Source organism: Streptomyces sp. NPDC087263 (genome assembly GCF_044744645.1).
Classification (GTDB): domain Bacteria; phylum Actinomycetota; class Actinomycetes; order Streptomycetales; family Streptomycetaceae; genus Streptomyces.
On the sequence record NZ_JBIUYT010000003.1, the window covers coordinates 1 to 56532 of the forward strand.

At 70.0% G+C, this 56532-nt stretch carries 49 protein-coding genes and 1 tRNA gene (1 of these 50 only partly in view); 23 read left to right on the forward strand and 27 right to left on the reverse strand.

The window, feature by feature from the left end:
- Positions 1 to 359 precede the first annotated feature (359 nt).
- The 3 genes from ACIPC1_RS09370 to ACIPC1_RS09380 all read right to left on the reverse strand — a co-directional run bounded on the left by ACIPC1_RS09370 (position 360) and on the right by ACIPC1_RS09380 (position 3761).
- Positions 360 to 1337, reverse strand: coding sequence for a catalase (locus ACIPC1_RS09370; protein ID WP_402514902.1), 978 nt, complete (start codon positions 1335 to 1337; stop codon positions 360 to 362).
- The gene (locus tag ACIPC1_RS09375; RefSeq protein ID WP_402514904.1) at positions 1292 to 1768 is read right to left on the reverse strand and encodes a DUF3455 domain-containing protein; all 477 of its coding nucleotides are present in this window, start codon (positions 1766 to 1768) and stop codon (positions 1292 to 1294) included. Before ACIPC1_RS09375 ends, ACIPC1_RS09370 begins: the two co-directional genes overlap by 46 nt.
- Before the next feature lie 445 nt (positions 1769 to 2213).
- Complete coding sequence (locus ACIPC1_RS09380; protein ID WP_402514907.1) at positions 2214 to 3761, reverse strand: APC family permease; 1548 nt, start codon at positions 3759 to 3761, stop codon at positions 2214 to 2216.
- A gap of 469 nt (positions 3762 to 4230) precedes the next feature.
- Here ACIPC1_RS09380 and ACIPC1_RS09385 point away from each other — a divergent pair, with 469 nt between their 5' ends.
- From ACIPC1_RS09385 to ACIPC1_RS09405, 5 genes are all read left to right on the forward strand, one after another.
- A complete protein-coding gene (locus ACIPC1_RS09385; RefSeq protein ID WP_402514909.1) occupies positions 4231 to 5253 on the forward strand; it encodes a substrate-binding domain-containing protein in 1023 nt (340 codons plus the stop codon).
- A 222-nt stretch (positions 5254 to 5475) separates the two neighbouring features.
- Positions 5476 to 7908: a nitrate- and nitrite sensing domain-containing protein gene (locus ACIPC1_RS09390; protein ID WP_402514911.1), complete on the forward strand. Its 2433-nt coding sequence runs from the start codon at positions 5476 to 5478 to the stop codon at positions 7906 to 7908.
- An 11-nt stretch (positions 7909 to 7919) separates the two neighbouring features.
- Entirely contained in the window at positions 7920 to 8348 is a 429-nt protein-coding gene (locus tag ACIPC1_RS09395) for a roadblock/LC7 domain-containing protein (RefSeq protein ID WP_402514912.1), read from the forward strand.
- 1 nt (position 8349) lies between these two features.
- The gene (locus ACIPC1_RS09400; RefSeq protein WP_402514915.1) at positions 8350 to 8706 is read left to right on the forward strand and encodes a DUF742 domain-containing protein; all 357 of its coding nucleotides are present in this window, start codon (positions 8350 to 8352) and stop codon (positions 8704 to 8706) included.
- A complete protein-coding gene (locus tag ACIPC1_RS09405) occupies positions 8693 to 9316 on the forward strand; it encodes a GTP-binding protein (RefSeq protein ID WP_402514917.1) in 624 nt (207 codons plus the stop codon). The genes ACIPC1_RS09400 and ACIPC1_RS09405 overlap by 14 nt, the downstream gene beginning before the upstream one ends.
- A gap of 418 nt (positions 9317 to 9734) precedes the next feature.
- Here the strand turns inward: ACIPC1_RS09405 and ACIPC1_RS09410 are convergent, their stop codons facing one another.
- Genes ACIPC1_RS09410 through ACIPC1_RS09420 form a run of 3 tightly spaced genes read right to left on the reverse strand, consistent with a single transcriptional unit; the run spans position 9735 to position 12397 of the window.
- On the reverse strand, positions 9735 to 10748 hold the full coding sequence (locus ACIPC1_RS09410; RefSeq protein WP_402514919.1) for an NAD(P)/FAD-dependent oxidoreductase: 1014 nt from the start codon (positions 10746 to 10748) through the stop codon (positions 9735 to 9737).
- Positions 10745 to 11284, reverse strand: coding sequence for an isoprenylcysteine carboxyl methyltransferase family protein (locus ACIPC1_RS09415; RefSeq protein ID WP_402514921.1), 540 nt, complete (start codon positions 11282 to 11284; stop codon positions 10745 to 10747). Before ACIPC1_RS09415 ends, ACIPC1_RS09410 begins: the two co-directional genes overlap by 4 nt.
- A 54-nt stretch (positions 11285 to 11338) precedes the next feature.
- Positions 11339 to 12397, reverse strand: a complete 1059-nt coding sequence (locus tag ACIPC1_RS09420; RefSeq protein WP_384382814.1) for a type III polyketide synthase — start codon at positions 12395 to 12397, stop codon at positions 11339 to 11341.
- 150 nt (positions 12398 to 12547) lie between these two features.
- Between ACIPC1_RS09420 and ACIPC1_RS09425 the strand changes: the two genes are divergently transcribed.
- On the forward strand, positions 12548 to 13417 hold the full coding sequence (locus tag ACIPC1_RS09425) for a UbiA family prenyltransferase (protein ID WP_402514923.1): 870 nt from the start codon (positions 12548 to 12550) through the stop codon (positions 13415 to 13417).
- A 32-nt stretch (positions 13418 to 13449) separates the two neighbouring features.
- Here ACIPC1_RS09425 and ACIPC1_RS09430 read toward each other — a convergent pair whose 3' ends face one another.
- Positions 13450 to 13575 carry a hypothetical protein gene (locus ACIPC1_RS09430; RefSeq protein ID WP_402514924.1) on the reverse strand — a complete coding sequence of 42 codons (126 nt, stop codon included), beginning with the start codon at positions 13573 to 13575 and terminating at the stop codon, positions 13450 to 13452.
- Positions 13576 to 15025: 1450 nt separating this feature from the next.
- On the opposite strand from ACIPC1_RS09430, the gene ACIPC1_RS09435 reads away from it, so the two are divergent.
- Both ACIPC1_RS09435 and ACIPC1_RS09440 read left to right on the forward strand, forming a co-directional pair.
- On the forward strand, positions 15026 to 15886 hold the full coding sequence (locus ACIPC1_RS09435; protein WP_402514925.1) for a ribonuclease BN: 861 nt from the start codon (positions 15026 to 15028) through the stop codon (positions 15884 to 15886).
- A gap of 164 nt (positions 15887 to 16050) precedes the next feature.
- On the forward strand, positions 16051 to 16884 hold the full coding sequence (locus ACIPC1_RS09440; protein ID WP_402514928.1) for a DUF1206 domain-containing protein: 834 nt from the start codon (positions 16051 to 16053) through the stop codon (positions 16882 to 16884).
- Between the two features lie 525 nt (positions 16885 to 17409).
- Here the strand turns inward: ACIPC1_RS09440 and ACIPC1_RS09445 are convergent.
- Positions 17410 to 17805, reverse strand: a complete 396-nt coding sequence (locus tag ACIPC1_RS09445) for an ANTAR domain-containing protein (protein WP_402514930.1) — start codon at positions 17803 to 17805, stop codon at positions 17410 to 17412.
- A gap of 290 nt (positions 17806 to 18095) precedes the next feature.
- Between ACIPC1_RS09445 and ACIPC1_RS09450 the strand changes: the two genes are divergently transcribed.
- Positions 18096 to 20861, forward strand: a complete 2766-nt coding sequence (locus ACIPC1_RS09450; RefSeq protein ID WP_402514932.1) for a glycosyl hydrolase family 95 catalytic domain-containing protein — start codon at positions 18096 to 18098, stop codon at positions 20859 to 20861.
- Between the two features lie 517 nt (positions 20862 to 21378).
- Here the strand turns inward: ACIPC1_RS09450 and ACIPC1_RS09455 are convergent.
- A complete protein-coding gene (locus ACIPC1_RS09455) occupies positions 21379 to 23541 on the reverse strand; it encodes a ThuA domain-containing protein (protein WP_402514934.1) in 2163 nt (720 codons plus the stop codon).
- 2 nt (positions 23542 to 23543) lie between these two features.
- Positions 23544 to 26384: a carbohydrate-binding protein gene (locus ACIPC1_RS09460; RefSeq protein ID WP_402514936.1), complete on the reverse strand. Its 2841-nt coding sequence runs from the start codon at positions 26382 to 26384 to the stop codon at positions 23544 to 23546.
- Between the two features lie 499 nt (positions 26385 to 26883).
- On the opposite strand from ACIPC1_RS09460, the gene ACIPC1_RS09465 reads away from it, so the two are divergent.
- The gene (locus ACIPC1_RS09465; RefSeq protein WP_402514938.1) at positions 26884 to 27879 is read left to right on the forward strand and encodes an NAD-dependent epimerase/dehydratase family protein; all 996 of its coding nucleotides are present in this window, start codon (positions 26884 to 26886) and stop codon (positions 27877 to 27879) included.
- A 21-nt stretch (positions 27880 to 27900) separates the two neighbouring features.
- Here the strand turns inward: ACIPC1_RS09465 and ACIPC1_RS09470 are convergent, their stop codons facing one another.
- Positions 27901 to 29013 carry a sensor histidine kinase gene (locus ACIPC1_RS09470; RefSeq protein WP_402514941.1) on the reverse strand — a complete coding sequence of 371 codons (1113 nt, stop codon included), beginning with the start codon at positions 29011 to 29013 and terminating at the stop codon, positions 27901 to 27903.
- A gap of 229 nt (positions 29014 to 29242) precedes the next feature.
- Positions 29243 to 30016, reverse strand: coding sequence for a response regulator transcription factor (locus ACIPC1_RS09475; RefSeq protein WP_402514943.1), 774 nt, complete (start codon positions 30014 to 30016; stop codon positions 29243 to 29245).
- 111 nt (positions 30017 to 30127) lie between these two features.
- On the opposite strand from ACIPC1_RS09475, the gene ACIPC1_RS09480 reads away from it, so the two are divergent.
- The 3 genes from ACIPC1_RS09480 to ACIPC1_RS09490 are packed head-to-tail and all read left to right on the forward strand — an operon-like array spanning position 30128 to position 32339.
- Complete coding sequence (locus ACIPC1_RS09480; RefSeq protein WP_402514945.1) at positions 30128 to 30862, forward strand: glycosyltransferase family 2 protein; 735 nt, start codon at positions 30128 to 30130, stop codon at positions 30860 to 30862.
- Positions 30859 to 31476: a DUF2064 domain-containing protein gene (locus ACIPC1_RS09485; protein WP_402514948.1), complete on the forward strand. Its 618-nt coding sequence runs from the start codon at positions 30859 to 30861 to the stop codon at positions 31474 to 31476. Before ACIPC1_RS09480 ends, ACIPC1_RS09485 begins: the two co-directional genes overlap by 4 nt.
- A 38-nt stretch (positions 31477 to 31514) precedes the next feature.
- On the forward strand, positions 31515 to 32339 hold the full coding sequence (locus ACIPC1_RS09490; protein ID WP_402514949.1) for a class I SAM-dependent methyltransferase: 825 nt from the start codon (positions 31515 to 31517) through the stop codon (positions 32337 to 32339).
- Between the two features lie 334 nt (positions 32340 to 32673).
- Here the strand turns inward: ACIPC1_RS09490 and ACIPC1_RS09495 are convergent, their stop codons facing one another.
- Positions 32674 to 33906, reverse strand: coding sequence for a molybdopterin-dependent oxidoreductase (locus ACIPC1_RS09495; RefSeq protein WP_402514951.1), 1233 nt, complete (start codon positions 33904 to 33906; stop codon positions 32674 to 32676).
- A gap of 113 nt (positions 33907 to 34019) precedes the next feature.
- On the opposite strand from ACIPC1_RS09495, the gene ACIPC1_RS09500 reads away from it, so the two are divergent.
- From ACIPC1_RS09500 to ACIPC1_RS09510, 3 genes are all read left to right on the forward strand, one after another.
- Positions 34020 to 35357, forward strand: a complete 1338-nt coding sequence (locus ACIPC1_RS09500; protein WP_402514953.1) for a hypothetical protein — start codon at positions 34020 to 34022, stop codon at positions 35355 to 35357.
- A 264-nt stretch (positions 35358 to 35621) separates the two neighbouring features.
- Positions 35622 to 35744, forward strand: a complete 123-nt coding sequence (locus ACIPC1_RS09505) for a hypothetical protein (protein WP_402514956.1) — start codon at positions 35622 to 35624, stop codon at positions 35742 to 35744.
- 524 nt (positions 35745 to 36268) lie between these two features.
- Positions 36269 to 38083 (forward strand): ABC transporter ATP-binding protein, encoded by a 1815-nt coding sequence (locus ACIPC1_RS09510; RefSeq protein ID WP_402514958.1) that lies wholly within the window; start codon positions 36269 to 36271, stop codon positions 38081 to 38083.
- A gap of 52 nt (positions 38084 to 38135) precedes the next feature.
- Here ACIPC1_RS09510 and ACIPC1_RS09515 read toward each other — a convergent pair whose 3' ends face one another.
- A complete protein-coding gene (locus ACIPC1_RS09515; RefSeq protein ID WP_384382832.1) occupies positions 38136 to 38672 on the reverse strand; it encodes an NUDIX hydrolase family protein in 537 nt (178 codons plus the stop codon).
- Positions 38673 to 38814: 142 nt separating this feature from the next.
- Positions 38815 to 39366, reverse strand: a complete 552-nt coding sequence (locus ACIPC1_RS09520) for a YceI family protein (protein ID WP_402514960.1) — start codon at positions 39364 to 39366, stop codon at positions 38815 to 38817.
- A 194-nt stretch (positions 39367 to 39560) separates the two neighbouring features.
- On the opposite strand from ACIPC1_RS09520, the gene ACIPC1_RS09525 reads away from it, so the two are divergent.
- Together ACIPC1_RS09525 and ACIPC1_RS09530 are read left to right on the forward strand one after the other, a co-directional pair.
- Positions 39561 to 40118 (forward strand): MarR family winged helix-turn-helix transcriptional regulator, encoded by a 558-nt coding sequence (locus tag ACIPC1_RS09525; RefSeq protein WP_402514962.1) that lies wholly within the window; start codon positions 39561 to 39563, stop codon positions 40116 to 40118.
- Between the two features lie 210 nt (positions 40119 to 40328).
- The gene (locus ACIPC1_RS09530; RefSeq protein WP_402516262.1) at positions 40329 to 41102 is read left to right on the forward strand and encodes a sulfite exporter TauE/SafE family protein; all 774 of its coding nucleotides are present in this window, start codon (positions 40329 to 40331) and stop codon (positions 41100 to 41102) included.
- 14 nt (positions 41103 to 41116) lie between these two features.
- Here ACIPC1_RS09530 and ACIPC1_RS09535 read toward each other — a convergent pair whose 3' ends face one another.
- The 8 genes from ACIPC1_RS09535 to ACIPC1_RS09570 form a co-directional block, all read right to left on the reverse strand.
- The gene (locus ACIPC1_RS09535; RefSeq protein WP_402514964.1) at positions 41117 to 41776 is read right to left on the reverse strand and encodes a TetR/AcrR family transcriptional regulator; all 660 of its coding nucleotides are present in this window, start codon (positions 41774 to 41776) and stop codon (positions 41117 to 41119) included.
- Positions 41777 to 41880: 104 nt separating this feature from the next.
- A complete protein-coding gene (locus ACIPC1_RS09540) occupies positions 41881 to 43131 on the reverse strand; it encodes an oxygenase MpaB family protein (RefSeq protein WP_402514965.1) in 1251 nt (416 codons plus the stop codon).
- 14 nt (positions 43132 to 43145) lie between these two features.
- On the reverse strand, positions 43146 to 43637 hold the full coding sequence (locus tag ACIPC1_RS09545; protein ID WP_402514967.1) for a hypothetical protein: 492 nt from the start codon (positions 43635 to 43637) through the stop codon (positions 43146 to 43148).
- Entirely contained in the window at positions 43634 to 44494 is an 861-nt protein-coding gene (locus ACIPC1_RS09550) for a fumarylacetoacetate hydrolase family protein (RefSeq protein ID WP_402514968.1), read from the reverse strand. The genes ACIPC1_RS09545 and ACIPC1_RS09550 overlap by 4 nt, the downstream gene beginning before the upstream one ends.
- Before the next feature lie 15 nt (positions 44495 to 44509).
- Positions 44510 to 46189, reverse strand: coding sequence for an FAD-dependent monooxygenase (locus ACIPC1_RS09555; protein ID WP_402514970.1), 1680 nt, complete (start codon positions 46187 to 46189; stop codon positions 44510 to 44512).
- Positions 46186 to 46737, reverse strand: coding sequence for a VOC family protein (locus ACIPC1_RS09560; protein WP_402514972.1), 552 nt, complete (start codon positions 46735 to 46737; stop codon positions 46186 to 46188). The genes ACIPC1_RS09555 and ACIPC1_RS09560 overlap by 4 nt, the downstream gene beginning before the upstream one ends.
- 48 nt (positions 46738 to 46785) lie before the next feature.
- The gene (locus tag ACIPC1_RS09565; RefSeq protein ID WP_402514975.1) at positions 46786 to 47913 is read right to left on the reverse strand and encodes an NAD(P)-dependent alcohol dehydrogenase; all 1128 of its coding nucleotides are present in this window, start codon (positions 47911 to 47913) and stop codon (positions 46786 to 46788) included.
- Between the two features lie 28 nt (positions 47914 to 47941).
- Complete coding sequence (locus ACIPC1_RS09570) at positions 47942 to 48721, reverse strand: MBL fold metallo-hydrolase (protein ID WP_402514977.1); 780 nt, start codon at positions 48719 to 48721, stop codon at positions 47942 to 47944.
- Between the two features lie 158 nt (positions 48722 to 48879).
- Here ACIPC1_RS09570 and ACIPC1_RS09575 point away from each other — a divergent pair, with 158 nt between their 5' ends.
- Entirely contained in the window at positions 48880 to 49842 is a 963-nt protein-coding gene (locus ACIPC1_RS09575) for an amidohydrolase family protein (protein ID WP_402514979.1), read from the forward strand.
- Between the two features lie 102 nt (positions 49843 to 49944).
- Positions 49945 to 50691, forward strand: a complete 747-nt coding sequence (locus ACIPC1_RS09580) for a cobalt-precorrin-6A reductase (protein ID WP_402514980.1) — start codon at positions 49945 to 49947, stop codon at positions 50689 to 50691.
- An 8-nt stretch (positions 50692 to 50699) separates the two neighbouring features.
- Here the strand turns inward: ACIPC1_RS09580 and ACIPC1_RS09585 are convergent, their stop codons facing one another.
- From ACIPC1_RS09585 to ACIPC1_RS09595, 3 genes are all read right to left on the reverse strand, one after another.
- Complete coding sequence (locus ACIPC1_RS09585; RefSeq protein WP_402514983.1) at positions 50700 to 52787, reverse strand: MDR family MFS transporter; 2088 nt, start codon at positions 52785 to 52787, stop codon at positions 50700 to 50702.
- Positions 52788 to 52869: 82 nt separating this feature from the next.
- The gene (gene cobF, locus ACIPC1_RS09590; protein ID WP_402514984.1) at positions 52870 to 53640 is read right to left on the reverse strand and encodes a precorrin-6A synthase (deacetylating); all 771 of its coding nucleotides are present in this window, start codon (positions 53638 to 53640) and stop codon (positions 52870 to 52872) included.
- Between the two features lie 96 nt (positions 53641 to 53736).
- Entirely contained in the window at positions 53737 to 54261 is a 525-nt protein-coding gene (locus ACIPC1_RS09595) for a DUF309 domain-containing protein (RefSeq protein WP_402514987.1), read from the reverse strand.
- 100 nt (positions 54262 to 54361) lie between these two features.
- Here ACIPC1_RS09595 and ACIPC1_RS09600 point away from each other — a divergent pair.
- Positions 54362 to 54435 (forward strand) — tRNA-Pro (locus tag ACIPC1_RS09600).
- 104 nt (positions 54436 to 54539) lie between these two features.
- Here ACIPC1_RS09600 and ACIPC1_RS09605 read toward each other — a convergent pair.
- Complete coding sequence (locus tag ACIPC1_RS09605) at positions 54540 to 55538, reverse strand: NAD(P)H-dependent glycerol-3-phosphate dehydrogenase (RefSeq protein WP_402514990.1); 999 nt, start codon at positions 55536 to 55538, stop codon at positions 54540 to 54542.
- Between the two features lie 241 nt (positions 55539 to 55779).
- Between ACIPC1_RS09605 and ACIPC1_RS09610 the strand changes: the two genes are divergently transcribed.
- Both ACIPC1_RS09610 and ACIPC1_RS09615 read left to right on the forward strand, forming a co-directional pair.
- Positions 55780 to 56256: a hypothetical protein gene (locus ACIPC1_RS09610; protein ID WP_402514992.1), complete on the forward strand. Its 477-nt coding sequence runs from the start codon at positions 55780 to 55782 to the stop codon at positions 56254 to 56256.
- 196 nt (positions 56257 to 56452) lie between these two features.
- Positions 56453 to 56532 carry the 5' end (the start) of a hypothetical protein gene (locus ACIPC1_RS09615; RefSeq protein WP_402514995.1) on the forward strand. It continues 676 nt past the right edge of the window, so the window shows 80 of its 756 coding nt (coding positions 1–80); it begins with the start codon at positions 56453 to 56455; its stop codon lies beyond the right edge, outside the window.

Sequence of the window (56532 nt, forward strand, 5' to 3'; positions counted from 1 at the left end):
GTTGTGGGGGGTGTTGTGGGGGGGGGGGGCGGGGGGGGGGGGGGGGGGGGGGGGGGGGGGGGGGGTTGTGGGGGGGGGGGGGGGGGCCCCCGCCCCCCCCCCCACCGCAGTATCGGCGCACCCGCCTCTCTCGTCGTGCGCCACCGCAGGCGAAGCCGCTCGAACAGGCCGGCCTGGTTCTTCTTCACGGTGAGCGCCTAGCGCGTCTCCTTGTCCTCCACCAGGAAGCGGGTGTGGTCGGTGCGCGTCGGCCGTCGCCCTGCTTAGCTCGAAGGGCGCCGGCAGGTCCGCGAAGCAGGTGATTTCTCGCCTTCTTCGGGGGTAAGCCCTGTGGGCATCCGGCAGACCTGATCGTGGAGTCAGGGCGCGAGTCGGCGCTCGGCCGAGACGGAGTAGGCGTGGCGGCGGAAGGCCAGCATGGTGTCGTCGGAGGGTTCCACGCCGGGGGCGAGACGGGTGGGGTCGAACACCTGCTGGTGCCAGTGTTCCTCCCGTGCCGAGCGGGCCGTCACTTGCAGATGCCCGGCTGGAATCAGCGGCCGGTGCTCTGGCCACGCCTGTGAGGGGTCGTGGGTCGGGTCGCCCGATTCCGCGAACTGGAACACCACGGTGAAGGTGACGGGTCCGGTTTCGAGTCGGGAGTCGAGGTCGCCGACGAGGAAGTCCGGGGCCAGCGTCTCGGCGTGCGCCGGATCCAGTTCGATTTCGCCCAGTTGGGGCACGAGGCGGTAGCGGAAGGGGCGGCGCTCACCCGACCCGTCCACCAGGACGAAGGCGTGCAGGCCGTCGTAGCGGGCGGTGGCGAAACTGGAGGGTGCCTGCTGGCCGGCGAAGGACTTCAACGCCCCCCGGCTTTCCGGGTGTTGGGCGAGGACGGTGGCGAACTTGCCGGCCGCGGCCAGTTTGCCCTTGGCGCGGTCGGCGAATCCGCCTTCCGTACCCGCCTTGCCCAACGCCTCGACCAGGTCGATGAATCCTTCGGGATTGTGGCTGGGGAAGACCCGGAAGGTCGCGGCCACCAGATCCATGATGCCCTTGTCGGCATTGAGGAACTTCACCGCCATTCCGCGTACGCCGCGTACCCGGTCGTCGGCGTCGAAGCGGCCCGAGCCGTTGGAGAAGCGGACGACCGCCTCGGACTCGGCGGTGAGAGGGGTGGCGGTCGTCCACTGCGTGATCTGCCCGCTGGGCACGAAGCGTGCGTCGTAGACGGCTCCGCGGGCGTGCAGGCGGCGATCATGCGGGCGTGGGTGTGCTGCGGCTTCGATCCGGTCGACGGCCTGTGCCGCGGTCATGCCGTCCGCGGTGACTGAGGAGTCCTGCGGTGCCTGTGCCATGGGCCCATCATCGCATTCGTGATCGTTGCACACCTGGTGGACGAGGTGGCCGTTGCCTGGAGCAGCAGTTGCGGGACGGCGTTGTCGCTGGGAACGCTCCCGCCGGGCACGGCGGAGGCGTTGACCGCACTGCCGCGCACCGTGGAGACCCACACCGGGCCTCGCGAGTGAAGGGCGATCGGGCGGTGGCGACTGTCCCGGGAGTCCGACAGCGTGGCGGCCGGCTCGACGAATGTCCAGGCACCGTTGGTGCACGCGTAGGTCTGTACGCCCTGCGCGTCGAGCACGGCGATCTTCTTGTTGCCGTCAGGTACTTGCAGCTGGGGCGGGATCGGCGTTGTGACCGCAGGTGCGTCCGTGGTCGGTCTGCCGGATGCCTGACCGGCTGCCGCACCGCCGCTCACCGCGGCCGCGACGATGGGCCCCGTCATCAACGCGGCCCGCTTGCTGATGGCATGAGAAATGACTCCACGTGTAGGAGGAAAAAGAATGTGCTGAAAGCGGCGCTCCGGCCCGAAGGCCCGAACTGCCAGTACCTCGCCGCTTCTTGGATCGTACGAGTGGATCTCCGCTCACGGGTGCCTGCGAACCGCGCGTAAGAATTCGGAAAGGTGCCAGTGCCGTTCGGTACCGTTTCGTTCGGTCCCGCTTCATCCTCGTCATACTCGGCGCGGTCTGGATCGCGCAGGGCGTCGGAGCCATGAGCGGCTCGGCCATGTCCGGCCACGGCCAGTACGCAGCGCTTGGCGTGGTGGTTGCGCTGATCGGACTCTTCCTGCTGGTGCGGGCCTGGCGGGTGCGGAACCGCGCGACATCCATGGACGCCCCTGATGGTTGGGCCCGGCCGCATGGCTCACTCGCTCAGTCGCAAACCGCTCATCGACATCCCGCGTCCCACTCCTTGGCGGCAGACGCAGTGCGGGTGGGTTTGCCCAGCGCCCAGAAGAGCACGCCGAGGAGCATGAACCCGATGAGCGGGACGGCCTCCGTCAGCAGGTACTTCCAGCGCTCGTCGTAGCTCCAGCCGTCCGGTGCGTAGTCGGAGCCGAACCAGTGGTCGCCGAGTCCGGGGGCGACCAGTTGCACGCTGGCGAACAGGATCAGCAGGGTGAGCACCACGCTGATGGTGCGCGGGAAGGGCGCCTTGTAGGGGCGAGGGACCTCCGGGGCCTTACGACGCAGTACTGCGAGCGCCGGGAAAATGCCCAGGTAGCTGACGAGAGTGGTGGAGACGGCGAGGCCGAGGACGGCGCCGAAGAGCTTGGCTGCGCTGCCGTTGGTCAGTTCGTGGGCCAGGATCAGGACGACGGTGGAGACCAGCCCGCTGAGGATGTTGACCCGTACCGGCGTGCCGAACCGGCTGGAGATGACGCCGAGGAAGCGGGGCGCGGCACCGTCGTAGCCGGAGACGGCAAGGGCACGGTCGGAGCCCATGACCCAGGTGACGCCGGAGGACAGCACGGTGAGGATGAACATGATCGCGGCGAGGTCCCCGAGCAGGGTGCCGGCGCCGCTGAGCGTGGCGGTGCCGTCGGCGGCGACGTGGCCGCCGTACACGGTGAAGACCTGCCGGATCGCGTCGATGAAGCCGCCGAGGCCGGTGATCGCCTTGACCGGCAGGACGAGCAGGATGCCGAGGATCGGCAGCGCGTAGAGCAGTACGGCGAGGGCGGCGCTGCGGAAGATGGCGAAGGGGACGTCCTTCTGGGCGTCGGTCATCTCGTCGCCGGCGGTGTTGGGCAGCTCGAAACCGACGTAGTTGAACATCAGGACGGGCACCAGGCCGACGAATCCCACGTAGCTGGGGGAGAAGTCGCCGAGCCCGAATCCGTGCAGGCCGTGCTGGATGCCGTACACCACCACCGTGATGGTGAACAGGCCGAGAAGGAGGAAACGACTCCAGGCGCCGACGGTGGGAATCCACTTGCCGACGTCGAAGGAGAGGATCGCGGCGAGCACGCCCACCCACACGAACACGAGGGTGAAGGCGTAGAACGCCGGGGTGCTCAGGTCCTTTCCGTCGTTGAAGAAGGTGGTGTACGCCGTGACGGCGGAAACGGAGAGCGTGCCGCCGAGCCAGACCGGATTGGTGATCCAGTAAAGGAAGTTGTTGACGGCGCCCGCGAGTCGGCCGAAGGCCCGGCTGGTCCAGATATAGGGACCGCCCTCGTCGGGAAACGTGGCCCCGAGTTCGGCGGTCAGCAGCGCGGAGGGCACGAAGAACACGACGGCCAGCACGATGAGCCAGGTGAAAGCCTCGGCACCGGACGAGGCCACGGTGCCGATCGTATCCACTCCGACAATGGTGCAGAGGAGGAAGAAAAGGATGTCGAAGCGGCCGAAGTGCTTGCGCAGTTTCTGCCGCTCCGTCTGGGCTGCCGCCGAGGTGTCGGCAGGCTCGGGAGTAACTTGGCCAGCGGCCACCTGGAGCTCCTGCGTGTTCGTGAACGGGTGCGATCCGGCCAATGCTCCGCCGTCGTCACAAACGCCCACAAGTGGTCATGTGTAAACCTTGACCATCGCCTCCCGGCCCGAATGCAACGGAAACTCCACCGAAACATTGGAGTGAAAAAGGATCGCATTTCCATTGGTCGGAGCAGGCGACCCCGAACAGCTCCGGAACGGGCCGAGCCTCGGCGACGAACTCGGCCGACTCACCCCGGAGCCCTGCCACCTGCCCGAGCCCCATACCTCCGACCTGCTCTCCCGACCAGCGAAGACCGGCGAACCTGAAGGAAGCACTACTAAGCAGGTGCTCACTTGACTACCAGGCGTCACACACGCTTTGCTCCGGCCAGTGATAGTCAGACAGTCGGTCCACATCCCGCCGACGTTCGTACCGACTTGACGCCCCATCCGCTTGCCCGGCTGCACAGCGAGGTGCCGCACCATCATGAACATGACTGCCCCACGTCACCTTTCTGGCCGTTCCGCGCGCGGCGCGGCCCTGGTCTCCGCCCTCGCCGCCGTCTGCCTCCTCGCTGCCGGCTGCTCCCTTTCCGGCGGGTCGGAATCCGGCAACGACGCCGCCCCGGCAGGCCAGGCGGGCACCCCCCGGCTCAAGGTCGCCCTGATCACCCACAGCGCCCCCGGGGACGTGTTCTGGGAGCTGGTGCAGAAGGGCGCGCAGGCAGCGGCCGCCAAGGACAACATCGACCTGACGTACACGAACGACCCCGACGCCGCGGGGCAGGCGGACCTGGTGCGGGACGCGGTCGCCAACCAGGTCGACGGCATCGCGGTGACCCTGGCCAAGCCGGACGCGATGAAGAGTGCGGTCGCCCAGGCCGAGGCGGCCGGCATACCCGTCGTCGGCCTCAACTCCGGTATCGACGCCTGGCAGTCGGCGGGTCTGCTGGAGTACTTCGGCCAGGACGAGAGCGTCGCGGGCCAGGCCGTCGGCGACAAACTCGACGACTACAAGGTCAAGCACGTGCTGTGTGTCATCCACGAGCAGGGCAACGTCGCCCTGGAGGCGCGCTGCGCCGGTGTGAAGAAGACATTCGGCGGCGAGACAGAGAACCTCTACGTGAACGGCGCCGACCCCGACGTGGCGGCCGAGGCCATCGCGGCCAGAGTGCAGCAGGACCCGAGCATCGACGAAGTCGTCACGAACACGGCGAGTTTCGCGCTCGCGGCGGTGCAGTCCGTGAAGGAGGCCGGCAGCAAGGCCGGGATCGCCACCTTCGACGTCAACGCGGACCTGGTCAAGGCCGTGCAGCAGGGGACTGTGCAGTTCGCGGTGGACCAACAGCCCTATCTGCAGGGCTATCTCGCCGTGGACTCGGTCTGGCTCTACAAGACCAACGGCAATCTCAGCGGTGGCGGAGAGGCTCCGGTGCTCACCGGTCCGGCGTTCGTCACCAAGGAGAACGTCGCCGCGGTCGCGGGGTTCGCCGCCAAGGGGACACGCTGATCCGCCGCCGACAGGTAACGACGTCACCAAGGTTTCGGGTACTCACCGTGCGTACGGTCACTTGTACGGATAGCATCCTGCGCACCCCTTGGTGCTCCAGCGGACACACGGTCACCCACCGCGCCCGTCCGAACCCCCCGCCCCCGCTGACATCCCCGCTCCCGCTCCCCCACTCCCCCTCTCCGCAGCCAACTTCCGTCTGTGGATAGCCCTAGGACGACCATGTCTCCACGGACAGGTGCCCGGCGCCGTCTCAATTCCATACGACTCTCGCTGATCCTGCTGGCTCTGGTCCCCAGCGTCACCCTCGCCGCCATGTGGGGTGTGACGACGATCCAGATGTTCTCCGAGGGGCTGCGGCTGCGGGACCAGACCGGGCTGAGCCAGTCGACCGGAGCCATGGGCACCGACGCGACGCTCGCGCTGGAGCAGGAACGCAGTCTGTCGGCCGTGCTGTTGGCGTCGCCGGGCAGCTCCCGGACCGCCCTGGAGGAGCAGCGGAAGCGTACCGACGAGGAGATCGCCAAACTGGCCGGTCAGTCCGACGCGATCCAGAATGCCCCCAAGCGGATCGCCGACCGGATGTACTCGGTCATCGCCTCGATGGGAAGTCTGGAGTACTACCGGGGCCAGGTGGACAACCCCACCAACCTGACCGCCGATCAGTCGCTTGCCCAGTACACCTCGATCATCGACGACCAGATCCACGCCTTCGGGGAGCTCTCCCAGGTCGACGACGGGGACCTCACCTCGCAGGCGGGGCCGCTCATCGCCCTTGAACACTCGGCGGAGTTGGTCTCCCAGGAGGACGCCCAACTGCGTCTGGCCTGGCCGTCGCAGCAGTTCGACGAGAAGTCGTGGGACCAGTTCGCGCAGTTGGTCAACGTACGGCGCTGGCTCGTCGAGGACCAGCTCCGGCCCGCAGTGCGCGGCACCTTGAAGACGGACACCGAGCGGATTCTCCAGAGCCCGGAGTGGAAGACCCTGGAGGCCGTCGAGGATCAGGTGCTCGCAGCCCGGGCCGACGTCAGTGATGACCGGGAGGTCACTCTGCCGGACGCGGAGAAGCGCTGGAGCACCGCACTGGCCAAGGTCTCCGACCAGTACACGATCCTGATCCGCCAAGAGACGGCCGCACTGCTCGAACGCAGCGACGACAAGGCACAGGGACTGCTGATCAAAGCGGCCTCGCTGAGCGCCGGTGGCCTTGTCGCCCTGCTGGTCTGCGTCGCGATGTCGTGGCGTATCACCCGGTCCCTCTCTCGTCGGCTGCGCGGACTGCGCATCGCGACCCTCAGCCTGGCGGAGGAACGGCTGCCCGACGTGGTCGCACGGCTCGACCGCGGCGAGAAGATCGACATGGAGTCCGCCGCGCCTCCGCTGGACTACGGCACGGACGAACTCGGCCAGGTGGCACAGGCGTTCAACACCGCGCAGCGCACGGCCGTGCACACCGCGGTGGAGCTCGCCGACACCCGACGCGGCTTCCAGAAGGTGATCCTGGGCATCGCCCGGCAGAGCCAGAACCTGGTCAACCTCCAGCTCAGCAAGCTCGACACACTGGAACGCGAGCACCAGGACCCGCAGATTCTCAAAGGCCTGTACGAACTCGATTCCAACGCGAGCCAGTTGCGCCGGTACGAGGAGAACCTCGTCATCATCAGTGGCGAGCAGCCCCGGCGCAGCTGGACCGAACCGGTCGCGCTGATCGACATCCTGCGCAGCGCCATCGGCGAGATAGCCGAGTACCAGCGGGTGGAGGTGCACACCGACGAGGAGGTGTTCCTCACCCCGCCCGCGGTGGCGGACGTCATCCATCTGCTGGCCGAACTGATCGACAACGCGACCGTGTACTCTCCCGCGCCCAGCCCGGTCGGGATGCGGGCAGGAATGGTGGCGAAGGGTCTGGCAGTCGAGATCGAGGACCGCGGCCTGGGCATGTCCGAGGAGGACTACGCGGCGTTCAACGCCCAGTTGGCGGTGCCCCCGCAGTTCGACGTGGTGGCGCTGGCCGATGACCTGCGGCTCGGCATGTTCGTGATCGCTCGGCTCGCCACCCGGCACGGCATCGCCGTCACACTGCGCTCCTCGCCGTACGGAGGGACCACCGCGATTGTGCTCATCCCGCACGACATCGTGGTGCGGGAGCCCGGCGAATTCCCTTCCACAGGCGCGGACACGGCGGCTTCGGTGGACTCGGCGGGCTCCCCGGCCCGGGAGTCGGCCGCAGCCGCGAAGAGCTCCACCGCAGGCACTCCCGGCCCGGAGCGGCAGACCCACGAGCGCTCGCTGGAGACCCAGCCCGTCGTCCGGGCCAGGACGGCCGCCGACGCTTCCCGGTCCGCTTCCGCCTCCGGAATGCCCCACCCGGACTCGGGCGAAGTCGAGAGCGGGGGAGGACTTTCTCGGCTGCCGCGCCGCGTACCGCAGACCAGTCTGGCCGCCGAGCTGCGGGAGGACTCCGGGTCCGTCGCGACCGCTGACGACTCCTTCGAGGACTTCAGTGCCGAGCGCGCGGCCTCCTCCCTCTCCGGGTTCCAGCGCGGAACGCTCCAGGCGCGTGACGACGTCACGGATACGACGGCCGACCAGGGGGAAGAAGCCGCACCGGAAGGCGCATCCATCACCTCGAATCCGCCCGCAGACCGCTCGTGAAGGACAGAAAAATGACACGCCCCGCCCCCGCCACGCACAGCCAGCTCGACCAACTGCTCACCGGACTGGTGGAACGGGTCGCCGAAGTGAACCACGCCGTCGTGCTCTCCGAGGACGGACTGGTCGTCAGCAGGTCAACGGGCTTCCTGCGCGACGACGCCGAGCGGCTGGCAGCGACGGCGTCCGGTCTGATGAGCCTCAGCAAGGGCGTCAGCATGGACTTCCACGGCGGCCCCGTGCGACAGGCGCTCATCGAGATGGCCAACTGCTTTCTGATACTCAGCACGGCCGGCCCCGGCGCCCACCTCGCGGTGCTCACCAACCAGGGCGCGGACGTCGGCGTGGTCGCGTACCAGATGAACATGCTGGTGAAGAAGATCGGCGAGCACCTCAGCGCGGCGCCTCGTGGCGGCATCGCCGTCACTGACGACGGCGAGTGAGGTGAACGGAGGTGACGCGTCGGGCCGCCTGGTACGGCCGTTCACGCTGACCGGCGGCCGGACCAGGCCCAGCCGCGCCGACTTCACCCTCATCACGATGGTCACAGCGGTGGACCCGCCGCCCGACCGGGCCGGCCGGCCGCAACCCGAGCACGCGCGGATTCTGCGGCTGTGCGCGAAGCCGGTCGTCGTGGCGGAGCTCGCCGCCCAGCTCGACCTGTCGGTGAGTGTGGTCTGCATCATGCTGTGCGATCTGTTGGAGGAGGGCCGGATCACTGCCCACGCGCCGCGCCAGATCTCCCGAACCTCGGACATGGACCTGCTGCAGAAAGTGAGGGACGGCCTTGGCCGGCTCTGACCCCGTCATCCAGGGGACCTCGGCACCCCAAGCACCCGACACGGTAAAGATCCTGATCGCCGGAGGATTCGGCGTCGGCAAGACGACCATGGTCGGGTCGGTCAGTGAGATCGTCCCGCTGCGCACCGAGGAATCGCTGACCTCGGCCGGTCTGGGCGTCGACGACCTCAACGGCATCCCGGAGAAGCGCGCCACCACCGTGGCCCTGGACTTCGGCCGGATCACGCTCAGCCAGAAACTGATCCTCTACCTCTTCGGCACGCCCGGGCAGCAGCGGTTCTGGTTCATGTGGAACGACCTCGCCATCGGCGCTCTGGGCGCGGTGGTTCTCATCGACGTACGCAGGCTGGAGTCCAGCTTCGCCGCGATCGACTTCTTCGAGCGGCGGGACATCCCGTTCGTCGTCGGCGTCAACGGCTTCCACGGAAAACATCCGTACGACCCGGACGAGATCCGTGACTCCCTGGCCTTGCCGGAGGGAACTCCCGTGCTCCTCTGCGATGCCCGGGACCGTGAGTCGTGCCGTGACGTACTGATCGCTCTGATCGACCAGTTGATCGTCACCTCAGCCCAGAACAACGGAAACGGCAGGCGCAGCAGGAGTCTGTGACGGGAGCGGACCGAGGGCAGGACGGCCCAGACCCTGGCCGTCCTGCCCTCGCCCTCGGGTTTGTCCATCGGCGCGACGGGGCCGCCGCGGGGTGGCTGCCCAGTCACGAGCACGGTAGGCAGGTCGTCGCGGCCGAATGGCCCGGGCGGCCGCCCGGGGTAACCGGGCAGCCGGGTCGGGTCGGCGCTGCCCCACATCGACAGTGACCTCGGTCAACCGTGAAACCTCCCACACGGGCCCCCGGAACCTCGGGCGTCAGCCGTGGTTCGGCCGAGTGTCGGGGGCGGTTCAGACAGTCGCCCCCGCGGTGGACGGCGACTCCACTTCGGCGTCCTCGGTGGAGTCGGCCGTTCGGTCCGTCAGGATGCGGTAGAGCACCGGCGGCCTTCGGCGCGACGGTCCCGGACGGGGTAGGTACCTACTGCAGCGCGCGCACCGCGGCCGAGAACACCGAAGGCATCCGGGACGCCGCGGGGACGATGAGACGGGCGGTGCCCGGACGGCGGCTCGCGGTCAGCAGGGCCCCGGTCAGCAGCCGGTGGCGTCGGGTCAGCCTGGCCCAGGCGCGCTCGTACTCGTTCGGTCGCCCGGCGGCAAGGCAGCGGACGGCGGCCCCGGCCGTCGCCAGCGCGAGAGCGATGCCCTCACCGGTGAGCGCGTCCAGGTAGCCCGCGGCGTCGCCGACGAGCAGGACACGACCGGCGGTTCTGCGTCGCACCCGCTGCCGCAGCGGTCCGGCGCCCCGTACGTCCGTCGCGGGCGGGCCGTGCAGCGAGGCGAGGAGGGCCGGGAAGCCGGCCAGGTGCTCGTCGTATCCGCGACGGCTGCGGCTGAGGACCGCGACGCCCACCAAGTCGTCGCCGACCGGGGTCACATAGGCCTCACCGTGCCCGGACCAGTGGACCTCCACGAAGTCCGTCCACGGCTCGACGCGGAAGTGCCGGCGCAGTCCGTAGCGGCCGTGGGCGATGCCCGGCAACTCCAGCCCCAGGCCGCGGCGCACCGGGGAGTGCAGGCCGTCGGCGGCGATCAGCCAACGGGCCGTGGTGCCCGCGGCGGTGACCGTGTCCGCGCTCTGCTGCACCTCGCCGACCTTGCCCGCCAGCATGCGCACGCCCAGGTCGAGAGCGCGCCGGTGCAGTGCGGAGTGCAGTGTCGTACGGCGGATCCCCAGCCCGCCATGGCGGTGGAAAGGCGCTTCGGCGCGGGCGGTGCCGTCGACGTAACGGATGCCGCGCAGTTCGCGGCCGGTGACCTCGACACCCAGTGCTCGCAGTGCGGCGACACCGCCGGGCATGACGCCTTCTCCGCAGGCCTTGTCGACGGGCCCGGTCCGGGGCTCGACGACGACGGTCTCCAGGCCGGCGAGCGCGGCGTGAATGGCGGCGGCCAGCCCGGCCGGTCCGCCGCCGGCCACCAGGACGTCGATCACGCCGGAGCGGCCGCGGTCGACGTGGTCGCGGCGGCCAGCGCCCGGTTCTCGCAGCGGATGCGCACGGTGAGCAGGGCGGCGTTGAGCACCGTGAACACGGCCGCGGTCAGCCAGGCGGTGTGGATCAGTGGCAGGGCCACGCCCTCGGCGACGACGGCCACATAGTTCGGATGCCGCAGCCACCGCCACCTGTAGGGGCCGCCCGCCACCAGCGGCAGGCCGGGTACGACGATCACCCTGGTGTTCCAGCGGGGGCCCAGGGTACGGATGCACCACCACCGCAGCGCCTGGGCGCCCACCAGCACGGCCAGCATCGGCCATGCCAGGGCGGGGACGAAGGGCCGGTCGGCCAGCCACACCTCGGCCAGGCAGCCGGCCAGCAGACCGGTGTGGAGGACGACCATCGCCGGGTAGTGGCCCTGCCCGGTCTCGGTCGCGCCGCGGGCGGTGCTCCACCGTTCGTTGCGGCGGGCGACGACGAGTTCGGCGACGCGCTCGGCGGCGACGGCGGCCACCAGAAGTCCGTACCAGATCATGTGTCCACTGTCCTTCGTGTCCTTCGTGTCCTTCGCGTCCTTATTCGGGCTGAACTACCAGCGCAGCAGGACGAGTTCGCAGGCGAAGCCGGGACCCATCGCCAGCAGCAGACCCGGCGTGCCCGGCGGCGGGCGGCGAGCGGCCAGGGTGTCGCGCAGTACGTGGAGCACGGATGACGAGGACAGATTGCCCACGTCGGCCAGATGACGCCAGGTCACATCGAGTGCGTCGTCGGGCAGGTCGAGGGCCTCGGTGACGGCCTCCAGGACCTTGGGGCCGCCGGGGTGGCACACCCAGGCGGTCACGTCCTTCGGCTTGATCCCATGGTCGCCGAGGAACCCCTCGACGTCATCGGCGAGGTATCGGCGCACCACATCGGGGACCTGCGGGTCGAGGACGACCTTGAAGCCGGTGCTGTTGATGTCCCAGCCCATGACGCGCCCGGTGTCCGGATACAGGTGGCTGCGGGTGTCCACGATCGTCGGGCCCGCGATCGCGTCCGGGCGGTCAGCGCCGCACGCGACGACCGCGGCGGCGCCGTCGCCGAACAGTCCCGTCGCCACCAGGTTGGCCATCGAGGCGTCGTTGCGCTGGAAGGTGAGCGAGCACAGCTCCACCGACAGCAACACCGCCATCTGGTCGGGCCGGCCCAGCAGGTAGTCGTGCATCCGGGCCAGGCCCGCGGCGCCACCCGCACAGCCCAGACCGAACAGGGGGAGCCGTTTGACGTCCGGCCGCAGTCCGAGGCGGCCGACCAGCCGTGCGTCGATCGAAGGGGTGGCGATGCCGGTGACGGAGGTGAAGATCAGCAGGTCCACGTCGGCGGCGGTCAGACCGGCGGCGTGCAACGCGCCCCGGACGGCCTGGGCGCCCAGGTCGGTGGCGGCGGCGATGAAGACATCGTTGGAGGCGCCGAACCCGTCCAGTTCCCCGTACCGTTCGAGCGGCAGCGTCATATGGCGCGAGCCGACCTTCGCACTGCGGTGCAGCCGGTCCAGGACCCGGCGGTCGGTGTTCGCGGGCAGGCAGGTGCGGGCCACCATGTCCGTGATCTCGTGCTGGGTGCGACGGTGCGGTGCGAGGGCACCGTGGACAGCTGCGATCCGGGTCATACGGTTCCCGTCTGGGCTCCTGCATCGGGCTGACTTGCTTTGCACGTGTTCCCCGGTCCGGGGTTTCGACACCCTTGATCGCCCGTCCGGCGGCTCGTCCCGGGGGCGCGGTGCGCCGAGCGAGTGGGGCAGCGCGCCTACGATCGGCGGGTGGGCACTCCTGAGCAGTCGACGGCCGACGGCCCGCCCGTGAGTTGGGCCGGCCGGGTGGCCGGCCTGGCCGGGTCGTGCCACCCCGGGCCTGTCGTGGCGGTCACCGTCCTGATGTCCGCGCTGGCCGTCACCGCGGGCCAGAGCGCAGCGCGTTGTGTCCTGACCGGCGCCGCCGTGCTGACCGGGCAGCTGTCCGTCGGCTGGTGCAACGACGCCTTCGACGCGCGCCGGGACATCGCCGCCGGCCGCCGGGGCAAACCCGTCGTCGACGGCACGGTCGGCGTGACGGAGGTGTGGGTGGCCGCGTACGCCGCACTGGTGCTGTGCGTGCCGCTGTCGTTCGCCTGCGGCCTGTGGGCGGGCACCGTTCACCTGGCCGGCGTGGCAGCGGCGTGGGCGTACGACCTGCGGCTCAAGGCGACAGTGTGGTCCTGGGCGCCCTACGCGGTGGGCTTCGCCGGCCTCCCGGCGTTCGTCGCGCTGGGGCTGCCGGGGCATCCGTGGCCGGCCTGGTGGGTTGTCACCGCCGGGGCGTTGCTGGGGGTCGGATCCCATCTGGGCGACGTGCTGCCGGACATCCGTGGGGATCTGGCGACGGGTGTACGGGGATGGCCGCACCGGCTGGGTCCGGACGGCGCTCGGCTGCTGCTGCCGGTGCCGCTGGTGGCCGCGTCCGCGGTTCTGGTGCTGGGGCCCGCCGGACCACCCGGCAGGTGGGGAATGGCGGCGCTCGCGGTGACCGTACTGATCGCGGCGGTGGGGACGGTGCTGGGACGCCGCTGGGAGAGGCTGGCGTTCGCGGCGGCGGTCGCCGTGGCGGTGGTCGACGTGGCGGTACTGCTGGTGCGCGGCGCGGGAATCGGCTGACCCCACGCGGGCGCGGACTGCGGGTGTTACGGCTACTCGCTGACGTCGTCGAGGGGGAGCGGTGCCGTCGGTCGCATCGCCACCGTCGCGGCACACACACGGGGTGCGCCGCCGGGCCGCCAGTCCGTGCAGGGCACACCGGCCGTCCCGCGGCTCATCCGGTGATCGTCAGGTGTCAGCCATACCCCTGGTCCTCCGGTGTTCACCGGATCCGCGCAGGTGGGCGTGAGCACCGGGCTGCGCCGCTGTCCGCTTTCCGAGAGGAAGGACCGGCGCCCGCAACACCGTCGGGCCCGCTGGCCGCTGGCCGCTGGCCGGTGGCCGGTGGACCAGGCCGATGTCGCGCCCTCCACGTGACCGGAACCCGGCACAGGCCGCACGGTGGGTCCGGTCCACCAGGGTCCGGCCACGGTGCTCCCAACCGGACGCTGTGGCGCAGGACTCCGACTACAGGTCCGCCAGGTTCTCCCGCAGGCCCTCGGCCTGCCTGCGGTTGAGCCGGCGCAGGTTCAGGGGCGACGTACCCGTGGCGGGCGTCGGCGGGTGGTCTGCGTGGCTCCGCGGTCGTATCGGCCCGGGCGGGCCGTCACAGTACACCGCCCGGGAGGGGAGGCATGGCCGGAGGGAACCGGTGCGCGGCCTGGTGCTGGGGAGTGTGCCAGGAGGGTGAGGGCCATGGAGGCGGTCGGCTCCCGGCGAGGGCATCCGGGAGAGTGAGAAAGAGGGAACCGGTGCCGGTGAGGGCGACGAGTCGCTCCAACCCCGGGCTGGGATGGTGCAGTTGCAGGGATCCTCCGGCTGCGGCGGTGTGCGACAAGGGAATGGGTGGGGTACTCATGGGGAGGGTGCCTCGGTTCACGAGACCGTGCCGGGCTCCCGGCACGGTCGTACTGGCGGGCAGGCAGGTGAATGGCCGATCCTGCAGCCGATGTTCCGGGGGTGGGACGCAGCCGGTTCCCTTGGGCATGCGATGTGCGGGGCGAGCGGACGAATGATCCGCTCTGTGCAGGCATGTGAGCCAAGCAGTCGTGGCTCGCCGAGGTCCGGGACGTCCACGTTCAGCATAGTCGGGAGGCTGGTCCGGCGGTTGGCCGCGGTGAGGAGCAGCAGGATGTTTACACGGCGGTGACAGGGCGGCTCCGACGTCCCCCTGTCCGGCGATCGGCGTCCTGTTCCTGCCGGGGTTGCACGGTAGGGCGCGAGGCTGTTCTGCGAGGGTGCCTTGTCCCTACATACAGGGTCGGTTGTACGGCGGCGGTTCAGGGCCTGCGGTGCGTGGACCTGGCAGCCGTCAGCACCGGGCGCGCTGGAGGCGCGAGGACCGACGGGACCGCGAACGCCGCGGGTGACCGATGAACTGGCCCTGACAGCCAGGCATCCAGAGGTTCCGGAAGCGCCTTCGGCCGCTCCGGACGCGCGGAGACCGTAAAGAGGCCGATGCCATGCACTGCTCGCCTGGCCGATGCGGCGTGCACTGGGGCAGCTCCCACACCGAGGACCGGGAGTGCGACCCACCATCGTCAGCTGGTGAAGGAGGCTCCACGATCAACCGTTTCCGTTCCTCCGGTGCCAGTGACGGGTCCTCGCGGGGTGTGATAATCGACGTGCATGCCGAAGAAGCCTTCCGGCGCCGCGCACCGATCGTCTGTGTCGGTACGGCTGGGCCGACTGATCCGCGACTCGCCGATCGAGCGTGGATGGCGGCGGAGCCGAGAGATCGAACTGGGGCCGAGGTCGCTGGGATTTTCGGCGCTCGGATTCCTCACACTGGTGCCCCTGCTGATCGTTGTCTCCGCGGCGGATCCGCAGCACGGACGGGGGTTCGCGCAGTGGCTGGGGGACGGACTCGGCGTGTCGAGGGCCGCCAAGGGTCAGATCGGGCTGTTGTTCGCCCGGCCCGGTCAGGTGCTGGAGACCACGACCGCCTTCGGGCTCGCCGCCCTCGCCGTCTTCGGGCTGACCTTCGGGGCGGCCGTGCAGACCGGCTACGAGAAGGTCTGGGAGCTGCCCTCGGCCCGCTGGTACGCAAGATGGCGCCACGTGTTGTGGCTCGGCGTGCTCGTCGGCACTCTCTACCTGACCGCCACCACCACGCTGTGGCGCCATTCTCCGGCGGGCACGCTCGGCGCTGCGCTGAGCGCTGTCCTGTTCTTCTGGTGGTCGCAGCGGGTGCTGCTCGGCGGGCGGGTCGCGTGGAGCGCCCTGCTGCCCGGCGCGGTGGCCACGGCGGTCGGACTGCTCGGTCTGCGGGTCTTCTCCCGTCTCGTCTTCTCACCGCTGATCGCCTCCAGTGCCGTCGCCTACGGTCCCTTCGGAACCGTCCTCGTCGTCCAGTCCTGGCTGGTCGGCGTCGGGGTCGTCGTCTTCGGCGGTGCGCTGGTGGGCCGCCTCGTGCACGAGGAACTCCCCGGCGTGACAAAGGTGGTGAAACAGCGGACCCGGCGGATACGACCAACCGATGACCGATGACCGATGACCGATGTCTGGTGCCTGGTGACCGAGCCGACGAGCGGCCCGTTCCGGTCCGTTCGGCTCCGGCCGTCGCTCCTCGACTGCCAGGTATCAAATCCCGTGCCGGGGGCACTGGAGAGCGGTGGACGCGTACCGCGCGCCCACGCCATGGGGAGGACATCATGACCTCGTCTCACGCACAAGGGCGTGGCCGGTCCGCGAAATCCGCGGCCCGTACCACCCAGAACGAGACGCTGACTGCCGCAGGACGAGCGGGATTTGTCGCGCGGGGCGTCGTCTACGTCCTGATCGGCGCCCTTGCCATTCAGATCGCCCTCGGCAGCGGCGAGGAGGCGGCCGACCGGCAGGGCGCACTTGCCCAGGTGGCGGCACAGCCGTTCGGGAAGGTGATGCTGTGGGCGATGGTGGTCGGCTTTGGCTGCATGGCGTTGTGGCGGGGGTCCCGCGCGGTCGGGGGCAGGGGGCCTCGGCGCAAGGCCGCCTCGCGAGCCCTTGACGGCGGAAGGGCGGTCTTCTACGCCGCCGTCTGCTGGGCCACGGCGACGTATGCCGCGGGGGGCGGCCAGGGCTCCAGCGGCAACTCGCAGTCGCAGGACTGGACGGCATCGGTGCTCGAATTGCCGTACGGCCAGGTACTGGTGGGCGCCGGGGGCTGCCTGCTGATCGGCATCGGTGCGGTGCTCGCCGTCCGGGCAGCGATGCGGCGATTCCTGCGGCAGCTCAACACCGGCGCCATGAGCCACCGTACGAAGCAGGTCGTCACCGGTCTGGGTGTCGGCGGGGGCGTGGCACGCGGCCTGGTGTTCGCCGCGGCGGGGATCTTCATCCTGGTGGCAGCCATCCGCTTCGACCCGGACGAGGCCAAGGGCGTGGACGCAACGCTGCGTAGCTTCACACAGACACCGATGGGGCCATGGCTCTTGGTTGCCGTTGCGATCGGGCTGATCCTCTTCGGCGTCTTCTCCTTCGCCTCGGCGCGCTGGCGCCGTCTGTGAACGGCGACCCGAGCCCGACCTGCCGGACGACTACTGACTGGTTCACACTTGCTCTCGGGCTGGTCGCCACTGCTCAGCCACCGCTCCGCCATCGCTGTCAGTGCACCAGGCCCGGGAGGAGTTCGGAGTTGTCGATGAAGGCGCGGGCCAGGTCGGACGGACGGCGGTTGTGGGCTGTGGGCTCGGGCGTGGCCGCGCAGTGCTGCGTTGACCGGAGCGTTGCTGTAACAGGCTGATGGCGGCTACGTCGGCCAGGGCCTGGGCGATGAGTGTGTCCGCCGGGTCGAAGGGGCCGGGTGCGGTGTGGAACAGGTTCAGGGCGCCGACGGTCTCGTCCCGCAGCCGCGTGGGCGGAGCCTGGACCGCTACGGAGCCGACGTGGGGTGGGCCGCCGTGACGAAGCGCGGCCGGCGGGCGACCTCCCGGGTCAGGTCGGGGACGATCATCGGCGGCACCCTCGATGGGGATCCTTCCCGCCGGGGAAGGGCGGGAAGTACGGCCCGTTCATCGAATGTCACCGGCGCATCAGGTCTCCTCGTCGGCCCGGCCCGGCTCCGAGTCCGGGGAGAAGCGGAGCCGACGGGCCACGATGTCGGAGGCGACGTCTGCGAGTCGGCGTCCCTGCATGTGGGCGTAGGCGCGGAGCCGGACGAAGGCTTCGTCGATGCCGACGCCGGGTTGGGCCGTCAGCACGCCGGTGGCCTGGTCGATCTCCGCCCGGTGGTCGCCCAGGTCCTCGAAGTCGTGGTCCGGCACCGGTCCGCCGGCTGCCGCTCCTGTCTCGTCGATCCGCGCGTCGAGCGGGAGGAGCGTCGCGAGATCGGCGAAGGCCAGTGCGTCGGCCAGCTCCTCCGCGCTCAGCAGGGTCGGCACGTTGGCGTACAGGTCGAGAACTCCTGGGCTGATCGCCCCGATCGACACGTCGGAAGGCCGCCGACAGAACGCCGGGGTGACCACGCGGGGAATGCGGCACGTGACGTCGGGCGTGAACTCATTCACTGACCTGGAAAAGGGATGGCGTTCTGTCAGGCTCCTTATTTTCCAATTCGGCTTTTCCGAACACGGTTCTGCCCGCCCGGCCCGGCTCGGTTAACGGATTCGCACCACGACCCTTGACGCGGGAAAACGACCATTGTTAAATGCGCATGACAACCCCATTCCGCTTTCGCCGTGCGGGAATTCGCGCGCCTCAGTACGCCGAAAGGGTGTTCATGGTGATGAGACTCCTGCGGTCGTTGCCGCTACTCGCGCTCCTTGGGGGGCTGTTGGCCGGCGGAACCGCCACTCCGGCGCTCGCCTCGACGACGGACGCCGCGTTCAGTCAGACCAGCGGTGCGCTGAACGTCGACTACGCGAGCTATCTGGCCAAGCACGACATCGTCTACAACAAGCCCAACACCAATGCCGCGTACGGTCTGCCCGTGGGCAACGGCCGTACCGGCGGGATGGCTTGGAGCCAGAACGGCCTGACGATGCAGACGTCCGGAGTCGACCTGTCCGAGCAGTCGGCGTACGCGGCGGGGCTGGTGAACCTCACCACCAGCCCGGCGATGGACACCGGCTACTCCACCTACCAGCAGCGTTTGTCGCTGTACGACGGCACGTTGGTGACCAGGTACGACGCCAACCGGACCGTGACCGTCATGGGCTCGCCCAACTCGGAGGTGATGGGCATCCACGTGGACGACTCGCGCAGCGGGGTGTCCAGTGTGTCCTTCAACCTGAGCATGTGGGACCCGGCCACCGTCACCAACATCGCCGACGTGCCCGACCTGAACACCTGGAAGACGATCTCCACCTTCGCCGACGCGAGCGTCGCGGGGCTGAGCCGCGGTCAGGCGGACCCGAACGGTTTCGGGTACACGCTGGCGGCCACCGTGGAGGGCGCCGCATTCACCACGCAGGTGGTCGACTCACGGACGGTTCGGGTGACCATCACCCCCACCTCCAGCTACACCATCTGGTTCACGGCCGCGAGCCGGATCAACGCCCCGAACCACGACTCGGTGGCCCAGGCCCGCAGTCAGCTGAGCTCGGTCAAGTCCACCGGCTACAGCACCACGTTGACCAACTACAAGAACTGGTGGCACGCGTTCTGGGCCAAGTCGTTCGTGCAGTACTCGGGCCTTTCCGGTGACGCCGACTACCTGGAGAACGTCTACTACCTGTCCACCTACATGATCGCGGCGGGCGGCTTCGGCAACTACCCGTCCCATTTCATCAACGGCGTCTTCCGGGCGACGCAGGACAACAGCAAGTGGAGCAACGCCTATTGGTACTGGAACCAGAGAGACGTCTACCTGTCATTCTTCGCCTCCAACCACACCGACCTCATCGACCGGCACAACAACCTGTACAACCGGAACTACGCCGCGCTGAAGGCGTACACCCAGACGCGGTACGGCGTGGACGGTCTGTGGGTGCCGGAGACCATGGGCTGGGACGGCAACGCGCGCGGCACGATCAACAGCGACTACACCAAGAACGTCCTGTCCACCGGCTACGAAGCCGCCTACAGCATGTACACGCGCTACCGGTACACCAATGACACCAACTACCTCCAGAACGTGGCCTATCCGTTCATGCGGGAGACTGCCAAGTTCTACTCGGCCATGCTGACCCGCGACGCTGCCACCGGCCTTTACCACATGGCCAACTCCAACTCCCACGAGACGTACTGGAATGTCCAGGACGCGATCACCGACCTGGCCGCCGTACGCAGCATGTTCCCGCTGGCGATCCAGGTCAGCCAGCAGCTGGGCGTCGACGCGGGGTTGCGCGCGACCTGGCAGGACGTGCTGGACCACCTGACGCCGTACGTCGTCTCGGACGGTGTCTACCAGCCGCATCAGCCGCCCATCTCCCAGACCAGGAACAACGAGAACGTCTCGGCCGAGTTGATCTGGCCCTACGACCTGACGGGCATCGGCTACCCCGACCAGCAGACGGCGGTCAACACCTGGAACCAGCGGCCCTTCCCCTACGGCAACGTGTGGTCCAACGACGCCGTGCAGGCGGCCCGGTTGGGCCTGGGCGACCAGGCCTACCAGGGCATGAAGACCATGCTGCAGAAGTACCAGAACTACCCCAACGGCATGACCAACAACACCAACGGCGTCTTCGAATACCTCGGCGTGCACCTGACGGCGCTCAACGAGTCACTCCTGCAGAGCTACAACGGCAAGATCCGGGTGTTCCCGGCCGTGCCCGCCGATTCGTCCTTCGTCGGCAAGTTCACGCTGCTGGCCAAGGACGGCTTCCAGGTCAGCTCCGAGCGTGAGGCCGGCGAGGTCAAGTACGTCGGCGTGAAGAGCCTCTACGGCAAGCAGGCGACGCTGGTCAACCCGTGGAGCGGGCAGCAGGTGCAGGTCCGCAGGGTGTCGGACGGGGCGATCCTCACCACCGGTTCCGGCGCCGAGGTCACCTTCGCCACGGCCGCCAACACGGTCTACGTGGTCGAGCGCACCGCCAAGCCGCTGTCCTCGTACACCTCGACCCGGCTGACCGGCACCGCCAACCAGGACGCGAAGACCCTCAGCGGCACCGCCTCCACCCTGGGCCTGCGGACCTCGACAGCCCCGTCCGGCACGGTCAGCCTCCTCTCGCGCGCCAACAACCTGTACGTCTCCGCCGCCGACGCGGGCGCCTCGCCGCTCATCGCCAACCGCACGGCGGTGGGCAACGCGGAGGCGTTCGACCGGGTGGACCTCGGCAACGGGAACATCGCCCTCAAGTCGCGGGCGAACGGCAAGTACGTCACCGCCGAGAACGCGGGTGCCGAGCCACTGATCGCCAACCGTGATGCGATCGGCCCCTGGGAGACCTTCCAGGAGACCAAGAACTCCAACGGCACGATCAGCCTCAAAGCACAGGCGAACGGCATGTACGTCTGTGCCGACAACACCGGCGCCGCGCCACTGATCGCCAATCGCACCGCGATCGGTCTCTGGGAGTCCTTCGACCTCATCACCAACTGAACCCACGCACTTACGAGCGGACGGCGGGCCACGTGCCCGCCGTTCGTGTTCCTGACTTCACGCCAGTGCGGCAGCAGGCTCCCCGGCTGTAGCACGAGGCAGGCGGCGCCGACTGCCGTGCCCACCGACCGCGGTGGCGATGACGTCCTTGTCGAGCAGCGTGGGGATTCCGGTTCCGACGGTGAGCCGCGAGCGCAGCGGAACGCTTCCCCCGCCCGGCAGTTCGGGCGGGTCGACGACCAGCTCCTGGTCCCGGGCGAGCGGTCCCGAGCGAGCGGTCCCGGGCCTGCGATGCCCAGGTCCAGGATCCGGCCGGTGTCGAACCCAGCCCCGGCGGCCAGGGGAGTGGGTTCGCTATACGGGGTCACGACGGTGCCCAGCAGGTCGAGCAGCACAGTGGAGGCTGACGACAACGGGCGCGGTCGTCAGCCACGAAGGTCGCAGGGCGCCCGCCCCCGGCCCGTGCCGGGAGCGGGCGCCCTGCCCGGAACGCCGCTGTCCAGGAGGCGCTCCCGTCTCAGTCGCGCAGCGCCGTCTGGAAGAGGCCCACCCAGTAGGCGGTGCGGTCCAGGTAGGCCGTCTGCGCCGCCTCGCCGGTCAGGCCGTAGGCGCCGTCGTACGTCTGGTAGCCCTGGCCCGCGGGCGGGGTGGAGTCGGCCGGTTCGATGGAACTCCCTTCGTGCCATTCGTTGAAGGAGGTGACCGACACCCAGGTCGGCGAGCCGCCGATCGCGGGGTCGAGGGCGTTGGACCACTGCCTGTCGTACGCCGCACCGCCGGCCCGCTCGACGGTGGGTGTCGTGTTGCCGGGCACCGCGCGGTCGTCGAGGTAACCGGGAGCGACGGACGGGGCCCAGATCAGGTTGTTCGCGCGGGCGTAGTCGCCGGCCTGCTTCCAGCCGGGAGCGGTGGCGCCCGCGATGCCGTCGTAGGTGTAGAGGCCGGAGAAGTGCGCGATCTTGGTGGTGTCGGTGGTCTGAGCGAGCACGATGCTGGTGCCGGTGACCTGGTCGAGTGCCGCCCAGTCGGTGATGTTCAGGCTCTGGAAGACGTAGAACGCCCCCTTGTCACCGTGCTCGGCGGAGCGGTAGAAGGCCGGATGGCTGCCGTAGGTGCTGTTGATGTACTGGATGTCGGCGACGGTTGAGGCGGCGGTGCGGCCGGAGTACGGCTCCAGGTGCCAGGCCACCTTGACGCCTTCCTTCTGCGCCGCGTCGAGCACACCCCGGGCGAGCTGATCCTCGTAACCGCCCTGGCCCCACCAGCTGTAGACGATGACACCGGCACCGGACTGGGCGACCCACTTCATGTGCTGCGCCACCGCGCCCGCGTAGTCGGCGGAGTCGTAGGGGCCAAGCGCCGGGTAGAAGTCGGCGCCGATGTCCTCGGGCGGGGTGCGGCCGCCCTGCTGCCAGTGCCGCCAGCTGCCGTTGACGGCCGGGCTGCCGTACCAGGGGTAGTAGAAGAGGTGCACGTTCGGGGACAGCTCACTGGACGCGGGCTCGGCGCCGAGCGTGAAGGTGTCGATGTCGAAAAGGGATCCGCTCCCGCCGGTGAATCTCAGGAACAGCGGGCCGGAGGCGGTGGCGGTCAGGGTCGTCGAGACCGTCGTGAAGGTTTCCCATCCGCCGGTCACCGGCGCCGTCACCGAGCCGAGCAGCGTGCCGGTGGCCGATCCTGAGCGGACCTCGATGGTGCCGCCCGCGCCCGCCGAGGAGACCTTGGCGGAGAAGGAAGTGGCGCCCGCGGTGGGCACGGAGGCGTATCCGGCCCAGTCGCCGTTGTCGATGTAGCCGAGCGTCTGTCCGCCGCTGGCCGGTGTGTGGGCCGCGGCCTGTACGCCGGAGCCCGATGTGAAGGACTCGGCCTCGACCGGTCCGGTGGTGGGTGCCGCGGAGCAGTCGGCCGCGACCTGGCCGGCCGTGTAGCGCACGGCGCCGAGCAGCAGGGAACGGAAGGCCGGGTCGCTGTAGGACTCGATCGTGTGGCCGAGGCCGGTGTAGAAGGAGCGGCCCGCACCCTGGTTGTGGCACCAGGTGATGGGGTGGTCGGCGCCCATCGAGCCGCCGGTGTAGGTGGTTTCGTCCAGGGTCTGCAGGACGCGGACGTTGGGACGTGGATTCGTGCGGTAGTTGTACAGCTCGTCGGTGCGCGTCCAGGTGGCGTCCAGATGCGCGGTCGCCGGATGGCCCCGGTCCTCGTTCTTGACCGTGGCCTGCTGGATCGCGGGGTGGCTCTGGAAGTAGGCGCCGACGAGTTGGCCGTAGTAGGGCCAGTCGTACTCGGTGTCGGCGGCCGCGTGTACCCCGAAGTAGCCGCCGCCGGAGTCGACGTAGGACTGGAAGGCGGTCTGCTGGGAGGCGTCCAGGACGTCGCCGGTGGTGCTGAGGAACACCACCGCCTCGTAGCCGGACAGGTTGGCGGTGGTGAAGGCGGCGGCGTCCTCGGTGGCGGTGACGGTGAAGTCGTTCTCCTGGCCCAGGGTTTGCAGGGCGCTGATGCCGGCCGGGATCGCGTCGTGCCGGAAGCCGGTGGTCTTGGAGAACACGAGGACGTCGAAGGGCGCGGCCTGCCGGTCGGCGGCCGCCTGGGCCTGGCCGAAGGGGGTCAGCAGTGCGCAGGTCAGTGCCATGGCGAGGAACGCCGGGCCGCGGCGCAGTCGCCGCATCAGGGTGGTCATGGTCAGCGCCCCTTCAGCGCCGAGGCGCCGAGTGTGAAGGTGTCGATGTCGAAGAGGTATCCGCCGCCCCCGGTGAAGGTGAGGAACAGCGGCCCGGTTCCGGTGCCGTTGAGGGTGGTGTTCACGGTGGCGAAGGTCTCCCAGCCGCCGGTTGCCGATACGGTCACCGAACCGAGCACCGCCCCGGTCTGTGAACCGGAGCGGACCTGGATGGTGCCGCCCGCGGCGGCCGAGGAGACCTTGGCGGAGAAGGAAGTGGCGCCCGCGGTGGGCACGGAGGCGTATCCGGCCCAGTCGCCGCTGTCGATATAGCCGAGGGTCTGTCCGCCACTGGCCGGCGTGTGGGCGGCGGACTGCACGCCGGAGCCGGAGCTGTAGGACTCGCCCTCCCACGTCGTGTACGTCGGGGCGCTGGTGCTGAAGGTGAACGCGTCGACGTCGAAGAGGTTCCCCTGCCCGCTGGGACCGTGGAAGACGAGGAACAGTTCGGTGCTGCCGGAGGGGATCGCGGACAGCGAGGTCGAGACGTCCGTGTACGTCTCCCAGCCACCGGTCACCGGCACGGTCACCGTGCCGAGCAGCGTGCCGGTCGTGGACCCCGTGCGGATTTCGACGGTGCCGCCTGCCCCGCCGGAGGCGACGCGGGCGGAGAAGCGGTTGGCCCCGGTGAGCGCGTACGGCTCGAAGGAGATCCAGTCGCCGTCGTCGGTGAAGCCGACCGTGTTGCCGCCCTCGGCTGCCGCGCCGTGCCCGGCGATCTGGATGCCCGACTGGGCGGAGAAGTGCTCGGCCTGACGATGGCGGGGTTGCAGGGTGCGCGTGGAGTGCGTGGTCAGACCGGCGGAGTCGGTGTACTCCGCGTCGAAGACGCCATACAGGTTGGCGGCGCTGTCGTGTTCGCCGTCGGCGGGGACGGTGAGGGTGCCCGTGCAGCCGGTGGTGGAGGTGATGGCGTGGGTGTGGCTGTCGTGGCCGAGGAGATAGGTGAGCTTCACCTTGGAGCAGTCGATCGTGCCGTCCTCGGGGTCGCTGACCTGGATCCTGAAGGGGACGGTGTCACCGAAGGAGAACAGCTGTCCGTCCAGGGGCTGTTGGAGCGTGACCGTCGGGGCGGTGTTCCCGGCGGTCACCACCAGGCTGGCGGTGCCGGTGAGACCCTCGGGGTCCTTGACCGTGAGGGTGGGCTGATAGGTGCCCGCGGTCGTGTACGTGTGACTGGGGTTGGCCTCGGTGGACGTCGAGCCGTCACCGAAGTCCCAGGAGTAGGTGAGCTGTTGACCCTCGGGGTCGGAGCTGCCCTGCGAGGAGAACTGCACGGTCAGCGGCAGCCCGCCGGAGGTCTTGTCGGCGGATGCCCGGGCGACCGGGTTGCGGTTGCTGCCCGCGATGTACTCGATGCGGTACAGGGCCTGGTTGTCGCTCCCGGTCCCGTAGTCCAGGACGTACAGCGCGCCGTCGGGTCCGAAGTCGCTGTCGATGACCTGGGTGCCGTCCCAGGGAACGTCCTCGATCGTGCCGTACGAACCGTCGCTCTTGACCTCGATGGCCTTGATCCACTGCCGTCCATACTCGGCGGCGAAGAACCGGCCGTCGAGGGACTCCGGGAACTTGACCGCCGAGTCCAGGTTCGGGTCGTAGCGGTAGACATCGCCGCCCATGGGCGACTCGGAGCCGGTGCCGAACTCGGGAGGCGAGCCGTCGAGCCCGTACTTGATCCAACTCGGCTTCGCCGGGGGCAGTTGGGCCTGGCCGGTGTTGCGGAAGGAGTTGTTGGCGGGACCGCCCGCGCAGTCGTACTTGTCGCCGGAGGGGCCGCTCGGGAAGGTGTACTCGTTGTAGGTCTCACCGGTGGTGTTGGTGCCGGTGCAGTACGGCCAGCCGAAGTTGCCGGGCGCGGTGATGCGGTCGAACTCGACCTGGCCGCCCGGGCCGCGGCTCGCGTCGGTGGTGCCCGCGTCCGGGCCGTAGTCGCCGAGGTAGACGACTCCGGTGGCACGGTCGACGGACATCCGGAACGGGTTGCGGAAGCCCATCGCGTAGATCTCGGGGCGGGTGTTCGCGGTGCCGGGCGCGAAGAGGTTACCGGTGGGGACGGTGTAGCCGCCGTCGGCGGTCGGCTTGATACGGAGCAGCTTGCCGCGCAGGTCGTTGGTGTTGCCGGAGCTGCGCTGCGCGTCGAACTGCGGGTTGCGGTCGGTGCGTTCGTCGAGCGGCGCGTAGCCGGTGGAGTCGAACGGGTTGGTGTCGTCGCCCGTGGTCAGGTAGAGGTTCCCGGCCGCGTCGAAGTCGATGTCGCCGCCGACGTGGCAGCACTGCCCGCGGTCGTTGGCGACTTCCAGGACGACCTTCTCGCCGGCCGTGTCGAGGGTGCCGTCGGTCTTCAGGGTGAAGCGGGACAGGTTCAGGTGCCCTTTCCAGGGCTCGAAGTCGGCGGCGGTTCCGGTGGTCGGGGCGTCGCCCGCGGGGGTGCTGAGCTTGGGCGAGTAGTACACGTAGACGTACCGGTTGGTGGCGAATCCGGGGTCGGCCGCGATGCCCTGCAACCCCTCCTCGTCATGCGTGTAGACGTCCAGCTTGGCGGCCTGCTTGGTGTTGCCCGCGGCGTCGGTGTAGCGGATCGTGCCGTCGCGCGCGGTGTGCAGGACGGACCGGTCGGGGAGCACGGTCAGCGACATCGGCTCGCCCATCTCGGCTGCTCCCGAGGCGAGTTGCACCTGTTGGTAGTCGGCCGGCGGGAGATCTGCCGGTAACGCGGTGGCCGAGGGCGCCGCCGTGGCGGCTCCGGCCAGGATGAGTGCGAGCGCAGTGAGCATTCTCAGCCCTGCGCGAGGGCGCCGAGACATGGGGGGTTTCCTTCCTGACGTGCGGGTTGTCAGGCATGGGCGCGTTCCGGCCGCGCTTGCCGCGTGCATCAGCCGTACTGGGATGCGAACTGGAGGCGATCAGTAATTGCGTACTGCAATTCGATATTTGCAGTCATCTGCTGATGTTTTGCATACTCGTGAAGCGCGCCGAGTTTGTCAAGCGCCTGTCAAAACTCCGTCCCGTATGTCCATCTTCTGGACTTACGAACCTCAAGTACTGGCCTTACGGACCTCAAGTGGCGGGCTGTGCGCCGCTGTCCCGGGAGTGATCGACCGTTTCGTCCCGTCGTCCCCGCACCTCACGGCACTGTAGAGCGCACGCCTGTTGACGTAAATAAAAGCGATGGATTTTCATGAGGGAAGACACGCGGCCGAGTGCGCCGCCGACGACCGGCCGGGTTCGCAGGGGCCTTACGGACTCGTGACGTGACCGTCCGGTGCCGCCGCACGGTGCCCTTGTGGTCCTAGCCTTTCGCCCATGCGAGTACTGGTCACCGGCGGAGCCGGGTTCATCGGGTCCCATGTCGTCGAGGCACTGATCGCGCGGGGGCACGAGCCGGTCGGGTACGACCTGCGCCACGGCTCCGACGTACGCGACGCCGAGGCGGTCGCGTCCGCCCTGCCGGGCGTCGACGCCGTGTGCCACCACGCAGCGATGGTCGGGCTGGGGAAGGACTTCGGCGACGCCGCCGAGTACGTGTCCCACAACGACCTCGGTACGGCGGTGCTGCTCGCCGCGATGGCCGACGCGGGGGTACGGCGGCTGGTGCTCGCGGGGTCGATGGTGGTGTACGGCGAGGGCGCGTACGCGTGTGAGTGGCACGGGACGGTGCGGCCCGGGCCCCGGGCCGTCGCCGATCTGGACGCGGGGCGTTTCGAGCCCCGGTGTCCGCGCTGCGGTGAGCAGTTGACGTCCGGCCTTGTCGGTGAGGACGCTCCGGTCGACCCGCGGAACGTGTACGCGACGACCAAGCTGGCCCAGGAACATCTGGCGGCCGCGTGGGCACGGTCCACGGGCGGTTCGGCGGTGTCGCTGCGCTACCACAACGTGTACGGGCCCGGGATGCCGCGCGACACCCCGTACGCGGGTGTCGCCTCCTTCTTCCGGTCCGCGCTCGCCCGCGGCGAGGCCCCACGTGTCTTCGAGGACGGCGGCCAGCGACGGGACTTCGTGCACGTACGGGATGTGGCGGCGGCCAACGTGGCCGCGCTGGAGGCCGAGCCCCGGGAGGGGGCGTCGACGGCGTACAACACCGGGAGCGGGGAGCCGCACACGGTCGGCGAGATGGCGCGCGCTCTGGCCTCCGCGTACGGCGGGCCCGACCCCGTCGTGACCGGGGAGTACCGGCTCGGCGACGTGCGCCACATCACGGCCGACTCGTCCCGGCTGCGGGCCGAGCTGGGCTGGAAGGCCGAGGTCGGGTTCGCCGAGGGAATGCGGGAGTTCGCGTCGGCGAAGCTGCGAGGGGAGTAGCCCTTCGCAGGATGCCTCCGCTCAGGCCTCGGCCGTGGGGAGCGTGACCTCGAAGCGGCAGCCGCCGGGGACGTTGTGCACGGCGGCCTGTCCCCGGTGGGCCTCCACGATGCCCCGGACGATCGCGAGCCCGAGCCCCGCGCCCGCGGGAGGTGTCCGCGCGTGCGTGCCTCGCCAGCCGGTGTCGAAGACACGCGGGAGGTCTTCTTCCGGGATGCCTCCGCAGCCGTCGGTGACGGACAGCACGACACCCTCGTCCGACCGCTCGGCCGCGACCGCGACCGTGCCGTCGGCGGGCGTCCGCCGGATCGCGTTGACCAGCAGATTGCCCAGGACGCGGCTCATCTCCTTGCCGTCCACCTCGATGGGCACCGGTTCGATCCGGTCGCCGACCAGCCGTACACCGAGTTCGCGGGCGAGCGGGTGCGCTCCTGCGAGGGCGTCGCCGACAAGGTCGTACAGCGACATCCGGGAGGGGGAGAGGGCGAGTGTCCCGGCGTGTATGCGGGACAGTTCGAAAAGGTCGCCGACCATGTCGTTGAGGCGTTCGACCTCGGTGCGGATCTGGCGGAGGTAGCGGTTCGGGTCGGCCGCGACGCCGTCCTCCAGGGCCTCCGACATCGCGCGCAGCCCGGCGAGCGGGGTGCGCAGGTCGTGCGAGATCCACGCCACGAGTTCGCGGCGCGAGGTCTCCAAGGCGCGCTCACGGGTACGGGACTCGGCGAGCTTGGCGCTGGTGGCCGCCAACTCCCGGCTCAACGCGGTGAGTTCGGCAATGGCGGGGCCCTCGGGGGCCGCGAAGTCGCCGTCGTCGCCGAAGGAGCGGGCGGCGAGGGTGAGCGCCCGGCTGCGGGAGACGACCCAGCGGCCGAGGAGGAGGGCGGTCGCCAGGGACACGACGGCCGCCATCGCGACGACCGTCGTCACCACGGTCAGGTCGTGCGAGGACAGGAACATCGCCCAGGCCACGGCCAGCGTCCCGGCGAGCATCGCGGCCACGGCCACGACGGCCACGACGGCGAGGGACGCGGTCAGCGACCGCCGCCGGACCAGCCGGAGCGCACCCGCGCCGAACAGCCCGGCCGCGGCGGCGCCGAGGAAGGCGTAGAGGGCGATGAGCAGCATGTCGCGCATGTCAGGCCATCTCTTCGAAGGGTGTCGCGTCGAGCATGGTCAGACCATTTCTTCGAGGGGTGTTGTGTCGAGCATGGTCAGGCCGCCCTTTTGTGGAGCGTGGTGTCGAGCATGGTCAGACCGCCTCCTTGCGGGGTGTCGTGCCGTGCATGGTCAGGCCGTCCCTTCGGGGGGTGTCGTGCCGCGCATGGTCGGACCGCCTCTTCGCGTGGTGTGGTGCCGCGCATCGTCAGACCGCCTCTTCGCGTGGTGTGCCGTCGAAGCGGTAGCCGACGCCCCACACCGTGTGGATCAGCCGGGGCCTCGCAGGGTCGTCCTCGACCTTCCCCCGAAGCCGGCGTACGTGGACCGTGACCGTCGACAGGTCGCCGAAGTCCCAGCCCCAGACCTCGCGCATCAGGTCCTCGCGGCTGAAGGCCCGGCCGGAATGGCGGAGGAAGAAGGCGAGGAGGTCGAACTCACGGATGGTGAGGGCGAGTTCCTCACCGTTCTTGGTGGCACGGCGGGCCGCAGGGTCCACGGTGAGACCGGCCGCGTGGAGGGGGCGGGCGCCGGTGGCAGGCCGCGCGCGGCGCAGGACCGACTCCACCCGGAGCACCAGTTCCCGGGGGCTGAACGGCTTCGTGACGTAGTCGTCGGCGCCGACCTCCAGGCCCAGGATCCGGTCGTCCTCGTCGCCGCGGGCGGTGAGCATGATGACGGGCACGGGACCGTGCGCCCGCAAGCGCCGGCACACCTCAAGGCCGTCCATCCCCGGCAGCATCAGATCCAGCACCACCATGTCCGGCCAGTGCGCGGCGGCCCGGGCGAGCGCGGCGGGCCCGTCGGCGGCACGGTCCACGACGTACCCCGCGCGGTCGAGGTAGCCGGAGACGACCTCGGCGACGGTCGGATCGTCGTCGACGACGAGAACGCGCGTCGTGGCCCCGGACCCACCCGGGGCCGTGTCCTCCTGCCCGCTCGGCACACGCCCGGTACCTGCGGATTCGTACGGCTGCTGCATGCGTCCAGCCTCCCACCGGCCCCGCCCCCGTGCCGCGGGCGCGGCTCGACGTCCGTGTTTCGTAAGGAGGCCAAGCCCGATATGCCCCTTTCGCGTTCGTAGGGTGAAGCCGTGACCGCACATCCCGCCCTTCCCGCCAAGGACCCGCAAGTCGACGTGGTCCTCCCCTGTCTGAACGAGGCCGCGGCCCTGCCCTGGGTACTCGCCCGCATCCCGCCGGGCTGGCGCGCGCTGGTCGTGGACAACGGGTCCACGGACGGCTCGGCCGAACTGGCCCGCAGCCTCGGCGCGACCGTCGTACGTGAGACGCGCCGCGGGTTCGGTGCCGCCTGCCACGCCGGACTGACCGCCGCCACCGCGGACTTCGTGTGCTTCTGCGACTGCGACGCCTCGCTCGACCCGTCCCTGCTCGTCCCCTTCGTACGCGAGCTACGGGACGGCGACGCGGACCTTGTGCTCGGGCGGCGCCGCCCGCAGGGCCGGAGCGCCTGGCCCGCGCACGCCCGGGCGGCCAACCTCGCGCTGGCCCGGCTGATGCGCCGCCGCACGGGGCTACGCCTCCACGACCTCGGCCCGCTCCGGGCCGCCCGCCGCGCACCGCTGCTCGACCTCGCCCTCACGGACCGCCGCAGCGGCTATCCCCTCCAGATGGTCCTCCGTGCCGCCGACGCCGGCTGGCGCGTCACCGAGCGCGACGTGCCGTACCTGCCGCGCACCGGCACCTCCAAGGTCACCGGCACCTGGCGCGGCAGCTGGCAGGCGGTACGGGACATGCGCCGCGTTCTGGCCGAACCACCGGCGCCGGTCAAGGCGCCCGCCACCTCTCCAGGAGGAAACGCCCAGTGAGCACCCTGCTCGTCATCGCCAAGGAGCCGCGACCGGGGCGGGTGAAGACCCGGCTCACGCCGCCGTTCACACCCCGGGAAGCGGCACTGCTCGCCGAGGCGGCCCTCGCGGACACCCTGCGTACGGTGGCGGCGACGCCCGCGCGGCGCCGCGTACTGGTGCTCGACGGCACGCCCGGCCCGTGGCTGCCGCCCGGCTTCGACGTCGTACCGCAGTGCGCGGGAGGTCTGGACGAGCGGCTGGCCGCCGCTTTCGCGGGCTGCGAAGAGCCCACGCTGCTGATCGGCATGGACACGCCTCAGGTGACGCCCGCACTGCTCACCGTGGACTTCGCCGACTGCGACGCGTACTTCGGACCCGCCGAGGACGGCGGCTTCTGGGCGCTGGGCCTCGCCGTTCCTGACCCCGAACTGCTGCGCGGTGTAGCGATGTCGACGCCGATCACGGGCGCCGTACAGCGGGACCGGCTGACCGCTGCGGGTCTGCGGGTACGTGATCTGCCCCGGCTACGGGACGTCGACACCGCGTCCGACGCGGAGGCGGTCGCGGCGCTGGCACCGCAGGGCCGGTTCGCCGCGGAGCTGGCACGGGTGCGGGCGGTGAGCCGCCGATGAGCGCAGGAGCCGGCGCTCACGCCGCGCCCGTTGGACGCATGCCTGTTCCCGTCGGTGGGGGACTCCGCTCCCAGCCTGAACGGGCTCGCGCCCAAGCGCCCGACAGAGCTGCGAGTCCGTCCACCGCCTGGTCGGCCGACCCGTACTCCGACGCACTCCGTACGGGCCAGGGTCCCCTCTACCTCCGCCGCCCCGACGGCTGGTTGCTCCCCCTGGACGTCGAGCGCTGGTGCGCACGTGCCGACGCGGCCGATCTGGAGGCCCTGCGGCGCTGTGAAGGCGCCGTGCTCGACGTGGGGTGCGGGCCGGGGCGGCTCGTCGCCGAGCTCGCGGCGCGGGGCCGGCCCGCGCTCGGCATCGACGTCAGCGAGGCGGCCGTCGCGCACACCGTGCGGCTGGGCGGGCAGGCGTTGTGCGGGTCCGTCTTCGAACCGCTTCCCGGTGAGGGCCGGTGGGACACGGCCCTCCTCATCGACGGCAACGTCGGCATCGGCGGTGACCCGGCCGCTCTGCTCCTCCGGATGTCCCAACTCCTCGCCCCCGGAGGTCTGTTGATCGTCGAGGCGGTCCCGGACGTGGACGTCGACGAACGCGTCCACGTCCATGTCGTCCGCGTCACCGACGCCCTCGGCGCCGCCGGTCCGGGTTTCCCCTGGGCCCGTCTCGGTACGCCGGCCCTGCTGAGGCACGCGGTGCGCGCGGGCTGGCGCCCGGACGGTCAGTGGGAGGCGGGCGGCCGTTCCTTCGTCGCCCTGCGCAACCGCAGCACCAGCAGTACCGCGGAGCCGCCGAACAGCGCGGCCGTGATCAGCAGCCAGCGGGACAGGAACCCGTCGCCCGACAGGGTGGTCGCGGATCGGTAGTGGTCCGCCACCTGCCCGCTGATCAGCGGAAACCACACCAGCAGCAGGAGTCCGGAGAGCGCCGCCGGCACCCGGACGAATACCGTCCACTCCCGGCGGCCGACCGCTCCCAGCGCTCCTGACAGTGCCCGGTCCGCCCCCGCGTACAGCGGCAGCAGCACCAGGTCGTGCACCAACGCCGCACCCACGAACCACAGGGCAACCCCGAACCAGTCGCCCGCGAGCAGCCGCACTCCCGCGTAACCGGCGAGCGCGAACGAGCAGGCGAGCAGCAGGAGTTGCAGCGGACTGCCGATGACATTCACCTTGAACCGTTGCCGCATCTCAGTTCTCCTCACAGGTTTCCGAACGTCAGCCGGGCAACCCACTTGGTGTTGAGCACGCCGGGTGCCGCGGGGACGATGATCCGCGCCGGGTACCCGTGGTCGGGGGCGAGCGGCGCGCCGTTGACGAACAGGGCGAGCAGCGAATCCGGGTCGCGCACCTGGTTGTCACGCAGCGCAGCGCGGCGGAAAGCCCCGTGCCGCTGGAGTGACTCCACCAGGACGTCGGGTGCCTGCTCATAGCCCACGAGCCGCGCCAGATCCCGCAGCCGCACCCCCTGCCACATCTGGTCGGAGGTTGACCAGCCCTCCACGCAGGCGATGGGCAACGCGGCGCTGTGCAAAGGGAGGTGGAGTAGATCGGCCCGGCTCAGGCGGACCGTCCGGCCGTGCCCCTCGACGACCAGCCGCCAGGCCTCCTCGCTCGTCTCCGTCGCGCTGATCCCGCGTGACCGGGCCGTCTTGTTGATCTGGAACGCGCCGGGCCCGGAACCCGGTTCAGGGCCGCCGTGCGGCGTCAGCAGGGCCGTTTCCCGCAGCGGCCCGTCGAAGCTCCGGCCCGCCGTCGTGGCGAACAGCAGCAGCGATCCGCCGCCGACGAAGCCGAGGGCGCCACGCCGCGAGACGGTGGGCTCGGCCGGATCCGGGGACACCAACTCCCCGTCCTCCGAAGGGTGTTCCTCCCGCATCCGGCGCAGGTTGCGTAGGGCTGTCGGCATCTTCAGCACCGCGTGCGTCAGGAACGCCGCGAAGAACACCCAGGCTCCGTAGAAGTGCAGCGAGTAGAAGGAGCCCGGGAAGAGGTAGTCGAGCTGGACGTTCAGTACGCCCGTGATGAACTCGAACAGGGCGCCTCCGACCAGCAGAAGCAGTGAGATCCGCTCCAGCGCGTGCGCGAGGGACCGGGCGGGCGGCAGCGCGAACAGCTTCGGCACGACCGACCACAGCTTCGCCAGCAGTACGGGGATCAGGGTGATGCCGAGCGTGACGTGGACGCCCTGCGTGAGCCGGTACAGCCAGTGCGGATCGGTCGGCCAGGAGAAGAGATAGAGGCCGAGCAGACCCTTGTCCGGGGTCATGTCGTTCACCCCGGACAGGCCCGGGTTGTAGGCGGCGTACGACAGGAGACCCGTCACGAACAGCAGCGTGATCCCGCCGAGCAGGACGACGCCCAGCACGGAGGTGAACCAGGGGCCGCGCAGCGGACTGCGCCAGAATGCGGGGGAGGACGGGGACCGTGACATGCCTCGACCGTAGGTGCGGGACAGCCCACGAAAGGGTCCGTGAACCATGACGAAACTCTGACGTTCGCCCTGGTGGGGGCCGCGGAGACCGGACCCCGCCCTAACGTGCTGGTGTGAACCGCGATCTTCTCCGTGACCTGTCCGCGGCCCTTGCCGCCGCACTCCTCGTGCTGGCCGCCGCGCTGGTCGGCACCGCCGTCGAGCACCGCGACGGCACACTCCACGTCGGCTGGCCGCCGCTGTACTCGCGGTGGGATCCGCACGTCGGCCCCGGCACCCCGGCCGCGATCGTGGTGGCCGTCGCGGTCGTCGCCTACGGCCCGCTCGTCGCCGCCCGGCTGCCCTGGCGCGCGCTGCTGCTCAGCATGTGGGGCACCGGCCTGGCGTGGACGTTCTCCCTCGCCCTCGTCGACGGCTGGCAGCGCGGGATCGCCCAGCGGCTGACGACCAGGTACGAGTACCTCCAGGTCATCGACCGCTTCCACGACATCCCGCACACCCTGCGGGACTTCACGCACCACATCCTGATCGGATCCCCCGACCACTGGCCCGCGCACGTCGCCGGACACCCCCCGGCGGCCACCCTCACCTTCGTCCTGCTCGACCGGATCGGGCTCGGCGGCGGGGCCTGGGCGGGCGTCTGGTGCATCACCGTCGGAGCGACGGCGGCGGTCGCGGTGCTCGTCACCGTACGAACGCTGTCCGGCGAGGCGCTCGCCCGCCGCGCCGCGCCCTTCCTTGTCCTGGCCCCGGCCGCCGTCTGGATGGGGACCTCCGCGGACGGGTACTTCGCCGCGGTCGCCGCCTGGGCCCTCGCGTTCCTCGCCCTCGCGGTCACGGGGCACCGGCCGCGGGCGACCGGCCTAGCCTCCGGGCTCCTCCTCGGCCTCACGATGTATCTCTCGTACGGGCTGACGCTGATCGCGGTCATCGCCGTGGCCGTCCTGCTGCTCGGTACGCGGCGGCTGCGTCCCCTCCCGTACGTGGTCGCCGGGGCCCTCGTCGTCCCGATCGTGTTCACCTTCGCCGGCTTCGACTGGTGGGAGGCGTACCGCCTGTTGGTGACCCGCTACTACCAAGGGGCCGGCGGCGTCCGGCCGTACGGGTACTGGGTGTGGGCGAACCTCGCGTGCACGGTGCTGATCGCGGGCCCGGCGACGGTGGCGGGCCTGCGGCGGGCCGGCGCGGCCCCGGTGCGCGAGGACGTCCGTGCCCGCCTCCGCGCACCCGCTCCCGGATCTCGTCTCGCCCTGCTCGTCCTCGCCGCCCTGCTCGCCCTCCTCGTCGCCGACCTCTCCGGCATGAGCAAGGCGGAGACGGAACGCATCTGGCTGCCGTTCGTGGTGTGGCTGCTGCCGGCCTGCGCGTTCCTGACCCGTCCCCGCGCCTGGCTCACTGCACAGGTCGCTCTCGCCCTGCTCCTCAACCACCTTCTGCTGACCGGCTGGTGAGAGCGGCCCGCGGGCAGTGTCCGGGCCAGGATCCGGGGGCTATGTGGGCGGCGGCGTCCAGGATCAGCTGCGCGATCGCATCGGGGTGCGTGCCGGTCGGCAGGTGTTTTGAGTCGAGCTCGACGGTCTTGGCGCGCATGCGCGGGGCGAGGAAACCTTCGAGTTCGGGCGGCCTCGACGGGCCGGGCGCCGACTGGGGGGTGGGCGAGGGCGGTGTAATCCTCTGGGGCCTCGGGCGCACGGGCGGCGACGTGCACGAGGCCGGTGACGTTCGAGGCGAGCTGTGGGGCAGGTGCCGGCGACACGGTCGAACTCTGCTGGATCGCCGGCGGAGCCGACGCGGGCGCCCTCGCCGAATCCGTCGCCGCGGGGCAGGCCCACGGGTAGCGCCACTTCAAGCTCGGAACAGGGCTCACGCCCGGACAGGACGAGGCCGGGGAAGCCGCCCGAGTGGCCGGCCGTACGCGAGGCTGCCCCCGACGCCCGCCCGATCGTCGACGCCAACCAGGCGGGCACCCAGGACTCCGGGTTCCGCCTCGCCCCGCTCGAAGTTGCGGCGTCTGAACAGCCCTTCCCGCCAACGGCACAGAAGGATTCCGCCGGCCGCCCGACCTCAGCCCGGTGCCGATCGCCGTGGACGAGAGCGTGCGGCACCCCACCGACCTCGTCCATGAACCGTTTCCCGGTGAGCGGGGTCGGCTCGCCCGGTTCGATCACGACGGTGCTGCCTGTCCCAAGTGCCGTCGGCTGACGCACCGTTGGCTGAGAAAAACGCTTGGACTCCGCAGTCGGTGTCGCAGGACAATTCGAGTCCTGGCCTGCCCGTACTCGCACATCGGCGTCGCCGAGAGCCGCGCGGAGGCTCCGTCGTCGTGCCCCGTCCCTCGGGCACCGGTCCGAGCGAGGTGGGGATGGCAACGACTGAATCGCGTGAGGCTTTACCGGGCAAGGGCCCGGTACTCCTCGCGCTTCGTTATTACGGACGCGAGCTGGCCCGGCTCCGACGGCTGACGGCGCCCGCGCTGCTGCTGCCGGCGCTGGGCAACATCGGCATCAACTACATCGCGCCGCTGATCATCGCGAAGCTCGTCGGCGAAATCGCCGACGACACCGACATCGCCATCGGCTCGACCCTGCCCTACGTCCTTGCCTTCGCCGGTGTCCTGCTCCTCGCGGAGACGTTGTGGCGCATCGGCCTGCACTGCCTGAACCGCGTCGACGCCCTCGGCATCGAGCACCTGTATGTGATCGGCATGGACGAGCTGTTCGCCAAGGACGCCGCGTTCTTCCACGACAACTTTGCAGGATCGCTGACCAAGCGGGTGCTGAGCTTTGCCTCCCGCTTCGAGGCCTTCGTCGACACGATGACGTTCCAGATCGTGGGCAGCTTCGTGCCGCTGGTATTCGGATCGGTGGTGCTGTGGCTGTACGAACCGCTGCTCGTCGTAGGGCTGTTGGTGATGATCGCGCTGACGGCGCTGTGCGTGGTGCCCCTCATCCGGCGCCGCCAGGCCCTGGTCGACCAGCGTGAGGAGGCGATCGCCCGGGTGTCGGGGCACGTCGCCGACAGCCTGATGAACATGGACACCGTCCGGGCGTTCGCCGCGGAGGAGCACGAGGCCGCCGAGCACCGGTCACGCGTCGCGGTGTCGCGTCGGCTCACACTGAGGTCCTGGGACTACGGCAACCTGCGCATCGACACCCTGGTCGCACCGATGTCCGTACTGACCAACGCGCTGGGACTGCTGCTCGCGGTCGCGCTCGGCGGGGGCGCCAACGGCGTCGAGTCGGTCGTGGTCGCCTTCATGTACTACACCAACGCGACGCGGATCATGTTCGAGTTCAACCAGATCTACCGTCGCGTGGAGAGCTCGATGACGGAGGCCGCACAGTTCACCGAACTGCTGCTGATGCCGCCGACCGTGCTCGACCCGGCATCGCCTGAGCCGCTGCGGTCCCGGGCCGCCGACGTCCGTTTCGAAGAGGTGACCTTCGCTCACGCGGGTGCGGCACCGCTCTTCGAGGGACTCGACCTGACCGTGCCCAGCGGAGCGAGGATCGGTCTCGTCGGCCGGTCCGGCGGAGGCAAGACCACGCTTACCCGGCTGCTGCTGCGGATGACGGACATCCACGGCGGCCGGATCCTGATCGGGGGGCAGGACATCAGCAGGCTGCGCCAGGCGGACCTGCGCAGCCTGACCGCCTACGTGCCGCAGGACCCCGCGATGTTCCACCGCTCGCTGCGGGACAACATCGCGTTCGCCCGGCCGGACGCCACCGACGCCGAGATCCGCCGCGCGGCCGAGGCGGCGCACGTCACGGAGTTCGCCGACGTGCTGCCGGACGGATTCGACACCATGGTGGGCGAGCGCGGTGTGAAGCTGTCCGGCGGGCAGCGCCAGCGGGTCGCCCTCGCCCGGGCGATCCTGCGCGACGCGCCGATCCTGCTGCTCGACGAGGCGACCAGCGCCCTGGACTCCGAGAGCGAGGTCCTCGTCCAGGAGGCGCTGTGGCGGCTCATGGAAGGCCGGACGGCGCTTGTGGTGGCGCACAGGCTGAGCACGGTCGCCACCATGGACCAGCTCGTCGTCCTCGACCGCGGACGGATCGTCGAGCAGGGCACCCACCAGGAGCTTCTCGTGTCGGAAGGCGCCTACGCGAAGCTGTGGCAGCACCAGTCGGGCGGCTTCCTCGACGACAGCCCCGCGCGCGCGGACCTGCACTGAAGCAGCGCATGCGGGGTCACTCCACGGGTGACCGCGGTCCGAACGACCTCGGTCAGGACAGGCAGCCGACGTGCGCGAGGGCCTGCTTGAGGAGGACTCCCTGTCCGCCCGGCATCTCGTTCTGGACGACGGGCGAGGAAGCCTCCTCCGGGCTGAACCAGACCAGGTCGAGAGCGTCCTGCCGGGGGCGGCAGTCGCCGGCCACCGGCACGATGTAGGCGAGCGACACCGCGTGCTGGCGGGGGTCGTGGAAGGGTGTCGTCCCCTGCGTCGGGAAGTACTCCGCGACCGTGAAGGGCTGCGGGGAGGCCGGGACCCGTGGCAGTGCCACCGGGCCGAGGTCCTTCTCCAGATGACGCATGAGGGCGTCCCGGACCCGCTCGTGGTGCAGCACCCGGCCGGAGACGAGGGCGCGGCTCACCGTCCCCTCCGGGCCGATGCGCAGCAGCAGTCCGATGCTGGTCACCTCGCCGTTGTCGTCGACGCGCACCGGCACGGCCTCGACGTAGAGGATCGGCATACGTGCGCGCGCCAGCTCGAGATCGTCGGTACTCAGCCAGCCGGGCGTGGTTTCGGTCGTGTCAGCCATTCGTTGATCGTACTTTCCATGACTCCCGCTTGGTGCGCGCCGCTCCAGGTCAGACCCTCCAAGTCGACCGTGACTCGCACCACTTCCGAGCCGTGGAGCAGGGTCCCCTATCAGCCGCGCGCACCTGTGTGCGAAGCGGGCGTCAGGAGGACTGGCGTACGAAGCGCGCGGTGAGCGTGACGAGAGTCACGGGCCTGATCACCAAGGCCTGCTTCACGGCCATGCCGAACTCCCTGCGGTCCACCGGGACTTCGGCGGTGAGGGTGACGGCGTCCGGCGAGATCTCGGAGGCTTCCGCGGTGAAGGAGACCGCGCTGCTCTTGCCGAGCACCGTCAGCTCGCCGGTGATCTGGGCGGTGCCGTCGCCGACCGGGGTGACGTCGGTGGCGGTGAAGACGAACGAGGGGTGCTTGTCGACGTCGAAGAAGTCCGCGGAGCGCAGGTGCACGTCACGCTTGGTGTTCTTGGTGTCCACGGAGGTGGCGTCGATCGTGATGCTGCCGTGCGCACCGCCCCCGGCGAGCGCCTCGCCTTCGCCGCTGACCTTGGTGAAGGTGCCCTTGACGTTGATGAGGCCCCCCAGCGTCTTGTTCTGGATGTGGACCGACGTGCCGGCCGGGTCGAGCGTCCAGCGGCCCGGACCGACGTCCGTCAGTGAACCGGAGGTGTGGGAGTTCGAAGTGGTGTTGGACATGATCGGTCGGGCCTTTCGTGAGTGATCCGGGGGAATCCGCGGTGATCCAGGCGCAGAGCACTCGCCCTGTTTTCGCCTATCCGCTTGAAGACTCAATATGTTGTCAGCTATTAGGTAGTTAGCGAGATAGTAGCTGGGCGGGGTATCCTCGGCAAGCGGGTCAGGGATGTGGATCGGTGGACGGGAGTCAGTGCATGGGGGAGTCGCAGCAAGCTGCGGGGCGGGTGGAGTGGGCTGCCTCGATGGAGTGCCCCAGCGCAGGTGCGGCCGGGTCCCCCAGCGCCGAGGAGGCGGAACTGCTCCAGCGCTGGAACTCTCTGGCGACCGTATTCCGGGAGCTGTCGGACCAGCTCCTCGGGGACGCGCAACGCGAGATCGGTCTGCCGCCGTCATTGCTCGAAGTGCTGTGCTTCCTGGCCACCACTCCGGAGCAGGCGGCCCCGATGCGACTGGTCGCCCAGACGCTCGGTTTCTCCACGGCCGGGACGACCGGCGTGGTCGACAAGCTGGCCGACGCCGGACTCGTCGAGCGCCGGCCGTCGAGTTCGGACCGCAGGGTGACGTACGCCGCGCTCACGCCGCAGGGCCGCGAGACCGCCACGGCCGCGGCCAGGGTGTTCGCCGACTCGGTGCGCCGCCGCGTGGTGGAACCGCTGGGTGAGAAGGGCTTCGCGTCGTTCACCGGCGCCTTCGCCACGCTGGGGCTCGGGGGCGATCCGTGCACCGGAGGCGCGGTGGCGGGGGACTGCTGACACCAGGCCTCCCGTCGGGCTCGCCGTGCACCGCGGTCACGCGGATCGACCGGGCACTGCGCAGGGCGGAACCATTCGGTGCCCGAGGGCGGGCAGGGCCGATGAGCCGTGCGGCGCCGTTCCACCATGGGCCCCGAGGACACCCCAGGGGCCAATGGGCGAGACGGTCCTTACGCTCACGAGATGCGTGGGCATAGCATCGGTTCCCGCATGAACACGATGACGCTCTGGCACATATCTGTCTGGGAGTTCGCCGCGCTCGCCGCCGCGGCCCTGCTCGTCGGTTTCTCGAAAACCGCCGTCAGCGGGGCCAACACGGTCAGCCTGGCGATCTTCGCCGCCGTGCTGCCCGCCCGCGCCTCGACGGGGGTGCTGCTGCCCATCCTCATCGTCGGGGACGTACTCGCGGTGCTCACCTACCGGCGGCACGCCCACTGGCCCACGCTCTGGCGGCTGTTCCCGGCGGTCGCCGCGGGAGTCGTCCTCGGCACGCTGTTCCTGGTGTGGGCCGACGACGGGGTCGTACGCACCTCGATCGGCGCGATCCTGCTGATGATGGCGGCGGTCACCCTGTGGCGCAGGCGGGCCGCCAAGAAGGACGAGGAACCCGACTCGGTGGCGACGCGCACAGGCCGCGTCAAGGCCCGTTCGTACGGCGTGCTCGGCGGCTTCACCACGATGGTCGCCAACGCCGGCGGCCCCGTGATGTCCATGTACCTCCTGTCGGCGGGCTTCCGGAAGCTCGGCTTCCTGGGCACCTCCGCCTTCTTCTTCCTGATCGTCAATGTGTCGAAGGTGCCGTTCAGCGTGGGCCTCGGCCTGATCGATGGGAAGTCGCTGCTGCTGGACGCGGCGCTGGCGGTCTTCGTGCTGCCGGGGGCCGTCATCGGCAGGTGGGCCGTGCACCGGATCAACCAGCGGCTCTTCGAGCGGCTGGTGATCGCGGCGACGGTGGTGGGCGGGGCGCAGCTGCTGCTGCGCTGACCGGGCGGGCGTCTTCAGTTCGGCAACGACAGACCGTTCAGGAGGACTTCGGCCACGTTCTCGGCGTAGAGCCGGACGCGGGCCTCCTCCGTCGACGTCATCTCCGGGCTCATCAGCGCGGCGAGCGCGATCTGACCGTAGAGCGCGGAGCCACCGGAAGTGAGCAGGAAATAGAAAGTCTCGTAGGGGATTTTCTTGATTCTGCCCTGCTCGTACAGAAGTTCAAAGACGTGGGTGTAGCGAGATTTTATCGGCTCGATGTAGTTGCCGTAGAGATAGTCGAGACGCTCCGTGGCGGCGGCGCCTTCAAGGGTGACAAGGCGAGCAAGATAAGGGCGCGTTGCCGAGTACTCGATGAAATTCCGGATCAGCATTCTCAACCGCACCATGGGGTCGGCCGATTCGTCGTCCGCGGCCACCAGGTAGTCCACGAGGGGGCGGAAAGCCCAGTCGACAGCGGCCTGCCACAGGTTCGCCTTCGAACCGAAGCGCTGATAGAGAAGGTTGCGGCTGACGCCCAGTTCGTCATTAACGGTCCGCAGTGACACACCGTTGTATCCGTGCACCGAGAAAGCCTCGATCGCTGCGGCCATAACCTGGTCGGTCGGGGCGAATTGCGCGTCTTTGGGTGGACGTCCTCGTGGGCGGCTGACGCGGGTCGGATTCTCAGGCATGGCACCAGCTTAGCGGCGCCTCCTCTCCTCCGTGGGGAGGGAGAAGAGGAGGCGGGAACCGGGTGGGGCGGGGCGGATATTCCGTTAGCGCGTGCGCCGGGGGACTACCGCGCGAGCTTGTCGACGGGCTTGAACTTCGCTTCGCCGCCTTCGAGGTTGGTATTGAGGAATGCGTGCCGGTCGCGCCGGTTGACCTGGTCGATCCATCCGGCCACGCCGGTGACGTTCCGGCGCAGGGTCTCGCGCGTCAGGTTCCCGGGCACCCGGGCGAGCGGAGCGAAGCGCCACAGGCCGGGGTCGGGCAGACCCGTCGACCCGTAGCTCTCCTCGCCCAGGTAGAAGCGCGCGTGACCGAGCTGCGCCTTGTAGCGCAGCTTGCCGTAGACCTGGCGCAGTCCCTTCGCGTCCTCCGGGGGCAGGTAGGTGTCCATGAACGACCGGCACAGTTCCCGGGAGTCGTCGTCGATCTTCGGCTCCTCCGAGAGCCCGAGCAACAGGTTCGCCAGGAAGCCATCGGCGACCGTCTCCGGGTACCACGGCGCCTGGACACCCATGAGGTATCCGACGTAGCGCCAGTGATGCATCATGGCCTCGATGTCGGCGTCCGTGGGCCGGTAGCCGAGCAGCTTCAGCTGCATTCCGGGGGCGAACGAGCTGAGCAGCAGGGTCCCGGTCTGCGCGAACTGGCTGATGGGCATGCCCAGCCGGTCCCGGTCCCACTCGGGGTGCGGCAGCAGGGTGTGCCGGATCATCGAGTGCAGGGTGCGTACGAACACCGCGGATCGGCGTCCCGCGGCACCCGGTCGCATGGCCCCGGGCTCGGTGGTGTCCGTCCAGAGCCGGGAGGTCTCGACGAACCGGCCGAACGCCGAGCCGCCGGTGTACGCGCCGGTCAGCGCGAGCGGCTTGGCGACGGTCTCCAGGCCGTACGCGTTGAACGTGGACATTCCGAAGAACGGGTACAGCTCCTTGTACCGCCGGAAGACCTCGGCGCCGTGCTCGACCTTGTCCCAGTCCACCCACTCGGGGTCGGTGTTGATCGAGTCGAACAGCGCCACCAGCTCCGGGGAGGGGTCGTTGACGCTCTTGATGCCGCCGTGCAGGGCCTGCTCGACGTCCTTCCGGGCGCGGGACTTGCCCTTGGGCGAGGCGAAGCAGGCGTCGATGTAGGCGTCGCCGAGCTTGTCCCCGGTGTTCATGGCCCGTCCGAAGGCCGTCGCCAGCTCCTCGGGGACGTCGAGCGGGCGCTTGGCGTAGCGTTCGAGTTGCGCCTTCAGCGCGAGGCCCTTCGGGCTCTTGGCGGTCTCGAAGTACGTGAAGATCTTGGGGATCGCCACTTCGGTGGACTGCGTCATTGATCTCACCGCTTTCAGATGGTGTTGGTGTTTCCCGCGGCCGGTTCGCCCGCCGGTTGGCCTGCCACTTCACTCGCCGGTCGGCCCGCCAGTTCGTCCGCCAGCTCGCGGGCGACGCGGAGGGCGGCCGCATCGTCGGCCAGGGAGGCGTCGCGGCGCATCAGCCCAGTGATGAACGCCGCGCCGCGCACGTCTCCTCGGGGCGGGCCCAGCAGCACATGGGTGTGCGGACTGCCCTCGCCGAGCGAGTAGGTGTAGACCCGTTCCGAGCCGGTCACCCGCGTCACCGCGGCGCTCAACCGGGCGAGCAGCGGGCCGAGTTCGGCGGTCTCGGCGCCGTCCAGACCGGCGAGCCCCTCGGTGTGCCGCAGCGTCTGCACCGCGACCCAGCCGGGCGCCGCCATGGCCGGATGCATGGACACTCCCCAGTGCCCGGTCCGCAGCAGCCAGCCGGGATCCGCGGTATCGAGCACGGCGGCTCGCCGGCAGAGAAGACATGCAGTCATGCCCCCTCCCGCCGGATCCCGGTGTTCGGAGGGGCGATGGTGCTGGTCAGCGTGCCGATCCTGGCGAGCGTGACCGACACCACGTCGCCCGCCGCCAGGAACCGCCCGTCCGCGATGCCGGTCCCTCCCGGGGTCCCGGTGAGGATCACGTCACCGGCTTCCAGGGTCAGGAAGGAGCTGACGTACGCGAGGAGTTGAGGGACCGAGAAGATGAGCTCGGCCGTCGAAGAACGCTGGCGTACTTCGCCGTTGACCTCGGTGGTGAGGTCCAGCGCGTCGTGCAGGCGCAGTTCGTCGGCCGTGAGCAGGGCGGGCCCGAGCGGCTTGAAGCCGTCGAAGCCCTTGGCGAGGGCCGGGCTGGCCATCGGCAGGGCCGGATTGTCACCGGACTGGACATCGCGCGCCGAGAGGTCGTTGGCGACCGTCCCTCCCGCGACGAAGTCCCAGGCGTCCGCCTCCGGGATATCGCGGCCGTCCCGCCCGATCACGACGGCCAGTTCGCCCTCGTAGTCGACCCGCTTCGGCGCGGACTCCGGCAGGTGGACGACGGTGTCCGGGGAGGTGACGGCGGAGCCGGGGATCAGGTGGAAGCGGGGGAGGGCGGGCAGCGGGCTGCCCGTCTCGGCAGCGTGGTCACGGTAGTTGAGGCCGATGACGACGATCTTGCCGGGCCGCCCCACCGGGGGTGCGAAGGTGGCGTGCTCCCGGCTGATCTCCTCGCGGACCCGCAGGCCCGCCACTTCGGCGAGCCGGCCCTCGACGATGAAGTCCTCCAGCGATCGGCCGTGGGCGTCGAGGAGTCGCAGTCCCTCGGGACCGACCCGCGCGATGCCGTCGCCGGTCTGTGCGAGCAGCATGATGTTCTCCGTTCCTCAGCTCGTGAGTTCCCGAGCGCCCCGGTGACTCGCCGACCGGCCGATGACCTGGTCCACCAGCGCGTCGGGATCCGCCGGGCAGACGTCACCGCGCCAGGCGACGATGCCGTCGGGGCGTACGAGAGCGATGGCGCACCCGTACACCTCGCGCGCCCCGTCGGCGCCGACCCATTCCTCATCGAGGGGGATTCCCCGGGTCCGGAACGCCTGGGCCAGATCCCCGCTGTCCACGGCGGGGGCGATGTTCAGCAGGGCGAAGCGCCCGCGGAAGAGGTCGAGCACCGAGCTCCCGTCGGCCGGCGCGACATGCGGGGCACGATGCCCGGGGCGCGCCGTCGGCACGTACTCCTCCGGGTCGGCGGGGGGCTCCGGCGTCCCGTCCGGGACGATGAGCGGCGACTGCGGGTAACGCACGCCGAGTTGGACGCCGAGTGAGCGCCACTCGGTCTGCCGGGTGGCCACGATGCGCTCACCGGCCCGGTCCCGCGCCTCCTTCCGTGCCGGGTCGTCCAGCGCCGGGTCGGGCAGGATCGCGTTGTCCGCGCGGTAGTTGTGCCAGGCACGGCGGACCATGCGCTCGGCGTGCGGCCGGCGCTCGGCGGTGTACGTGTCGAGCAGGGCGTCCGGAGCCCAGCCCCGCAGCACGCCCTCCAACTTCCAGCCGAGGTTGGCCACATCGCCGAGACCGGTGTTCATCCCGTGCCCGCCCGAGGGCCACATGCGGTGCGCGGAGTCGCCCGCCAGCAGCACATGACCGGACCGGAAGGACTCGGCGACCACCGCGTCGCCGCTCCACTCCCGGGAGTCGAGCACCTCGACCTCACCGGCCGCGCAGTCGAGCGCCTCGGCTACGGTGGCACGCACCTCGGCGGCAGCGGGCGACTCCCCGTCGGCCAGCGGATAGGTGACGCGCCACAGATCGTCGCCGTCGAGCGAACCCAGAATCATCCGGCGGGGATTGACCAGGTAGTACTGCACGGCCGGGGCATGCGGAACGCGTTCGCGCAGCCCGGGGAGGTTCACGAAGGCACCCTGCCAGCGGGCCCGGACATCGGCCGAGTCCCGCAGCGACTCGATACCCAGGGCCTTGCGGACCGGCGAGGCCGCACCGTCGCACGCCACCAGGTAGCGCGCCCGCACGGTCCTGCGGCCGTACGCCTGCGAGGAGAGCCGCACGGTCACGCCGTGCGTCCCGTCGTCGAACGCGTCGCACGTCCACCGGTAACGCAGGTCCACCGTGGGTTCGGCGGCGGCGCGTTCCCGAAGGGCGAGGTCGAACCAGAACTTTGGCCACCACACGCCCCCTTCGGGGCTCAGTCCGTGCGTGGTAGCGCGCCGGTCCGCATTGCAGGGACGCGGGAAACGCGCCAGTTCGTACGTCGTCATGCGCGAGACGAAGGAGATGTCACGCCGCGCGTCGGCGGGGAATCCGCTGTGCTGCACCTCGTCGGCGATGCCCCACCGGCGCAGCAGTTCCATGGAGACGGTGTCGATGGACTCCGCCGTCGGATAGCGGACCACGCCGTCCTCGCGCTCGACGAGGAGCACGGACAGCCGTCGGGAGCCCAGCTCGATGGCGGTCGCGATCCCCACCGGACCGCCGCCCACGATCACCACGTCGTACGCGGTGTTGTCCAAGAGATCGCCGGTTGTGCCCGGCGCGGAGGTGAGTCTCATCGTTCCCAGATCGATTCGCTCAGGTCCCGGCCGGACTTGGCGGCCTTGGCCAGCAGTTCCGGGTCGAGCGGGAAGCCGTTGGGGTTGGACTTGAACGCATCGGTCGCCATGAACGCCCGCATCTCGTCCCGCGAGGAGAAGTTCAGCGCGGACAGTTCGACCTTGTTCCTGTCCGGGTCCCGGTAGTAGAAGCTCGTGCCAGGTCCGTGGTTGGACGCCTCGATGGGGAGATGGCCGCCGTCCTTGAGCGTGCCGTACAGGTCCACCAGCGCCTCGATGGACGGCGTACGCAGCTGGAAGTGGTGCAGACCACGGGATGAGGGGCCGGAGCCGATGTCCTCGCACTCGAAGACGGCGATGCGCTGGGTGTAAGGCGGATCGAAGTAGAAGTCGAGGAAGCAGATGCGGGACGGCTCGTCCGGGTCGTCCGAGGGAGGCGGCGTCATCTCCACGGTGCGTGGCTGATTCAGGAGCAGCGAGTAGAAATCACAGAGGCGGTCGTATTCGGTCGTCCGCAGAACGACCTCGGACAGACGAATCCCTGACATGTCTTTCGTCCTTGCTTGAGGGAGAGCGGCTCGGTCGGGTCGGTCGGTTCAGTGGATGAGGACGGCCTTGACGGCGGTCCCCGAACGCACCTCGTCGACGGCCTTGTTGATGTCGTCCAGTGCGTAGGTGCGGATCATGGCCTCCAGAGGAAAGCGGCCCTTGCCATGGAGGTCGAGGATGCGGGGCACGAGCACCGCCGGGGCCTGGTGCCCGACGATCGAACCGCTCACGGTCCGTCCTTCGAGGAGCGCGAACGCGCTGGTCCGCAGGTCCGCGTCGGGAGCGACGCCGAGGATCGCCGCACTTCCCAGCGGGGCGAGCGCGGCCACGGCCTGCGACATCACCTCGGGTACGCCGGTGGACTCCACGCTGAACTCGACGCCCGCGCCGCCGGTGAGCTCCTGTACCCCTTCGACGGCGAGGCCGTCCGTGGCGTCGATGACGTCGGTCGCGCCGAGGTGGGCGGCGAGGTCGAGCCGCGAGGCGTGCGGGTCGGTCACGATGATCCGCGCGGCGCCGGCCGCCGCGGCCGCCATGACCGCGCTCAGCCCGACGGCCCCGGCCCCGAAGACGGCCACCGTGCTGCCCGGCGAGACCTTCAACTGGTTCCAGACCGCCCCGGCGCCGGTGATGATGCCGCACCCGAGGGGAGCGAGCACATGATCGGGTACGTCCGTCCCGCCGACCTTGATCAGGCTGCTGGGGCGGCACAAACCGTACCCGGCGAAGGACGACTGCCCGAAGAAGTGGTCGTGCACCGGCTCGCCCGCACAGTCGTGCAGCCCGACGGTGCCGTCGGCGCGCTGGGCACCGAAGTTCAGCGGGAAGTGGAGGGGGCAGTACGCGGGCTGTCCGCTCAGACAGTTCCGGCAGCTGCCGCAGAAGCTGAAGCCGGCCACCACCCGGTCGCCGGGCCCGAACCCGGTGACGGCGGAGCCGACCGCCTCGACGACACCGGCTCCCTCGTGCCCGGCGACGACCGGGAGAGGGGTCGGCATACGTCCGGCCGCCACCTCCAGATCCGTATGGCACAGCCCTGCCGCGGTGAAGCGCACCAGCACCTCGTCCGGGCGGGGATCGCCGATGCTCAGCTCCTCCAGCACGAAGGGTTCGTCGCTGTCGGGCCGGCAGACCGCCGCTTTCACGCTGCTCATGGCGAGTTTCACGCTGCTCATGGCGAGCCTTTCGGAGAATGCGGCCGGTTCATCGGAGCGTGACCGGCCGGAGTTCGGGGAAGTGCGGCCCGACCAGCGGCGTTCCCGTGGCGCGCAGCGTCTCCAGCCAGAGCGCCCGGGTCGCCGCCGCGGCCGGTGCGTCCCAGTCGAAACCGCAGCGCCAGTGCGGGTGGTCCAGCGCCGCCGGGTGGTGGAACAGGTCACCGACGAGGGCGAGGCTCTGCCCCTGTGACTCGATCAGTGCGACCGAGGCGCCCGGCGTGTGGCCCGGCGCGTGTACGAGACGCAGCCAGTCGTACGGCGAGACGGTGTCGCCTTCCCACAGCACGGCGATGTCGTGCAGCGGAGCGACCTTGGCGCGTACGGCGTCGTCGGCTTTCCCGTCCACGAAGTGCTTCCAGTCGTCGGCGTGGATGTGATGCCTGGCCTGGGGAAACGTGGTGATGCCCGCGGTGGAGGCCCAGCCCACGTGGTCGATGTGGAGATGGCTGAGCACCACGTCGGTCACGGAGTCGAGTGGGCAGTCCAGCTTGTCCAGCCGCTCCGGCAGGAGTTCGCAGAGCGGGGGCAGCTCGCCGTCGGGCAGCAGCTGCGGGGCGAGCCCGCCGCCCAGGTCGAAGACGACGCGATGCCCGCGCCGGTCGGTGGCCAGGAACCCGCCGAACGGGATCTGAAGCATCCCGTGCCGGTCGAGGACGCCGGGAAGCGCCTGCCACACGGACAACGGCACGTCCGGGTAGAGCAGGTTCGGCGGCATCGGTATGACGCCGTCGGTGAGGGGTTCGACAGTCACATCACCTATCTGCATGCCTCGACCGTAGCCATTAAAGTGTCGAGCGTCAATTTATTAACGTTGTCTTTGCAGGCCTAGGGCGCCAGATGATCGTAGTAATGCCATTTAAATTGACGAGCAACAGTTTGCTGCCTAGGGTTGGGGAACACACCCCGGAGCAGAGGAGCCGTGTCATGGCTGGTCAACGGATCGATGTCCACACTCATGGCGTGTCGGACGAAGCGATGATGGCGATCGCGGGCCGGGGTTTTCGGCCGACCGGCGGATACCGCATCTCGGTGCGCTGGACGCCCGAGGCCGCGCTCGCCTACATGGACCGGCAGGAGATCGCCGCCCAGCTCATGTCCCTGCCGATGTCGTTCGCGGGGGCGGACGACGACCCGGACTTCGGGACGCGCCTGGCGCGGCTGATCAACGAAGGGCACGCCGAGCTGATCGCGAAGCACCCCGGCCGCTTCGGAGCCTTCGCGACGCTGCCGGCGGATGGCCCCGACGAGGCGCTGGCGGAAGTCACGTACGCGCTGGACGAGTTGGGGCTCGACGGAGTGGTGCTGACCTCGAACGTGCTGGGGCGCTACTTCGGCGATCCGTCCCTCGAACCCGTACTGGCGGAGTTGGCGCGGCGCGAGGTACCGGTCTTCGTCCACCCGGAGGACTGCCCGTACATCGAGGTCCTCGGCTTCGGCCGGCCGAGCTCGATCGTCGAGTTCCCCTTCGACACCGCGCGCACCATCACCAACGCGCTCTACACCGGTGTCTTCCTGCGGCATCCCGGGCTGAAGCTGATCCTGGCGCATTGCGGAGGGGCGCTGCCCACGCTCGGCTGGCGGATCGGCGAGCACACGGTGATGGGCCGGGGGCCGGACGACGCCGACATCGGCCCTGCCCATGTGGCGGAGGTCCTGCGCGGGCTCTACTACGACACCGCGCTGGCCGGGAGCCGCAACTCCCTGCTGCCGACGCTCGAAGTGACCTCCGCCGACCACATCCTGTTCGGCACCGACTGGCCGGCAGCCCCGGAGCCCACGGTCGTCCGCAACATCGACAACCTCACGGGCTTCGACGGCTTCACCGAGGGGGAACTGCGCGGTGTGGAGCGCGACAACGCGCTGAGGTTGTTCCCCCGCTTCGCCTGACAGCCCTCACGTCCCGCGCTTTGCCTGACAGCCCTCACCTCCCGCGCTTTGCCTGACCGGCCGACCGCGTCGGAGAGCGGCGTGCCCCGTACGCTCGACCCCATGTCCCCCCACGTCCTGGTCCTCGGCGGCACCACCGAGGCGCGAGAACTCGCCGCCCGGCTGGCGGCGTGCCCCGGAGTGCGGGTGACCATGTCGCTGGCGGGGCGCGTATCCCGGCCCGGAGCGCTCGATGGCGAGGTGCGGATCGGGGGATTCGGCGGGGCGGACGGTCTGGCCCGGTGGCTGCACGAGCATCGGGTGGACGCCGTGGCGGACGCGACGCACCCGTTCGCGACGGGCATCACGGCGAACGCGGCTCGGGCCGCGGCGGCGACCGGAGTTCCGGTCGTGGTGCTGCGCCGCCCCGGCTGGCGCCCCGGCCCCGGCGACCGCTGGCACTCGGCGGCCTCCCTGGCCGAAGCCGCCGCGCTGCTCCCGGAGTTGGGCCGCCGCGTCTTCCTCACCACGGGCCGCCTGGGCCTCGCCGCCTTCGCGGAGCTGTCCGAACTGCACTTTCTCGTACGGTCGGTGGAGCCGCCCGAACCGCCATTGCCCCCGGACGTCGAGGTGCTGCTGGCGCGCGGTCCGTTCACGGTGGACGGCGAGAGAACCCTGCTGCGCGAGCATCGCATCGAGGTCCTGGTCACCAAGGACAGCGGGGGAGGGGCGACGGCGGCGAAGCTGGCGGCCGCACGTGACCTCGGGCTCCCGGTGGTCGTCGTACGCCGCCCGCCCCTTCCGGACGGCGTGAGCGCGGTCCCGGACGTCGCGTCGGTCCTGGCCCGGCTGGACCTCGGCGCACGCTGAGGGGCGCGTCAGCCGGGTGTGCCGGCAGCCGACTCCAGCTGCCGGCCGGACGGCAGGCCATTGGACAGGTCCTCGACCAGCAGACGCTTGGCGATGGAGTCGACGGCGGCGCGCAGGTCCTCGCCCGACGGGCGGCCGATGTCCTGCTCCACACGCTGGGCGAGCCAGCTGCCCCACGCCTTGCCGAGGACCTGCGCCTCCCGTTCACCCGCCGCGGTGTGCGAGATGAGTGAGCCCTCGCGGGTGAGGTAGCCCTCCTCGACCATACGGTCGAAGACCGGTACCAGGACCTCCGGGGGCAGTCGTCGCCGGGCGGCGATCAGCCCGAGACTCGCATGGCCGACCATCCGGGTGAACAGCTCCACCTGCATCACGGCCCACGCCCCGGCCACGTCGAGGCGGGTGTCGGAATCCGTGACGATCCGGCGCGCGGTGTCCAGCTCCGTACCGCCGATGATCTTTCCGACGGCGGCTTCCAGGACCCGCTGTGAATCGGCGCTGGACGGGGACGCGAAGCCCTCACCCATGTCGGTCGAGCCCATGCGTGCGCTGTCGCGTAGCTGCACCTGTTTGAGGAAGAGGGCCACGATGAAGCCGAGGACCGCGACCGGGACCGTCCAGAGGAAGACGGTCTGGAGCGTGTCCGCGTACGCCTTGATGATGGGTTCGGCCGCCGCCGACGGCAGTCTCTTCAACCCTTCCGGGCTCTGCGAGGCTTGGGCGATCGTGGCCGGATCCGCGGCGCCGGTGCGGGCGGCCGCCGCGACCCCCTCGGTGAGGTTCGGCTTCAGGGAGTTGGTGTAGATCGTGCCGAAGACGGCTGTCCCGAAAGAGCTGCCCAGCGTACGGAAGAAGGTGACGCCGGAGGTCGCGGTGCCGAGGTCGGCGTAGAGCACGGTGTTCTGCACGGCGATCGTCAGCACCTGCATGGACAGGCCGATCCCGGCGCCGAGCACGAACATGTACAGCGACGCCAGCCAGGTGCTCGTGTCCGGTCCCATCAGCGAGAGCAGATAGAGCCCCACCGCCATCACCAGCGAGCCGACGATGGGGAAGATCCGGTACTGGCCCGTCTTGCTGACCACATTGCCGCTGAAGACGGAAGCGATGAGCAGGCCGATGACCATGGGCAGCGTACGGACGCCGGAGACCGTGGCCGAGTCGCCGTCGACGTACTGCAGATACGTCGGCAGGAACGTCATCGCGCCGAGCATCGCGAAGCCCACGATGAAGCTGAGGATCGAGCAGACCGTGAAGACGGGGTTGGCGAACAGGCGCATCGGCAGGGTCGGTTGGGCCGCGCGGGTCTCGGCCCAGCAGAACAGCCCGAGCGCTGCCACACCGCCCACGAACAGGCCGATGATCATGCCCGAACCCCACGCGTACTCGTTGCCGCCCCAACTGGTCGCCAGGATCAGGGCGCTGGCACCGATCGCGACGAACGCGATGCCCAGATAGTCGATGACGGGGCGGACCACCGACTTCACGACGGGAATGGTGCGGGCCGCGGCGATGACCACGACGATCGCGATCGGCACGTTGACGTAGAAGGCCCAGCGCCAGGTCAGATGGTCCGTGAACAGACCGCCGAGCAGCGGCCCGATGACGGTGGCCACACCGAAGACGGCACCGATCGCGCCCTGGTACTTGCCGCGCTCCCGCAGTGGAATGACATCCGCGATCAGGGCCATGGCGGTGACCATCAGACCGCCCGCGCCGATGCCCTGGACCGCCCGCCAGAGGATCAGCATCGTCATGTTCGGCGAGAGGCCGCACAGGAAGGAACCGCTGATGAAGATGATCGCCGAGGCCTGGAAGACCACCTTGCGGCCGAACAGGTCACCGAACTTGCCGACCAGCACCGTGGCGACGGTCTCCGCCAGCAGGTACGCCGTCACCACCCACGACATGTGCGCCGCGCCGCCGAGATCCGACACGATCGTCGGCAGGGCGGTGCCCACGATCGTCTGGTCCAGGGCGGCGAGGAGCATGCCCAGCATGATCGTCACGAAGACGACATTGCGGCGCCGCTTGTCCAGCACCGGCGGTGCGGCCGCCTCCGCGGCGGGCGGCACGGTTTCCTCGGTGGTCGTCACATTCGTCACTTTCACACCGGAGTGCGCCATGTGCATGCGGGACGACCCGCCCGGCGTACGGGCCCAGCCCCTGCCGAGCGTGCTACCCCTTCGGATGTCTGCGCAGCAGGTATGTGTCCATGATCCATCCCTTGCGCTCCCGGGCCTCGGCGCGCAGACGCTCGATGCGGGGTGCCGCCTCGGCTATGGGGCCCGAGGCGAGGATTTCGTCGGGAGTGCCTATGTAGGCGCCCCAGTAGATGTCGATGTCCTCGTCGGCGTACTGCCGGAAGGCCTGATGGGCGTCGAGCATGACGACCACGTCGTCGACGCCGTCCGGGAAGCCCTCCGCGAGGCGGCGGCCGGTGGTGATCTGGACGGGCCGGGCGACCCGGTTGAGGCCCGTACGGTGCCGGGCGACCAGCGCGGACACACTACTGATCCCGGGCACGACGTCGTACGTGAACGACACCGCGCCCCGCTCCAGGATCTCCTCCAGGATCCCGAGCGTGCTGTCGTACAGCGAGGGATCGCCCCACACCAGGAACGCGCCGCTCTCCTGCTCGCCCAGCTCCTCGGAGATCAGGCGCTGGTAGATCCCGGCGCGGGCGCTGCGCCAGTCCCCGACCGCCGGCGAGTACGCCGCGCCCCCGGCGGACCGGTCGCGGTCCGGGTCGCGCGCCTCGACCAGCCGGTACGTCCCCTCGGGTAGGTGCGCGTCGAGGATGTCACGGCGCAGCTGGACGAGGTCGGCCTTCACCTCGCCCTTGTCCAGGATGAAGAACACGTCGGTGTCCCTCAGCGCCTTGACCGCCTGAAGCGTGAGCTGGTCGGGGTCACCCGCCCCGATCCCGATGACATGAATCTTTCGCACACCCAGAGTCTGCCGCACACCACTGACAGTGGCTCCACCGCACCCGGAGAAGGGAGGGCGCACGGGGAGGGCGCACGGGGAGGGCGCACGGATTCGTCACGCTCGGTGTCCACGCAGTCGCGGCGCCCAGGCCGTCGCGCTGATCGCCGTACCGTCCCGCTCGACGGTTCCCGCCAACTCCCTTGCCCAGACGCCCAGCTCAGCGATCCCCATCCCGTAGGGACGTGCCCGGTCGGTCCCCGAAGCCCACTCCTCCACCGCCCCGGCCCCGCGCCGCAGCAGCCGCGCACCGCCCGTCGTGTTGCCCCTGGCCGCGTGCGTGAGCCCCACGGCGAGCTGGGCGAGCCCCCGCCACAGCGCACGCTCCTCCTCGGGGCCCGCCTTCCAGGCATCCTCGAAGACCTCGTGCGCGTGGAACGGTTTTCCGCCGTCCAGCAGCACCTGCGCCTCGGCGACGGTCTCCTCGGGCCTGCGTACGAGGCCCTCCGGCTGCCGTTCCACCCCAGCCGCGCCGTACGGCAACGGCCGCCCCAGTCCGTCACGCGGCCGGGCGTTCCGCGCCCGCCCGTCCGGGTCCCGGTCCCGCCCGCCGCCCTGCCGAACCTCAGATGCCCCGCTCATACCCTGATTGTCGCGCGCTTGCGCAATTAACGGAGCAGCCCCTGGGGTGGGGTAAAGTTCTGTTCGCACGATCACGCGGGTCACCGTGGGTCGAACGCATCGGGACGTGGCGCAGCTTGGTAGCGCACTTGACTGGGGGTCAAGGGGTCGCAGGTTCAAATCCTGTCGTCCCGACGGTGCGAAGGGTCTTCGCAGGCGAGAGCCTGTGGGGGCCCTTTTCGTGTAGGGCGTTTGGGGCCTTCGGGGTCTTCGGGGTCTTCGGGGTTCCGCGCGCTGCGCTATCGCTCGGGTTTGGGCGTGCGCGCCATGAGCATGTCGGCCGCCGCCCCGACCGTGGAGTGTCCGTCGATGACGGATGCCACCACCTCTGTGATGGGCATCTCGACGCCGTGGCCGCGGGCCAGCTGGAGGATCGCCCGGCAGGACTTGACTCCCTCGGCGGTCTGGCTGGTGGCAAGGGCCGCCTCCGCGACGGTGAGGCCCTGGCCCAGGTGCTCGCCGAAGGTTCTGTTGCGGGACAGCGGCGAGGAGCACGTGGCCATGAGGTCGCCTGCGCCGGCGAGCCCGGAGAACGTCAGCGGGTCGGCGCCGAGGGCCGTTCCCAGGCGGGCGGTCTCGGCCAGGCCGCGGGTGATGAGCAGCGCTTTCGCGTTGTCGCCGAGGCCCATGCCGGTCGCGAGGCCCACCGCCAGGGCGATCACGTTCTTCACGGCGCCGCCGAGTTCGCAGCCGACGACGTCGGTGGCGGTGTAGGGCCGGAAGTACGAGGTGTGGCAGGCGGCCTGGATGTACTTGGCGGCGGTCTCGTCGCGGCAGGCGATGACGGAGGCGGCGGGTTGGTGCGCGGCGATCTCCCGGGCGAGGTTCGGGCCGGAGATGACCGCGACTCGCTCGTCGGGAATGCCGGTGACCTCGGTGATCACCTGGCTCATGCGAAGTCCCGAGTGTGTCTCGACGCCTTTCATGAGGCTGATCACCACGGCGTGCGGTTCGATGAGCGGGGCCCAGACGGCGAGGTTGTCGCGGAGTGTCTGGGCGGGGATCGAAAGGATCACGAGGTCGGCGTCACTGAGGGCTTCTGCGGGGTCTGTGGTGGCGCGCAGCGTGTCCGGGAGGACGGCGCCCGGCAGATAGGCGGGGTTCTCGTGGCGCGTGTCGATCGCGTCGGCGACTTCGGAGCGCCGGGCGTGCACGAGGACTCCGTTGCCCGCGTCGGCGAACACGGCCGCCATGGTCGTACCCCACGAGCCCGCCGAGAACATCGCGACGCGAGCCATCTGCTTGTTCTCCTTCTGCGGCAGTACCCGGCACCCTATCCGGCGACCAGGGGGCGGGGACCGACGCTGAGGGTGACGACGATGGCCTCGCGCCCGGCTTACGTGGTGAACGGCCACCGGTGTTCGTCCGGACGTGCGCGCGGCCTACGTGGTGAACGGCCACCCGCCTTCGTCCGTACCCCTCGTCGAATACGACCGTCCGCGCGTGCGGACGGAAGCAGTCCCGAGACGGAGAGGCGACGTGCCGCAGCAGCAATCGCGAGGACATACCGGCCGCAACCTGGCACGCGGCGCCGCACTCGTCGGCAGCCTGGCCCTTCTCCCGCTGGTCACGGCCTGCGGCGGCGGCGAGGACGACGCCGCGGCGGACCGTGGGCAGGCGGAGATCGCCGCACCCTCGGCCGCGGTCGTGGCGCCGGCCAAGGTCGAGGTGATCGCCAACCTGACCGGGTGCAAGGTGCAGATCCGCACCGAGGCGGACGAACTGCGGGTCGGTGTCTGCCACACCGAGAACGCGGACTACGCCATCACGACCTTCCCCGAGGAGAAGTACAAGCTGACGTGGCTGGACACCGCCGGCGTGTACGGGGGCAAGTACCTCGTCGGCACGCGCTGGGTCGTCACCGCGCCCGAGGAGATGCTCGAGCCGTTCCGCACGAAGCTCGGCGGAACCATTCAGCAACTGCGTGGCATGGGCCCCACCCCGAGTTCGTCGTAGCTTGCGAACATCCACGCCGTACGTCGCTGACCTGCGCATCGTGATCAAGCCGATATTGACAGCGGTACTGATCACTACGGAAGGTGCATGTTCGGACGACTGGGGTGGGAACGTGGAACGGCGGCAGTACGACGTGGAACGGCGGCAGTACGCAGAGCGGTGCTCGGAGCTTTTCGCGGTGGGTGGATTCGCCGCTGTGAGGACAACCGCGGAGGCAGGGCTCGAGGAGTGCGGGCCGGATCCCGTTCTCTTCCGCTGGCTCGGGCAGGCACACGC

Excerpts from the sequence above, each read along its gene's own strand:
- ACIPC1_RS09415 (WP_402514921.1), bottom strand. The coding sequence starts at position 11,284 with ATGATCTGGTACGGACTTCTGGTGGCCGCCGTCGCCGCCGAGCGCGTC.
- ACIPC1_RS09575 (WP_402514979.1), top strand. The coding sequence starts at position 48,880 with ATGGCTGGTCAACGGATCGATGTCCACACTCATGGCGTGTCGGACGAA.
- ACIPC1_RS09455 (WP_402514934.1), bottom strand. The coding sequence starts at position 23,541 with ATGACCACCCTGATGCGGCGACTGCGCCGCGGCCCGGCGTTCCTCGCC.
- ACIPC1_RS09520 (WP_402514960.1), bottom strand. The coding sequence starts at position 39,366 with ATGTCCAACACCACTTCGAACTCCCACACCTCCGGTTCACTGACGGAC.
- ACIPC1_RS09535 (WP_402514964.1), bottom strand. The coding sequence starts at position 41,776 with ATGCCTGAGAATCCGACCCGCGTCAGCCGCCCACGAGGACGTCCACCC.
- ACIPC1_RS09570 (WP_402514977.1), bottom strand. The coding sequence starts at position 48,721 with ATGCAGATAGGTGATGTGACTGTCGAACCCCTCACCGACGGCGTCATA.
- ACIPC1_RS09450 (WP_402514932.1), top strand. The coding sequence starts at position 18,096 with ATGGTGATGAGACTCCTGCGGTCGTTGCCGCTACTCGCGCTCCTTGGG.
- ACIPC1_RS09430 (WP_402514924.1), bottom strand. The coding sequence starts at position 13,575 with ATGAGCCGCGGGACGGCCGGTGTGCCCTGCACGGACTGGCGGCCCGGC.
- ACIPC1_RS09555 (WP_402514970.1), bottom strand. The coding sequence starts at position 46,189 with ATGAGACTCACCTCCGCGCCGGGCACAACCGGCGATCTCTTGGACAAC.
- ACIPC1_RS09435 (WP_402514925.1), top strand. The coding sequence starts at position 15,026 with ATGCCGAAGAAGCCTTCCGGCGCCGCGCACCGATCGTCTGTGTCGGTA.
- ACIPC1_RS09440 (WP_402514928.1), top strand. The coding sequence starts at position 16,051 with ATGACCTCGTCTCACGCACAAGGGCGTGGCCGGTCCGCGAAATCCGCG.
- ACIPC1_RS09375 (WP_402514904.1), bottom strand. The coding sequence starts at position 1,768 with ATGACGGGGCCCATCGTCGCGGCCGCGGTGAGCGGCGGTGCGGCAGCC.
- ACIPC1_RS09370 (WP_402514902.1), bottom strand. The coding sequence starts at position 1,337 with ATGGCACAGGCACCGCAGGACTCCTCAGTCACCGCGGACGGCATGACC.
- ACIPC1_RS09545 (WP_402514967.1), bottom strand. The coding sequence starts at position 43,637 with ATGACTGCATGTCTTCTCTGCCGGCGAGCCGCCGTGCTCGATACCGCG.
- ACIPC1_RS09510 (WP_402514958.1), top strand. The coding sequence starts at position 36,269 with ATGGCAACGACTGAATCGCGTGAGGCTTTACCGGGCAAGGGCCCGGTA.
- ACIPC1_RS09460 (WP_402514936.1), bottom strand. The coding sequence starts at position 26,384 with ATGTCTCGGCGCCCTCGCGCAGGGCTGAGAATGCTCACTGCGCTCGCA.
- ACIPC1_RS09515 (WP_384382832.1), bottom strand. The coding sequence starts at position 38,672 with ATGGCTGACACGACCGAAACCACGCCCGGCTGGCTGAGTACCGACGAT.
- ACIPC1_RS09560 (WP_402514972.1), bottom strand. The coding sequence starts at position 46,737 with ATGTCAGGGATTCGTCTGTCCGAGGTCGTTCTGCGGACGACCGAATAC.
- ACIPC1_RS09580 (WP_402514980.1), top strand. The coding sequence starts at position 49,945 with ATGTCCCCCCACGTCCTGGTCCTCGGCGGCACCACCGAGGCGCGAGAA.
- ACIPC1_RS09465 (WP_402514938.1), top strand. The coding sequence starts at position 26,884 with ATGCGAGTACTGGTCACCGGCGGAGCCGGGTTCATCGGGTCCCATGTC.
- ACIPC1_RS09550 (WP_402514968.1), bottom strand. The coding sequence starts at position 44,494 with ATGCTGCTCGCACAGACCGGCGACGGCATCGCGCGGGTCGGTCCCGAG.
- ACIPC1_RS09565 (WP_402514975.1), bottom strand. The coding sequence starts at position 47,913 with ATGAGCAGCGTGAAACTCGCCATGAGCAGCGTGAAAGCGGCGGTCTGC.
- ACIPC1_RS09420 (WP_384382814.1), bottom strand. The coding sequence starts at position 12,397 with ATGACCCGGATCGCAGCTGTCCACGGTGCCCTCGCACCGCACCGTCGC.
- ACIPC1_RS09395 (WP_402514912.1), top strand. The coding sequence starts at position 7,920 with ATGACACGCCCCGCCCCCGCCACGCACAGCCAGCTCGACCAACTGCTC.
- ACIPC1_RS09490 (WP_402514949.1), top strand. The coding sequence starts at position 31,515 with ATGCCTGTTCCCGTCGGTGGGGGACTCCGCTCCCAGCCTGAACGGGCT.
- ACIPC1_RS09525 (WP_402514962.1), top strand. The coding sequence starts at position 39,561 with ATGGGGGAGTCGCAGCAAGCTGCGGGGCGGGTGGAGTGGGCTGCCTCG.
- ACIPC1_RS09470 (WP_402514941.1), bottom strand. The coding sequence starts at position 29,013 with ATGCGCGACATGCTGCTCATCGCCCTCTACGCCTTCCTCGGCGCCGCC.
- ACIPC1_RS09495 (WP_402514951.1), bottom strand. The coding sequence starts at position 33,906 with ATGTCACGGTCCCCGTCCTCCCCCGCATTCTGGCGCAGTCCGCTGCGC.
- ACIPC1_RS09595 (WP_402514987.1), bottom strand. The coding sequence starts at position 54,261 with ATGAGCGGGGCATCTGAGGTTCGGCAGGGCGGCGGGCGGGACCGGGAC.
- ACIPC1_RS09530 (WP_402516262.1), top strand. The coding sequence starts at position 40,329 with ATGAACACGATGACGCTCTGGCACATATCTGTCTGGGAGTTCGCCGCG.
- ACIPC1_RS09385 (WP_402514909.1), top strand. The coding sequence starts at position 4,231 with ATGAACATGACTGCCCCACGTCACCTTTCTGGCCGTTCCGCGCGCGGC.
- ACIPC1_RS09390 (WP_402514911.1), top strand. The coding sequence starts at position 5,476 with ATGTCTCCACGGACAGGTGCCCGGCGCCGTCTCAATTCCATACGACTC.
- ACIPC1_RS09540 (WP_402514965.1), bottom strand. The coding sequence starts at position 43,131 with ATGACGCAGTCCACCGAAGTGGCGATCCCCAAGATCTTCACGTACTTC.
- ACIPC1_RS09475 (WP_402514943.1), bottom strand. The coding sequence starts at position 30,016 with ATGCAGCAGCCGTACGAATCCGCAGGTACCGGGCGTGTGCCGAGCGGG.
- ACIPC1_RS09605 (WP_402514990.1), bottom strand. The coding sequence starts at position 55,538 with ATGGCTCGCGTCGCGATGTTCTCGGCGGGCTCGTGGGGTACGACCATG.